The sequence below is a fragment of the Lysinibacillus sp. RC79 genome, assembly GCF_041262405.1.
In the GTDB taxonomy this organism is placed as follows: Bacteria; Bacillota; Bacilli; order Bacillales_A; family Planococcaceae; genus Lysinibacillus.
Genome location: NZ_JBGCCD010000030.1, coordinates 1 through 57671, shown reverse-complemented (window position 1 = coordinate 57671; position 57671 = coordinate 1). Strand labels below are relative to the sequence as shown.

Sequence of the window (57671 nt, the reverse complement as noted above, 5' to 3'; positions counted from 1 at the left end):
TGGATAACAGCTCCAACTTTACCGAACAAACCAAGAAGAATCGCAAGAACAGCAGCACCCTGAATAATCCTACTTGAAAACTGGCGTGTGATGGCTAGAACCCCGAGATTTTCCGCGTAAGTAGTTTGTGCAGGTCCACCGATGAAGCCGGAGATTAATGTTGCAAGGCCATTCCCCCATAGGATTCTTGAAAATCCAGGATCCTTAATCACGTCTTTTCCAGTAATCTCATTTAGTACAAACATATGTCCAAGGTCTTCGATGATGGTAACCAAGGCAATCGGCGCCATTCCGAGGATCACAACCCATGTGAATTCCGGCATGACGAAATGTGGAAGAGCAAAGGCAGGTGCGCTGGCGATGGTATCAAAATCAACAAATCCACGCATCGCAGCATAAGCATACCCTATTGCAAGACCAATTAAGAGCGGGAAGAGGCGGATCATCTTAGTTCCTGCAAGCGTAGCAATGATCGCCGCAAGAAGGCTGACGATAGCGACATCCCATTGGGTAGAAGCCATGTTGGTCACCGCAGTGGTTGCCAGCGAAAGACCGATTATACTTACAACCGGTCCTACGACAACTGCAGGAATTACTTTTCGGACTTTTTCAAAACCGACAGCTGAAATGATAATAGATACAATGGCATAAACAATGGAAACGCTGATAAGACCTCCAACTGCTTGACCTGGTGACTTTAACTCCCCCACATATAATGCTAACGGAGCAATAAAAGCGAAGGATGAACCTAGATACGTAGGAACCTTTCCACGTGTAATAAGATGAAAAATCAGGGTTCCTAAACCGCTGGCAATAAGTGCACTTCCTGGATCAAGACCGGTTAGTGCTGGAACCAAAACTGTTGCACCAAACATTGCTAACAAATGCTGTAAAGATAATGGTACCGCGCGAAAAAAATTTTTCAAACGTGTCCCCCCTTTACTATTGTCTTGCTATATGATATTTCGCCTATTAAATTTTTAGAATAAAGATTAAAGAATAATTTGACCCCCTAAATTGTTGTAGCTTCAACAGTTTAGGGGGGATAGTTATCATTCAAAATCGACGATTTCTATGGTAATAAAATCCAAGAGAAGATGGATTGTTTGCTCAATGCTCGAATAATTGAAGAACTCTTCCTTTACTCTAAGTTTGATGCGGAGGCAGTTCATTTTCATTTTGAACGAATACAGCTTGCAAAGTTCCTTACACATATAGTGGAGGAGTTTCAGTTATACAATCGAGAAGTTCAATTAGAGTTGAATGTAGTGAAGGATGTGTATGTTCATATTGATCGTATGCAGATGAATCGGGCAATCACTAATTTAATTGAAAATAGTATGAAGTTTAAAAAGCCAACTGAACCTTTATGTATGATATTAGAAGTAGTAGTAGTCGATGATCTAGTTGAAATCGTCATAAAGGATAACGGGCAAGGAATTTCGGAGCTCCAACTCCCATATGTATTCGATCGTTTTTATCGTGGGGAAGAAGCGCGTACCTCGACGACAGGCGGTAGTGGCTTGGGGTTTGCAATTGTGAAACAAATCGTTGAAAAGCATAATGGTCACGTAAAAATTCAAAGTAAGCTACATTATGGTACAACGGTGACAATAATCTTGGGTAAGGCTTAAAGGAAGTGTCAATGACTGGTGCCATCACGAATATTAATCATTGAAGATGATATTAGTATTGCAGAATTACAGAGAGATTATTTAGAAATCCATGAAATAAAGGCGGAAATTGTAACGGACGGTTTTGAGGGGTTGAATCGAGCATTAAATGAGCCTTTTGATTTAATTGTTGTTGATTTAATGCTCCCTTCAATGAACGGTTTTGAAATTTGCCGACGCATTCGTGAAAAGAAAAATATTCCTCTTATAATTGTATCTGCAAAAAAAGAAGATATTGATAAGATAAGAGGGCTTGGCCTAGGTGCGGATGATTATATAACGAAACCATTTAGTCCTAGTGAGTTCGTCGCACGTGTACAAGCTCATAGTAAGCGTTATAGGCAACTAACAGGTACTGGACAAGCACAGGATTATTTAGAGATGAAAAATATTATAGTTGATAAGGCTGCACGAAAAGTATTCGTTTTAGGTCAGGAAGTTATTTTTACAACGAAGGAATTTGATTTACTCGTGTTCTTTATGGAGCATCCGAATCGTGTTTGGACAAAGGAGCAGCTTTTCCGTCAATTATGGTATATGGATGATTTAGATGGAGATGTTTTTACAGTTGTTGTTCATGTAGGTCGCATTCGAGATAAATTAAAAAAGGGAAAACTATCAGAACTGCCAATTGAGACAATTTGGGGCAGTGGATATCGCTTTAATAGTTGAAAAATCTCCTTGTGAAAGGAGGGTATTATATGAAATATTTTATAAGCATTGTAGTAAGCACATTATTCATATTGACCGGGTGTAATGATAAAGGGGAGGAAAAGCATATGAAGCCACAATCAGATAAACTTATTCAAGCAGTTGAAAACAATGATTTAGAAAAAGTACAAGAAATTTTGCAGGATCCATCATATCCAATTAATGAAACGAATGATAAAGGGGAAACGCCTTTATTAATTGCTACTCATGAAAACTATATTGAGGTGGCAAAACTTTTAATTGAAGGGGGAGCCGATATTAATCAACAAGATAATATTCAGGATAGCGCCTATCTGTATGCAGGTGCTCAAGGAAAAACAGAGATTTTAAAGTATATGATTGAGCACGCGGAGCCAAATCAAAATATTGTTAATCGCTATGGAGGCAATGCCTTAATACCTGCAGCAGAAAAAGGACATTTAAACAATGTGAAGCTACTTTTACTCGATGGGAAAGCGGATATCGATCATCAAAATAATTTTGGCTATACAGCATTAATTGAAGCGGTAGCATTAACTGACGGTTCAGTGGTGTATCAGCAAATTGTACAAGAATTATTAGCACACAATGCGAATAAAGAACTTCGTGACAATTCAGGTAAGACAGCACTTGATTATGCCAAGGAGATGGGCTATACAAAAATGATTGAAATGTTAGAAGACTAGTAGATTTTACGAAGAACGTATCATAAGTAAGTTTAGTTTTTAAAAGGACCAAAATCCAATCATCAAATAACGATGATTGGATTTTTATCATAAAGACAGAATAGGACCGAATATTGCAGAAGGTATATCTTTTATAATTCTATTTTCTACTCGCCACGTTTCTCTAGATTTTTAGCCGTTTTACTTTGATCAACATCCTTTTGGTTTTTAAAGGTACCCATAAGAAAATCATAGGCTGGGTTCGTAACACCATACCAGTAATTCTCATTTTTGAAATGATGCCATAAATGAACCTTTTTCATCCAACGCCCCCATGGTGATATTGGCCGAAGGGGGCGATGGGCGATATAATGCTTCCACTCATAAAATAATAAAAAGAGCATGATACCTGCAATAAATGCGTTTGTCATTATAAAGCTAGATGAAAGAAAATAAAAAATGGCTGCTACAATTGCAATGTTTGGCACACTATACCATAAGGGTAAAAATAATAAATGTAATTCATTCGGATTTGAATGGTGGTCATAATGTAAGCGCTTAAGCATTTTTAACAAGAATGCATTCCTTGGTGGTTTCAGATGAAAAAGAAACCTGTGTGTAACATACTCAGCTAAGGAATACATAATCATTCCCAGAATAAAAGCACCCAAAATTCCGATAGAGGTTAAATGTAGAATCATAAATCCAAAGCTAATGAGGAATAGACAGGTCATGATTAATATATCAGGGTAGGAAAAATATTCTTTAAAATATTTCAATCTCATTTATCACGCCTCCTGTATTCTTTATTTTTCTCTATCTTTCCAGAGAGCCAAGCTTTTCGCCATTGTTGTCGTAGACAACCTTTCCGCTTCCATTGCATCACCCTTTAATGCAGCTTTTAATAAGTCGTGGTAATAGTTGAAGGACAACTCACGATGATCTTTTACAGAAAAATATTTTTTCGCCATATCTGTATAAATGGAATCGAAGCTATTTAAAATGAGTAGAAAGATTGGATTGACAGCAAGGCCGGCACACCTTTTTTGCAAATGCCAATCAAATGCTGCATAGCTTTCTGCACTATCTTCAAGCTGCTCTAGATTGGCAAGGAGAGCAACTACTTTAGGTTGATTAAACGTAACAGCATCACGAATATAAGTCGGAGTCAAGGAACTTCTTAATTCTAATAAATACATGATAAATTCATCTGTTATGATAGGATGATTCTCAACAATATTAACAAGTGTCGTTAGATTCCCATTGCGCCAATAATCATTAACAATAGCAGGCATTCCTTTTCTTCCTGTTATCCATCCACCCCTTCCTAAACGTTGAAGTGCCTCCCGAATAGTTGGACGACCAACACCAAATTCTTTTGCAAGCTCTCTTTCCGGCGGTAAAGTACTCCCTACAGAATAAACACCAGCCAATATGGATCTAATTAATTCATTCTCAATTTTATCTGAGGAGCGTTCCTTTTCTTTCAAATCATCTCGTCCCCTTTGTTTTATGGTAATACAAATTAAAGACAGTGGTAATACCAAAAATTATATATTAAATCTGAATTTTCTGTCAATAAGAAGGGCGGATTTTTATAAATAGAATTATCAAACAAGCCTTTAAAATACTTAGTAGGGTGCAATATAAAATTAATTTATTTGAATCAAACAAGTACAACATATGATACAGGAACTAATCAATGGAACTAATTAATATAAAGAGGGAAAAGCATTAAATAAGGGTACATAATGCTATTATCAATCAGGAATTATGTAATGAGGTGCAGTTCGCTCTGAATGTAAATAGTGACGGAATAAAGTGGCTTATTTCAGATCAAATGACTGATGTAGTGAAGATATATAGTCATTAATCGGTTGAAATAGTGGTTTATAGTCACTATATGATAAAAGGTTGATATACGGATTTAACGAAGCAAAACCATTTTATTAACAAAGCGGAGTGAATGGATAATTCGCCTCAAATGCTCTGAATTTGAATGGGAAAGTATGTTCTATAACAGAAAAAAGACCTTATTTAATAAGGTCTCTCCAGATATTTTTGGTTTTATATTCTTTTGAGTGTGTAACTTCTTCTCCGAACCACGATGGAGGTATGAATTCTTTTGCTTGTTGCTCGCTTTCGAATTCTATTTCGGCTACAACTAACTCTGGGTTTACGAAGATATCGATCATTAAATCGTGTCCTTTGTAATCGAAGAATCTTCGATACTTTTCTACACCAGGCTTTAATGCTAGGATATCTAAATCAACGAAAGCTTCTTTGCTGATATTGAATTTGATTTCATTTCGAATCATACCACTTCCGCTTTTGTAGGACATATCAAATTTCTCGATACCCCCTTCCACCTGTTTTCGAATTCTTACTTCTTCCATCCCGTGCACCGTCAGGTAATTTTGATAAACTTTCTTTGTTTCAAACGGACTCATTCCCTTTGGAAGTTCAACGATTAAAAACTTGCGTTCAATTTCTTGCAAAATGATGACCTCCCAATATAAATATAGTTACTACAACGGAACCTTTATGTACTTCTAATTAAGAAATTATATCTATGTATTGTAATCCATTATAAACCAAAAATATTTTTAATTAATAGGCTCTGATAGAAGTTCCCTTAAAAAAATGTGGGTTTACGACGATAAAAGTAGGCTTTGTTTGCTCGGAATCATAGAAAAAGCCAAGAAACGTTAATTTAACAGTGTTTCTTGGCTTTTTTGTATTCCTAAATGATCAATTGGATTAAATTATTTAATAAATCTGGTAACCCCTCAAATCGAACAAACTGCGTACGAAGTTGGGTGCAATGAGATGCAAGTCGAAATAAAACTGCTTGTAAAAGATCGATAGGTAAAGACTAATAATCTCTTTATCACTGTAGAATAGACATGCTTTTGCAGCCATCTGGCATCGATATTTAATCAAGGCTAGGTGGCTGTTTCATTTAATGAATGAATATAAAATAAAAACATAGTTGACTTATCGGTTTTATATGTTTAAAATCGTATTAATTGTTCGAATATATTGAATGATTAACTAATAGGAGGAGGGTTAAGGAATGACAATTGAAACACTGACAAAAGAGTTGAGCGGCTTATTTGAAGAGATTGTAGAAAATCGTCGCTATTTACATCAAAACCCAGAGCTTTCTTTTCAAGAAGAAAAAACATCTCGCTTTATAGCGGATACATTAAAAAGTTATGGAATCTCTGTTCAGGAAAACGTTGGTGATAAAGGTGTAGTCGGATTTATTCAAGGTGGAGAGCCGGGAAAAACGATTGCATTTCGAGCAGATTTTGATGCATTACCGATCGAGGATCAAAAAGAAGTTACATATAAATCCACAGTGCCTGGCGTTATGCATGCCTGTGGACATGATGGGCATACAGCTGCCTTACTCGCTGTGGCAAAAGTACTTCAGAAGCATAAGGACAGTATTCATGGAGCAGCTAAATTTATTTTCCAACCAGCAGAAGAAAAGCCACCAGGTGGGGCGAAATTTATGATTGAAGATGGGGTTTTAGATGATGTGGATTTTGTGTTCGGTGCCCATGTAGCGACAGATCTTCCTGTTGGCAAGCTATCAACCGCTTCAGGTGCAACAATGGCCTCAGTTGATGCTTTTACGATTCGGATTTTTGGGAAAGGCGGACATGGAGCTCGACCACATGAAACGAAAGACTCTATTATTGCGGCAACTCATTTAGTTCAACATCTACAACAAATTGTTAGTCGTCGTATTAATCCAATAGAAGCGGCAGTTGTAACGGTTGGAAGTATACATGCTGGAAATGCCTTTAATGTAATTGCAGACTCTGCTGTATTAGAAGGAACCGTTCGTGCATTGAATAAAGATGTTCGTGCTCAGATAGAAAAGGAAATCCGAGCAATTTTAGAAGGGCTAAAGATTACTAATTATATAGATTTTGAATTAGATTACCTACATGGATATCCGGTACTTGTTAATCCAGTAGAAGAGGCTACAATTGTGGAGCAATTCATTAAAGAGCAGTTTGGAGAGAGTGCTTTTATTCAGAAAGAACCGGTGTTAGGGGCGGAAGACTTTGCTTACTATCTACAAGAAAAACCCGGTAATTTCTTTTATGTAGGCGCTCATAATGAAGATCCAAATACACAATATCCTCACCATCATCCCAAATTTGATTTTGATGAACGAGCACTACTATATACAGGGGAAGTGTTCTTGAAAATTGCCAATCATTTCTTGATCGATTAATCTCTGAGAACTATGTCGATTAGAAAAATGTAAAATCGATACACTCACTTGATAGAATGAAGCCCATTTTTTCTGTTTAGTAGCAAATGAATCTGGAGGAATGATACCTTGATTGGTTTTAAACATATCGTAAAAGAATTTTATCAAAAGAAAAAGAAAATAACCGCTCTAAATGATGTTTCTCTAGAAGTTCAGAAAGGCGATATATTCGGGATTATTGGCTATAGTGGAGCGGGTAAAAGTACATTAATTCGGTTGGTAAATGGCTTAGAAAATCCGACTTCTGGACAAATTATCGTAGATGGCAAGGATATTCAAACATTAAGTCCAAATGAGAAAATTGTAAATAAGAAAAAGATTAGTATGATCTTTCAACATTTTAATTTACTTGAGTCAAAAAATGTTTTTGACAATGTCGCTTTGCCATTAAAATTACGGAATGAAAGTAAAGAAGAAATCGATAGAAAAGTGAAGGAAATGCTTTCATTTGTAGGCTTAGAAGATAAAGATAAAAACTATTCGAATCAACTTTCTGGAGGTCAGAAACAACGCGTTGGAATTGCGCGTGCACTGATCACAAATCCTGAAATTTTATTATGTGATGAGGCAACCTCTGCACTTGATCCTAAAACGACAAAATCAATTTTAGCATTGTTAAAACGAATCAATGAACAGTTTAATATAACCATTCTATTAATTACACATGAGATGGAAGTTATTCGGGATCTTTGTAATAAAGTAGCTGTGATGGAAAATGGTCAATTAATCGAATCAGGAAATGTTATTCAAGTGTTCGGTCAACCGAACGAACCGACTACTAAAGATTTTGTAGAAACGGTTATTCCGAATAAAATTCCAAATGATTTATTGGATTTTTATCAAAAAAATCAACATACGTATACGTTATTACGGCTAAAGTTTTTAGGAGAAAACACGGCTAGTTCGTTATTATATCAACTAAATAAACGTTTCAATCATGTAGAAAGCAATATTGTCTTTGCCAATGTTACAGAACTAGAGGGAACTACTTTAGGCATCTTTACTATCGCTTTTTCTGCAAATGAGTCAATCATCCAAGAAATTAAAGCATTTATTAAAGAATTTAATGTCATCGTAGAGGATGTGAAAATATGAATCGGATTTCCCCTGATATTATTTGGCAGGCCGTGATCGAAACCATTTATATGGTTTCTGTATCATTATTAATTGGAACGTTATTAGGGTTACCACTTGCACTATTTCTAGTACTTACAAGGCCGAATGGTATTAAAGAAAATAAAATTGTTTATTTCATCTTAAATTCAATTATTAATATTATTCGTTCATTACCGTTTATTATTTTGCTCGTAGCGATCGTTCCGTTCACACGTTTAATTGTTGGAAAAACATATGGTACAGAGGCAGCGATTGTTCCGCTAATTATTTATATTGCGCCATTTATTGCACGATTAGTGGAAACTTCGCTACTAGAAGTTAATCCTGGAATAATCGAACTAGCAAAATCATTAGGTGCAAAGCCTTTACAAATTGTACGACATTTTTTAATCCCTGAAGCACTTGCTTCTATTATATTAACGCTAACAACCGCAACAATTGGGTTGATTGGCGCAACCGCGATGGCTGGTACAGTTGGGGGCGGTGGTATAGGGAATTTAGCCATATCATACGGTTATCAACGTTTTAATACATTTGTCATTGTTTTAACTGTCGTTATTTTAATTTTTATTGTGCAACTTATTCAAACGCTCGGCAGTTATTTAGCAAAAAAAATTAGACATCAATAAAAAAGGGGTCTTATGTTTATGAAAAAGTATATTTCAGCATTTCTTCTATTATCGCTTGCCATTTTTTTAGTAGCTTGCGGAAATTCAGATTCTGATTCAAGCTCATCAGATAACAAAAAAACAATTAAAGTTGGCACGTCACCTGGGCCTTATAGTGAATTATTTTTAAAAGCCGTAAAGCCAATTTTAGAAGATAAAGGATATAAAGTAGAAGACACAGAATTTACAGATTTGCGACAAGCTGATGTTGCATTAGCAGATGGTGGCATAGATTTAAACGTGGACCAACATACAGCTTATATGAACAATTTCAATAAGGAAAGTGGCTCATCCCTTGTTTCTTTATCAGCTGTTCCAACAGTACCAGCAGCTTTATTCCCTGGTAAAAAGAAATCATTAGATGACGTTAAAAAAGGCGACGTAATTGGTATTCCACAAGATCCATCAAATGCAGCTCGTGCATATGCAATTCTACAAAAAGCAGGTTGGATAAAAATTAAAGAAGGTATAGATCCAATTCAAGTAACAGCACAAGATATCGTTGAAAATAAATATGAGTTAGAAATTAAAGAAATGGAATCGGCTCAAATCCCACGTACATTAGAAGACTTGGATTATGGTGTAATCCCAGGAAGTATCGTATATTCTTCAGGAATTGATGCGAAAAAAGCAATATTGCAAGAAGATGTTGTGAAAAATTACGAATTAGTAGCAGTAATAGCTGAAAAAAATAAAGATACCGATTGGGCAAAAGCAGTAAAAGACGCCTATAATTCTCAAGAGTTTAAAAAGTACATGGATGACAATAACAAAGATAACTATTGGTTTATCCCTAAAAATGATTAATCCTAGAGTAATCAGTATTTATTGCTAGAAATTCTCTAGTGCTAAAAGATTTTGTATAAAAAATTGATATGCCCATCGTTTCTTTTAAGATGCTTTACCTAGAGGAATCTATTTTGATTAATTATTGTCAAAATGGATTCTTCTTTTTGTTTTAAAATAAACAAAAGGCATCTACGTTTACAAATAAATGAACTTATTGTATATTGTTTATTAAATGATAAACACAGAGAGGTTTTGTTTATGAATATAAGTGAATTGACAATAGAGGAATTATCGAAGGGATATGTAAATACAGGTGATGGCTATGAATGTATCTTTTGTAAAGAAATATTTGATGTCGAAGAAGTGTTCAAAATAGATAATCGATTTTTTACGGCTAAAAAAGCTATACAACTCCATATCGAGAATGAACATATCTCTGTGTTTGAAGCGTTACTTCAATTAGATAAGAAGTATACAGGGCTATCAGATATCCAAACCGAATTGCTGATGCTATTCGCAACAGGGGCACCAGATAAGGAAATTGTTAATAGCACTTCTGCAAATAGCATTTCAACAATTCGACAGCATCGATTTAAATTAAAAGAAAAAGAAAAACAAGCAAAAGTTTTTCTGGCAATTCTGCAGGCTCTAGAAACAACCAAAGTATACGAACCAATTCATAAGGGGGCGACACAGGTGGATGAGCGTTATGCGATTACAGTAGATGAGAAAGAAAAAGTACTAGCGACGTATTTTAAAAATGGCTTAGATGGTCCTATTGAAAGTTTTCCAAGTAAGGAAAAACGAAAAATAATTTTACTGCAACACATTGTAACGAAGTTTGAGGTAGGGCATAAATATAACGAAAAAGAAGTGAATGCGATTTTAAAGCCTATTTTTAGTGATTATGTATCAATTAGAAGATACTTAATTGAATATGGATTCCTAGATCGAAGTGACGATTGTACAACGTATTGGGTGAAATAAGTTTAAAATGAACGAGCATAGGTAATTTCTAGTACTCGAATATTTCCATAAATCACATTAGTTGTTGCAATTTTTTATATTAACTATACTTACGTTGTAGCTATATAGAAAGGGTGATTGGATGAGTAAGAACTTTATTATATTTGGAGCAAGCCAAGGATTAGGTGATGCATTTGTAAAGGGTTTACCAACAAAAGGGGATACAGTATGGGTGGTGTCACGCACACGACCAAGTAGTTTAGATATAAATGATGGCGTAAATCGTAAATGGCTGGCTATTGATTTATCTAGTCAACAACATATTCCTGCTTTAAAAGAAGCTTTAAAAGGCGTTGCTATGGATGTATTAATTTACAATGTTGGAGTATGGGAAAAGCATGGTTTTGAAGATGACTATACGTTTGATAACGATGAAGTTGGGGATATAGCAAACTTAATTAATATTAATTTAACTTCCACAATTACATATATTCAGGCGCTATTACCTAATTTAAGACAGGCGGAAAATGGAAAAATAATTTTAATTGGATCGACAGCAGGTTTAGATCATACGAATAATGCGCAAGTTTCGTTTGTGACATCTAAATTCGGCTTACGAGGCATTACAAATGCTTTACGCGAGCATGTGAGAAAAGATAAGATCACTGTAACGTGTATTAATCCAGGAGAACTTGCTGCTGAAGTACCTTTTGAAGAAGGGGCTGAAAAAGCAATTAAGTTGTATGAAGGTACACGTATTCCTGTACAAGATATTGTAGCCATTGTCCAATGTATTATTAATTTATCACCAGTTTCCTGTGTGAAGGAAATAAATATTCCTGCTATTACAGATATGAATGTATAATCCAGTATAAAAAACGGCTCACATGTTGAACGATTCTGTTCAATATGTGAGCTTTTTAAAATGGTATTTATTTCACAATTATTTTCTTTGAGTTTTACATATCAATATAATTTATAACATTTCGATTCATTGAATAAAAGTTGCAGCACGGAGTTCTTCTGTTCTGATTGAGTCTTGAATGATAGGAGCTCGTAATGTTGTTTAGTACGAGGATTACTACTTACGACGTGCAAACGCAACTCATTTGATTGTAAATGAGCTCGAGCAAAATTCTTTGCCTACTGCAATAACAGCTTTCCAACTCTTTTGCTTCTATTTTCCGGATGAACAGAAATGTCTGTAATATAACATTCTCTAGCATGTGGTTTATATTCTAATAAATTTAACTTCTTTCAGCATAATTGATCCCGATTAGCTTTAATTTTTATCACTTTTTTCGGGAATTAGAATTTCTAACTCAAGAATATTACTATTAGTAAAAATGCCGCTTGAGAGCTCCATTATATAGATAGGGGTATTTTTCTTGTCGATAATGGATAATATTTGTTCCTCAAATTCATCATCAGATTCACCTAAAATAAATATAGAACTATATTTACCTTCATTCATGATGAAATCAGCTTTATGTTCTGTTTTTATACACATATGATACTCATCTTCTTCAAAAACATAAATAATATCATTATAAAAAAATTGCTTTGATAATTGTAATGTTAAAAAATCTTTGGCTGATAAAGTTTCATTAGTTTTTAAAGTGATTATTTTTTCTAAATGACTTTTTTTTAAGTATTTTGTTGAATTTACTTTTTTGTTTGTAATATTTACATAATGGTTATCAATTGCCTTTTTAATCTTTTGTAGCTTGTTTATTTCGTCTGAAAGTTCTTTTGATTTCGCTCTTAATAAACTCACATAATCATTTTTTTCATACGTAGTTAAAACCTCTTTAATTTGTGCGATTGAAAGATTTAAGTTTCTCAACATTAATATTTGAGCAAGTTGATAAATTTCCTTAAGAGAATATTTTCGATACCTATTATTATCCGTGTAGGATGGAAATAAGAGCTCTTTCTCTTCGTAATATCGTATTTGATGATGACTGATATCAAATATTTTAGCCAATTGATTTATTGTAATTGTTTCATCCATAATATCCCTCTTCTCTAAATAAATATAAACTCTAGGGCTAGCCTAATGTCAAACAATAAACCTAAGATAAAACTTTAAACAATTATCACTGATAATGAAAGGAATGGATATAAGAATTTGTAGGTATAAATTCCATGTAATAAAGCTAACGGATTTGCGCTGTGTGGGTTTTAGCATCTACCAATGAATAATTGGGCAAATGAATTGAGAGGTGGGCACAAACAAAAGTTGGTTTGACATTAGGTCAACCCTATAGTTTATAGTGATGATGTATTAAGAAGGGAGCAATAAAAAAAAAATGTATAGGTTCTGGTAAATAATGGATTAATCAATCCTTCATATAGATATAAAAAGTCTATTATATCTATAAAAAGGATGTCGTAATTTGACTATTGGTCAATAGATTAAGTTATTAATAGTGTACATAAGGAGGAACATTTATGACCGAACAGTTACAATCTAAACGGATTGAAGGGTTAGATTTCGCTCGAGCATTGGCTATGTTTGGGATGCTTATAGTTAACTTTAAAATTATTATGGGAGCGGCAGGAAATGGGCCGGATTGGCTTATATGGTTTACTGGACTTTTTGAAGGAAGAGCGTCTGCTACTTTTGTTACGTTGGCCGGTATCGGAGTTGCTTTGATGACAAGAAAAGCTAGAAATGGCGGTGAGCTTTCTTATATTAAAGAAAATAGGGTGAAATTATGGAAACGTTCCGCTTTTCTCTTTATTCTAGGTTTACTTTTATATGTTGCAGATTGGACTGGAGATATCCTCCATTATTATGGAGTTTATATGCTGATTGCATCATTTCTTATCGTGGCCTCTACAAAGTTCATGATCCTAATATCTAGTCTTTTTTTAATAACATCGCAAATCTTACAAGTGACAATGAATTTTTTGAAAGGATGGCATCCTGAACAACCATTTATGGAATATCTCGATTTTTGGACGATTGAAGGTTTTCTAAGAAATCTTTTGTTTAATGGGTATCATCCAGTATTCCCTTGGATATGTTTCTTTTTACTTGGAATGATCCTTGGCAGACTTGATTTATCGGAGAAAACTGTAAGAAACAAAATGTTGTTTATTTCTATAATTTTACTCATAACAATAGAGATACTTTCAAAAGTATTAATGCGCCTATCTCTATCGGTGTTAGATGTAAATAGTGCAGAATTCTTGTTTCAAACAGGGCCAATTCCACCAAACATTTTATATATGTTATCAAATTCCGCTTCTGCGATAATTGTCATCGTTGCTTCTATTTATATCGTAGAAAAGTTTGCTGGACATTGGTTGATAAAATCATTTATTCAAACAGGACAATTAACTTTAACGCATTATGTAAGCCATGTATTCATCGGCGTTGGCATATTGGCTTTATTAAATAGGTTAGAAAACCAAACGTTAGCATTTTCATTATTATTTACAATATTGTTTTTCGTAGCGAGTATTTTCTTTTCTGTTTTATGGAGAAATAGATTTAAAAGAGGGCCGATTGAATGGGTTATGAGAAAAATGACAAATTAATATTGTAATAGTGGAAGTGAATTTCCGTAACATAAGGGGAGATTATAAAAGCGTTCCTGTAAAAAGTGTGGTTTTGAAATAAAGTTTGATAAAATGGTTTGTAAAAAATGTTTCTTTTGTTCAGTAATGGGTCATTTAATTGAATACCAATGAAACCAATATAAACGTACATTATGCGAACAAAATCAGAGGAGAGGAGTTTGTAGTTGATGAGTGATTTGAGTAACGAAAAAATACCAAAACAAGCGATGCAAGCATTAAAAATCGTAGAGGAGTTGCTTGGAAGTTCGATAGTCGGGGTATATCTATTTGGTTCTGCAGTAAATGGTGGCTTACGCATTAACAGTGATGTAGATGTCCTAGTGGTCGTGAATCATAGTTTACCTGAAGTAACTCGAAAAAAACTAACAGACAGACTAATCCTTATATCTGGAAAGATAGGAAATAAAGATTCTGTGAGACCACTTGAAGTCACGGTTATAAACTATAGCGATGTTGTACCTTGGCTATATCCACCAAAAAATGAATTTACCTATGGAGAGTGGCTCAGGAGTGAGTTTGAGAAAGGACAAATTCAGGAACCAACCTATGACCCTGATTTGGCTATTGTTTTATCACAAGCGAGAAAGAATAACATTACTCTATTTGGTCCTGACGCTTCAGATATACTAGACCCCGTTCCAATGACAGATATTCGAAGAGCGATTAAGGAGTCTTTGCCAGGGTTGATTGAGGGCATCGAAGGTGATGAGCGTAATGTAATTTTAACTCTGGCTCGAATGTGGCAGACAGTGTCTATCGGTGAAATTTCTCCAAAAGATGTTGCTGCAAAATGGGCTTTACCTCGGTTGCCCAAAGAATATTCGACTTTACTCGACTTAGCCAGAAAAGCCTATCGAGGAGAATATGTTGATAAGTGGGAAGGACTGGATTCCGAGGTGACAGTACTCGTTAATCATATGAAAAACTCTATAGAATCTTGTCTTAGTCAGACCCAGTAAAAGTGATAACAATACAATGGAAATTTTGCACACATTTTCTGAACCATATATCATTAATGAGATATTATAGAGTCCTCAAACGGAAATAAAGGGAAAGTTGTTTTAATGAACTGTAATTTTATTCCGTTGAAGAGCGCGTTTGTTGAAGATCAACAGTAGAAAATAATTAAACTTTTTTATAAAAATTGAACTATACTTCACAAAGAAAGAATCCGTTTTGATCAAACTTTTTTTCAAAACGGATTCTTTTTGTTTATCGTAAAATGTGGGCTTGGGAGGTGCCTTTAATCAAACTTTATTCCAAACCTACAATGAGCAGGGATGCTCTTTTTGAGAATTAGTGGGAAATATTCAATCTAATAACCAATCATGAGATTCATCGGCAAAACTCTGAAGGTAATTCATGAATAAGCCTGCATGATAACCATCACAAACAGCGTGGTGCATTTGTAAAGAAATAGGAAGATAAATAGCATTTTCCTTCTGCACAAATTTACCTGCAGTGATAATCGGTAAGAGATAATTACCTCCATTATTGATGTTGAGATTAAAACCAGTAAATGAACTCCATGGAATCATGGAAATGTGGAAAATGTTTTCTGGAATAGGGGATTTAGGAAATAAACTTATCCTACCGTTATATTTCTTTAAATCACTTTCATAATTCTGATGGAACTGTTTAAAATTATCCGATGCTTCTGTCCAAATGCTCGAAAATGTCTCTGATTCCTCATTAAAAATCGTATAACTTGGATTTAATTTTTCCCAATAACCTAATTCACCTTGGCTATTAAAACACGTTCTAAATGCAATATTAGTGTTGACAGCTTTTGTCACCATATATATGAATGTTGGATAAAACTTAAAATTATTTTCTTTTATGTTTTTATACAGAATGCTAATATCTATTTCTGACGTCATACTAAATGTTGTTTGTTGGGTAATATAATGCTCAAAATACTCGTGTCGATGCCAGCTCTTTCGATCAATTTTATTGAAATTCATTATTATTTGCCTCCTAAATATTATTACTTTTTATTTAGGAGGCTATTTTCACTGCTTTTTTCATTCATTACACCCTTTATATGAAATTGTCTGATAAAAAATTATATCCAATTTTTTGTTACTCAACATTTAAATCCTTATTATATAGTAAAGAGGGCTTTCAAGGACAGCCACTAAATGAACATTAATATTAACGAACAGTCCAATACCACTTAATAGCATCTTTTTCAACGTTTTTAACAAAATCGTCTTTCCCGTCGCAATAGCCATCAATATCATTTGGATACTGCTTGGCAAGTTGGCTCTTTATTTCTCCATACTGCCTACAAACTTCGGGATGCTCTCGAAGGTAATCCCTAAATGCTAAATGTCTTTCTATTTCTTCAATGTTGTTATATTGAAAAGCGTGAATTTGATGTGTGCGATGATCGCCACCTTTACGGAAATATCTTCTTCCAGTTATCCCGAATTCGCCCTTAACTTCGTATCCAATCTCTTGAAATTGTTCGGAAAATGAATCCAATTTATGAATATCATTGACGACTAGTAAAATATCAATAATTGGTTTTGCTTTTAGACCTGGAACTGATGTACTTCCAATATGAAAACTATTCACCAATTCTTCTTGAAGGATAGCCCTAATAGAACGTTCCTCTTTCTGATAGTCGCTGCTCCAATTGTGGTTATAATCTACAACTTTTATAATTCTCATTCAATACACCTCATTCTTTATTTTCATGATACTTTACAAATTTTATGCATTATTACAGAATATAAAAAATCTAATGCATTGTCAATGATGCTGTTTGAAAACAAAAAATGTTTTAATTTTCTCTTCAAAGCAGGAGATTCGTTTTTTCGTGCTGTTAAAATGAGCGATGAAGAGTTTATGGCAACTCTTCACCACTTCTAAAGGGGAGGAAAGCAACGCTCAATTTTTATTTTTGTGTTGCTTTAATTAATTCTAAATATTGAGAATCCCCTAAACCATATTGAGGGAAGAGGTGCAGTAAGTTTCGAACGATTTCATGGTGAGATAGATGTTGATGTGTTTGAATATATTTTGTAATTTCGTTGTCGTTTTGCAAAAGTTCTAAATACAATTTGATTCCTTGATACATAACCGGCATCAATTCTACATCTGGCATACGGTGTTCTACTAACACTGCTTTATATATTTCATAATAGCTGCCTAATGTTATTTCAGTTTCTTTCACATCATATGTTTGCTCTCTCACCGCATGATAGTAAATAGTGCCTTTGAATGATGTTTGTTCTAAATAAGCTAACACGGTTATTAAATTCATCTGACAAAACATATCTTCACCAAACCAAAGAACGATACATTGATATTCTTTTGAAAATAAGGTCTTTTCAAGTGGTGTAACTGTAATAGCTTCGTAATCCGCAAGTGAGACTTGATGGCCTGTTGCTCGAATTTGTTTAAATGAGTCGCTAAAAATTTTTTTAACGCTGTCGTGTACACACATCGCTTCATTAAAAGGTGCGTAATCGCTTTTTCCCATTAATTGTTGAGAATTGAATTCTTCGTACATCATTTGTCCATTTAAAATATTCAATACTTCGTGATCAAAATGTTTATCCACATGCTTTTGTAAATCTTCAATTCTTAATTTTTTTGAAATGTCCATATAATAACCCCTCGCTTCATTCATAGTGAGTTTTACATATGTTTGCAATGGTTCAGGACACAAACGAAAGGCATTGGGACTAACTCCAAATATCTCCTTGAAAGCTCGGGAAAATGCTTCTTGGGACGAGTAGCCATGTTTGATCGCTATTTCAATGATCCTTTCATCTGTTTCACTAAGACTGATTGAAGAAAGATAGGTTTTTCTAAGGGTCATATATCGTTTGATGCTAATGCCTGTTATTTGATGAAATTTAAAGGAACAGTAATAAGAAGAATAGCCCATTGCTTCACTTAGTTTTATTAGGGAAAACCCCTCAAACAGATGCTCTTCAATCCAATCAATCATATCTTGAATCATATTGTTCATCATGCATCACTCCTGGTTTTAATTATAGTGAAGAATTAAAAGGGGTTTTGATATTCGTTGTGCTTTTGAATGAATCGAACTGGATTCAACGATAAGGTATGTATGGTTCATCACCATAACGTAGGGTTGATTTCTGTTCCCAATACATGCATTAATGTTTTCTTTTATTATCTCAAAATGCTAGTTAGGATTTTAAAAGTTATGGGGAAATATGGTGAAGAAATTTATTGTTTGCCAACCTTCAACTAATTTGAAAGGCTTCTTTTGTTTATCTTTTTAGTATACTCTCTAGGTGATTTCTTCCCAACCCTTGTTTCAATGGAGATGTTTATTAATTTCCTTTTTGTAAATTGAATTATTTTTTGTCCATAAGAGATTTAGAATGAAATTGGATGATTGGAAAATAAATTAAAAATAAAACATATGATATGTCTAGGTGCCATGAAATTCGGTATTAAGTAAAAAGAATAAGGAGAGTAATAGGTGAAAAAAAGAAAACTGCTTATTTTTGCGATATTACTAGGATTGTTAACGCTATTTATAAGTTTTAGTCAATTTTTAAGTCCTTCTACAGAAGAAATGGGGGGAACTGAAAAGGATTTTTCATCAGATCGAGCTCTTGATTATTTAAAAGAAGTTGCAAAGGAACCGCATCCAATGGGCTCTCCTGCGAATAAAAAGGTCAGAGATTATATTGTCAAATACTTTCAAAATTTAGATGTGCCTGTTGAAATTCAATCGACGCCAGTTAAGGATGTTAAAGATGAGAAGTATGCTGCGGAATTAGGTGCAGAGACTGTTGAAAATATTATTGCGAAAATCCCGGGGACATCAGGAGATGACAATGCAATTTTATTAACAGCTCATTATGATTCTGTAACTGAGGCTCCTGGAGCGTCAGATGATGGCTACGGCGTTGTCACAATTATGGAGACAGCAAGAGCGTTAAAACAAATGCCGGCACCTAAAAACACAATCTATTTTGTGCTAACAGACGGTGAGGAGCCAGGTTTATTTGGAGCGAGGGCTTTTAAAGATCGAACGGATGTTTTGAATAAAGTAAGCGTAATGTTTAATTTCGAAGCAAGAGGAAATGCAGGGGTACCAATTTTATTTGAAACGAGTTCAAATGATTTAAAGTTAGTGCAATTGTATAAAAAGGCCGTTCCATACCCCGTAGCATACTCATTTGCTTCTGAAATGTATAAAAGAATGCCAAACGATACGGATTTTACCGAATTAAAAGTGACAAAAAAATTAGGCTATAATTTTGCGAATATGAATGGATTAGAGGCATATCATGCTGAAACAGATCGTGTGGAAAATAGTGACGAGGGAACAATTCGTCACTTTGGGAGCTATGTTTTTCCTTTAGTGAAAAAGTATATGATGATGGATGCGAAAGAGTTTCAAATCATAGAGGAAAGTAAAAGTGATGCAATTTACTTCCCATTAATGAAAAAAACATTAATCGTATACTCACAAAAGGTAGTCATCCCGTTAATGGTTGTTTTACTTATCCTAACAGCTGCAATATTTTTCTACAGCTTTAAAAAGCAAGTGATACAGATTAAGGGTTTTGCTTTAAGTTTTTTTGCGATGCTAGGTAGTCTTGTTGCCATTTTTATCTTCTATTTCCTTCTAATACGTCTTTTAACTATCGTATTTTACGGTGAAATAAATGAATATAGTATGGTTATGTTTGGTACTTATGATCCGACAATTCTTACTTTGTTAGTCTTACTCGCAGTTGTGTTCAGTTTCTTTTTTACGAAGTGGATTTCGAAAAAATACGGTACTATGAATTTCGCGATGAGTACGCAAGTTTTATGGATTGTATTGGCTGTGATAACTAGTCTTACGTTCAAAGGTGTTAGTTACGCATTTACGATTCCAGCGATCATTAGTTTGCTGTTGGTTTTACCAATCGTATTAAAATTAAATTGGGCGAAGGCTGTGTATCATTATGTAGTGGTTGCCGGATGGGTAGTCCCAAGTATTTTATTACTTGCACCAATTATGTATCTGATGTATGTTGCACTAACAATTAGTATAGCACCTCTATTAGTCATTCTAACGGCAATCATTACATTCCCAATAGTAGCAATTGTGAATTGGTTAATGGTTGATGATAATGAAGCATAGCCGAGTTTTATAAAAAAAGAGGAGAAAAGCGACTTCGTTTTTCTCCTTTACTTTGTCTGAGCAAAATCATTGATTGCTAATGCATAGTAGTTACTCAGCTGGAAAACCCCACAAATTACATTGTTGACTTACATGTTAAATTATAATTTTTGATAGTGATTGAATAGGTTCTCTACTTTATCCTGAATAATTTGTTTTAATGATTCAGGTTTCACTGAGATAACACTATGACCGAACCTCATAAAATAGTTAGCGATAAATGCCTCTTCTCCAGGATTATAAAATCCATTAATGACTGTTTTATTACCAATTACTAATGTCATTGAGGGATATTGTTCTTTATAAAATAAATCCTTTGCTTGTGCTAAAATCTCAACTTCAAAGTTAATCCTCTTCTCGGATTGGTAAATTTCTAATGAACGACTAATAAGTTCATCTATAGAGAAGTGGGGAGTAAGTTCTTCCTCTTCCATAAAGATTATTCTGTCAGATCTAAAAACTCTATATTTATGTGTATTGAACTCTATTCCAGTGGCATACCATTGTCCAAACCTAGCAGAAATTTTGAAAAATTGAACATGGTAGCTTTTTTGCTCGTCATTTTTTAAATATTGAATCTTACAGGTGCTTTCATTAAGAATGCTCATTAAAATTTTATCTAAAAAACGACTAACATTATTATGTTGATTTACTTCAAACTGCAAGACTTTTTTCATTTTGTGAATCTGCAGTATTTGATTGTTAGACAGACAGTTTTCAAACTTCTCATTTAATTTATGAACACTTAAATGAAATGGTGTTGATTGATAAGATTCTAACGTTAGCATGGCAAAGTACAGAGCATACACTTCATCAATCGTAAAAATAATAGGGGATAACAATCTATTTTTTAAGATACCATAACGTCCATGTCTGCCATGCTCCGAAAAAATAGGCATACCTAATTGTTCTAATGAACTAATATCACGTAGAGCCGTACTTTTAGAAATATTGTATTTAGCCATTAAATCATTTAAATTAAAGTACTCTCGACTGTTTAAGTATCTTATCATGTCATTTAATCTTTCGGATTTCTTCATATAAATCTCCTTATCAATTTCGCCTTAGCGTAATTGCGTCCGGATTTAGAATTGTGCCTGTACAATTCATTCCTTTCAAAATCCGTGACATCCGCCGGAGGCTTTATCTTCATTCAGTACGTGGGTGAAAAGGAACCACATCCTCATTCATCTCACCACCTTCAGATGTGGGGGGTTCTTCTGAATGAAGATAAAGGTGTCATGTTTTGATACCTTTACATCTTAAAATAAGGTCAAGGTAATATCAATTGATAAGATATCTACCTACAATCATTTTATTAAAGGAGATTGATACCATGAGTACAACACTAGAAGTAGCTATTTTCTTATCCATGAAAGGAAAAGCAAAAGAAGCGGTCGATTTTTACAAAAAACATTTTAACGCTGAGGAATTGTTACTTGTTACCTATAAAGATATGGCAAGACGTGACAGCTCGCTGCAGCTTACTGAAGAGAATAAACATTATATTACTCACTCCGTTTTAGCAATCGGTAAAACAAAGGTAATGTTGGCAGAAGATACAATGGATGTCACTGAAAAATATGTAGTAGGGAATAACACCTCATTGTGTATTCAAAGTGCGGATTTAGAAGAAATCGAACATTTTTACAAAAGCTTAACGACAGATAAGAGAGTGAGAATCATTGTTCCGTTATCAAATAATGTTTTTAGCAAAGCATACGGTATAATCGAAGATCCGTTTGGTATTCAAATACAATTAATGTTTGATGATAGATTACATTAACAAATGATATATTGTTTGTCGCTGTTCTTTTAACTAAATATGTGCAGAAAAGCTGGGGATGTTTACCCAGCTTTTTTGATCTACGTAAAAATATTTCTTTAAAAAGTCCCACTCCATTACTTCAATAAAGTCGAAGATACAGTACCAAAAAAAAGCCACCAATAATGGCAGCTTTTAAATACCTTATTGACATTTAAATTTAAAAATCTCATCAACAGCTTTGTGATACCCACCTGATTTTTGGAAGGATTCTTTAATATTTGCAACAGCTTTATGGATGGAAGGGTTGTTTAACACATGATCGGCAGTTTCATTTAATTGACTTGCCGTCAAGGTTTGCATTTGTAATTGAATACCTGCTCCGATGTTGGTAACTTGCTCTGCAATTACTGGCTGATCCGCACTTAGTGGGATTGCGATTAGCGGAACCCCGTTATAGAGAGCTTCATTTGTACTGTTCATTCCACCATGTGTGATAAATAATTTTGTATATTTTAGCAACTCAGTTTGTGGAACATAAGTTTTTACAATGAAGTTTTCAGGAATCTCTCCCAATTCACTTAGTTGAGTTTGTCCCCCAATAGACATGACAACAGTATGCTCAGTATTCCCGAAAGCCTTAAAACACAGCTTATAGAAATCGATGGCTTGATTTAAGACAGTACCGAGTGAAATGTAAATGGGGCTTTTTTCTTTGAGTGCTGTAAGGTCGAAGTCTTCTTGCGTTAAGCGTGAAGAGATGGATGGACCTACAAATTTATAGGATTGGTCAAATGTTTCTCCAAAAGGTTGAAATTCCCTAGTTGTATAAACGATTGTAAGCGGTGCGGGATTACAAAAAACTTCATATGGAGAATTGATTTCAATATCATATTTTTCTTTAATTTTTGTTGTCAGGTGTTGAAAATCATCATTGATCTTTTTTAAAACTTCAGTAGGGACATTTTTTGAAAGATGTTCTATTGTTCTATCGAATGATAGTTTAGTCTGTGCAAAAGATGTACATGAATTGATTGACGGAAGTTTTAGGATTTTGGCAAGTAAATGGCCACAACCAAACATAGAATCGTGGATGATGTAATCAAAATGCTCTCCTTTAATCTGTTCAAGAACGCTAGGTATGACGATATCTGCAGTAAGTAAAAGTCCGTTGACTCTCTCAAGTAAATGATTTCTTCCACCTGAAATAAAGGCTTTTATAAATTTTTGACCGTCAAACGTGCGCACAGTCGCTCCCGTCTTCTCAATACGCTCTCGAAAAGCTTCTATCGTAAAGAACACGACCTCTTCTCCTCGCGAAATTAACTCCTGTACAACGCCGATAGTTGGATTGATATGTCCTTCTGATCCACCATTAATAAATAAAACACGTGTCAATTCTACCACTCCTTCGGTAAAGATATTATTCAAGATTGTGTAAGAGTAATGGATACTGTCACATATCATTGCTTAACTATGGTAAAGCACCGTGAGATCTTTTAGCAAGTTTAAGTATTTATCTTTTTAGGTAAACAGCCAAGCACAAAGCCGATTCCGGACGCCATTATGCCGAGGCATAATTGATAGGGAACAATAATAGAAAGAATAGCCCATTTCTTCACTTAGTCTTATCAAAGAAGACCTCTTAAACAAATGCTCTTCAATCCAATCAATCATATTTTGAATCATATTGTTCTTTATATTGAAGAAAGAAAAATGGGTTTTGATATTCGTTGTGCTTTTTATGAAGGTGGACATGATGTAATATTAAAAAAATTTTGAAAATATAAATAAAGTACGAATCTATCAATACATGTATGAATAGATTCGTTTTTATCTAAAAATGTCAGTTAGAATGGAAAGAACTTTTGTATTTTTCCTTTGAATTATTTCTTGTCTATGAGTGTTTGAATATAGATTTCGGTCATTTTAATTTGTTCTTTCCACAATGAAAGGAGCCATTTCTTGTCTGTCGTAGAGATTAAAAAAGTCGCAAATCCATTTATATAAGTTACTATTAAATCATCTACTAGTTCAATGTCAGAAGGGGTTAGTTTATCACCATAAAAATCATTTAATAAAAGCTCAAATAAATCAAACGGTGTTTTTTCTGAGTCTTTACTAAAGATAAGGTCTTCAAACTCTTGATCGTAGGATGCTTTCACTAAAAATTGCATTTGAACATTAATCAAAATTAAGTATTCTTTATTCTGTTCATCAATAAAAAAAAGAAAATATTTTATCATAATATCAGAAAAAGAATCTGTTTCTATCGACTCATTATAAATTTTTGCTAATGCATCATTCATGAGGACATCAGAATAAATAAAAGCTTCTTGTTGGATGGACTCCATAGAACCGAAGTGATGAAATACACTTGCTTTACTGACATTTGCCTTCTTTGCAATGCTGTTAGCACTTAGCGCCTCTAAACCATTTTCTGCTATTAAAGATATAGTAGCATTTAGTAATGCCTCTTTTGTTTTATTTCCCTTTTTTTCTCTTCCATCTATCATTAACGTACCTCCTAAGAGAATGGTTGTCACATTTTAATCATTATATCACAAATCAAAGTTCTTGACCGTTCGGTTAGTTTTAAGTACAATTTACTTGACCGTTCGGTTAGTTTTATTTGTTGAGCCAATTATTCTTTAGAGTATATTGGAAAATAAATGAAAATATATATTATGCCTAGCTAGCTATAAAATTCAGTTTTAAGTAAGTAGATGAATAAGGGGAGAAAAAGTTGAAAAAAAGAAGATTACTTGTGTTTGCGATATTACTTGCATTGTTAACGTTTTTTATAAGTTTTAGTCAATTTTTAAGTCCTTCTCAAGAGGAAATGGGAGAAACAGAAAAGGATTTTTCATCGGATCGAGCGCTTAATTATTTAAAAGAAGTAGCAAAGGAGCCACATCCAATAGGCTCTCCTGCGAATAAAAAGGTAAGAGATTATATTGTAAAACACTTTCAAAATATAGATGTGCCTGTCGAAATTCAATCGAAGCCAGTGAAGGATATAGATGAGAAGTATGCTGCAGAAATAGGTGCAGAGAATGTTGAAAATATTATTGCAAAAATCCAAGGGACATCCGGTGATGATAATGCGGTTTTATTAACAGCTCATTATGATTCTGCACCAGAAACTCCTGGAGCAGCAGATGATGGTTACGGCGTTGTCACAATGATGGAGGCGGCAAGAGCATTAAAACAAATGCCGGCACCTAAAAATACAATCTATTTTGTGCTAACAGACGGTGAAGAGGAAGGAACACTTGGAGCGACTGCTTTACTAGATCGAACAGATATATTAGACCAAGTACGCGTTATGATCAATTTCGAAGCAAGAGGCAATACAGGGGTACCGATTTTGTTTGAAACAAGTTCAAATGATTTAAAGTTAATGCAGTTGTATAAAGAGATTGTTCCATACCCTGTAGCATATTCCTTTGCTTCTGAAATGTATAAAAAGATGCCGAATTATACAGATTTTGACGAATTAAAAGAGACAAAAAAATTAGGGTATAATTTTGCTAATATGGGTGGATTAGAGGCCTATCATGCAGCGATAGATCGTGTGGAAAGTAGTGATGAGGAAACAATTCGTCACTTTGGTGACTATGCTCTTCCTTTAGTGAAAAAGTATATGATGATGAACGCAAAAGAGTTTCAAGCCATAGAAGAAAATAAAGGTAATGCGATTTACTTTCCATTAATGAAAAAAACATTAATTGTGTATTCGGAAAAGTTTGTAATCCCATTGATGATTGTTTTACTTGTCTTAACAGTCGCAATATTCTTCTTCAGCTTTAAAAAGCAAATGACACAAATTAAAGGGTTTGCACTTAGTTTATTAGCGATGATTGGAAGTCTTGTTTCCATTTTCATTTTCTATTTCCTTCTAATTCGTCTTTTATCAATAGTATTTAACATTGAAATTGATGAAGATGGATTGATTATGTTTGGTACTTATGATCCGTTGATTCTTACGTTGATGGTCTTACTCGCTATTGTGTTCTGTTTCTTTTTTGCAAAGTGGATTTCAAAAAAATGTGGTCCTGCGAATTTTGCCATGAGTACGCAAGTTTTATGGATTGTATTGGCTGTGATAACAAGTCTTACGTTCAAAGGTATTAGTTACGCATTTACGATTCCTGCGATCATTTGTGTACTGTTGATTTTACCGATTATTTCCAAAGTAAATTGGGCGAAGGGTAAGTATCATTATGTAGCAGTTACAGGATGGATAGTTCCAAGTATTCTATTACTTGCGCCAATTATGTATCTTATCTATGTAGCAAGAACACTTAGTATAGCACCTGTTATTGCAATTTTAACAGCATTAATTTCATTCCCGATCATAGCAATTGTGAATTGGTTAATGGTAGATGAATGAGGTGAATTTAAATGAATAAAGCATACAATCAAACAACAGATGTAGCAATTCAACAATTAGTTAACAACCTTTCACCAGATGAACCAGGCTGTGCTTATATTGCGAGCTTCGATGATGGTGTAACTTACAAGGGTACGGTTGGTTTAGAATCGATAGAAAAAAAGGTACCGATCACAACAAAAACCATTTTTAATCTCGCATCCGTCTCTAAACAATTCACAGCATTCGCCATTTTGTTATTAGAACAAGAGGGTAAACTGAGTTTAGACGATTCAATTTTAAACTATATACCTTCTCTAGGAGCATATGCTGAACCTGTCACTCTAAGACATCTAATTCATCATACTGGTGGATTAGTAGATTATATGGAATTAGCTGAGAAAGAGGGAATTTCAGATAAGGATAAATTAACTGCTGAACAATCTCTAGAACATCTTGAAAATTATCAAATTGCAGATTTTCCTGTCGGAACAAAATTTGAGTATAGTAACACAGGGTATTTCTTATTATCTTTAGTAGTTGAAAAAGCTAGTGGAAAATCTTTGCGCGAATTTTCGAAGAAGTGTATTTTTGAGCCTTTAAACATGAATGACACAACAATCGTGGATGGCTATCCTACCAATATTTCGATTGCTCGTGGTTATTCGAAGAATGAGCAAGGGGCATTTGAAATTTATGAAAGTCCTTGGGAACATACGGGCGATGGAGCGGTCCATACAAATGTTGAGGATTTAGTAAAATGGGGACAAAACTTCGCAACAGGTACTGTTGGTGGGAAAGAGCTTGTTAAAAGAATGGGAGAGGTAGGTTCGAAAACTTCTTCAGCTGGTGAGCTAATTATTGATAATGAAGATTATGCTTTTGGTTTGTCTATTGGCGAAACTTTTGATAGTCATTACTTGGAACATTCAGGACAATGGGCTGGCTATCCTTCACACTTTATGCGCTTCCTAGAAGAAGGTTTAACGATTGCGGTATTAAGTAATTATGAGGATTTTGATAGTGAAGAATATGCTGTGAAAATTGCAGAAATTATTATAGGAAAAAGCGCAAAAAAATAAAGATTGATTATTGAACTTTTTTTGAAGAATTCGGTGAATTTTATGAATGCGATTAGAAAGGAATCCAGCAAAGGCTTGAGTCTGCCCCAACAGAAGTATGTTGTATTTAATTAGCAATCGTAAGGAGAGCGGTTATAGAATTATGAGGTTTTTTGAAATATTACTAATTGTTTTCAATATTTTTCTATTCGTTTGGTTCATAGTCGCTAAGAACAAATCGCAGCGTCTGTTGCTTATTGGTTTTGGTAATTCCGCCATCATTACATTGCTTCATGGGGTTATTGAAGGTGTGCGTTGGCAAATGATTCCTGCCTATACGATGACAGTAGTCCCACTAGTAATTCTAGTCATCAGATTGAAATCTAAGCCTGAAGAGGGAGGAGCTAACAAGGCATCCACTGCAAAGCTGATTACACTATCTGCGCTATCTGTGATTTATTCATTCGTAGCAGTGGCTCTACCGATTATATTTCCAGTGTTCACCTTTGAGAAGCCCAAAGGACCGTACAAAATTGGTACAGTAACCTATGATTGGCGGGATAATCAGCGGGAAGAAACTCTAACACCCGAATCTGGCGACAAGCGAGAGTTAATGGTACAAATTTGGTATCCTGCTGATGCCACGGCTGAAGGTGAGACGGTTAAGTACCACTCTGATGGGGATGTATTTGCCGAGGCGTACAGTAAAGTGATGGATCTACCCAAACTATTATTTACAACTTTTGGCTATATCAAAACAAATGCTATTGAGAATGTGATGATATCCAATCAGGAATCCTCTTATCCTGTTCTTATTTTCTCACATGGTTTTAATGGACATAAAAATCAGAACACTTTTCAGATCGAACAATTAGTCAGTCATGGATATATTGTCGTAAGTATAGATCACACCTACAGTAGCGTAGTTTCTATTTTTTCAGATGGACGAGTAGCTAATTATGTACCGCAAGATTCGGATTCAGTTACTTATTGGAATGAAGCTAATGAAGTTTGGGTGGAAGATGCAAAATTTGTACTGGACCAAGTGGAAAAGTTGGCCAAAGCTGATCCAGACCATCGTTTTACAGGCCGTATGGATATGCAAAATATAGGTATGTTTGGTCATTCATTCGGTGGAGCAACAGCTACTCAGATGGTAATGAGGGATTCTAGAATTAAGGCAGCTATCAATATGGATGGATTTCCATATGGCAAACGTCCAGTTTCCGCGGGCGAGTTGAAGAAACCCTTTATGGTGATGACTGCCGATGAGGGCACAGGTACAGAGGACTTCGGTGGATTAATAGAAGCAACTTTATCGAAGGATAAGGATGTTGCACAACATAAAAATTATTGGCTTCAAATTAATAATATGACGCATATGGGTTTTTCTGATTTTTACTCGTTTTTACCGTTATATGAAAAGATGGATGGAGTCAATATACGAAGTGTTCACCACCTTATTAACGATTACTCACTAGATTTCTTCAATCACCATTTAAAACAACAGCCATTTAAGTTATTAGAGCAAACCATTGGTGATCACCCGGAATTTACTTTACAAACAAATTGATGAAAAATGGATAGCCTGGAGCGAAATTTTGTATGTTAAGTAAATTCAAAACTAAAAAGCCGATTTCCTTCTTTTCAAAGGAATCGACTTTTTTTGTCTTAGTTACTTGTTACATGTTCAGGTTTAGTACTGTAAGCAAACAACCGGACTGCTAGAAGGAGCGCCAGCAAGACCATTATGAGTCCCGACCAGCCAAGATTACCTATGGAGAAACTGCTGATCACCAGCCCCCCGATAGTTGAGCCAAGAGCGAAACCGAACTGGATAAACGAAGTGTTGACGCTAAGAGCAATATCAGGTGAGTGTGGGACTAAGGAAACCAAGTACAACTGCTGTGCTGGTGAGGTCGCCCATGTGGCCACCATCCATATCATGATCAACGGGATGATAGCATAAATCAAGCCGTCTGCCCAAGTCACAAGCAGTAGCATTCCGGCTTGGACGGACAGACCAGTGTAGATCATGAACTTCGGCCCTTTTGTATCCGCAATCACTCCTCCAAATTTGGAGCCGAAAAAACTACAAAGACCAAAGAGTAACAGAATACCGGAAAGCGCAGCTACCGACAACTTGGCATTTGCTTGTAAGTATGGAGTAATATAAGTAAACAGCGTTGAGTATCCTCCTATATAGAGCAGTGTAGTAGCAAGCGCAAGCACAATCTTTTTGTCTTTCAAAATTGACAGCTGCATTCCGAGTGTAATAGTTTTATGCTCGGTAATAGACGGGACTCTGGCGAAGACTACCAGCAACGGAATCAATGTTAGCATCCCTATGAGGATGAATAAAGTTCTCCAACCAATAACTTCGCTTAAAAACGTGCCTGCAGGTACACCGAGAACAAGAGAACTGCTTAAACCCATCAAAATAGTACCGATGGCTCGGCCTCGATTTTGTACTTCGACCAAACGAGTCGCCACGGCCATTGCAATAACAGTAGCAGCACCCCCGCTGAGGCCTTGAATCACTCGCGCCACCAATATCATTTCAAAAGAAGGGCTGAAATAGACTAGGAAGCTACTCAGAATAAAAATACCGAGCATGATTAACAGTATTTTTTTACGATCCACCTGGATGGTTGCCGCAATCACGACGGGGGCCCCAATCGCAGCGGACAGGGCGAACGCCGTAACGAGCGCTCCCGCAGAAGATGTTGTAATTCCAAGATCTGCTGCTACCATATGGAGGATTCCACTTATAATGTACTCAATTGTTCCAATAAGAAACACTGCCAGAGCAAGTAAATTTACAACCCATTTATTACTCATAGACGATTCTCTCTTTCTTCAATAGGAATTTGGATTTCGATAAGGCAAGTACCCGGTTCCCCTGAAAGTGGCACATAGATTTCTCTTCCAGGTCGGTCGCTTCGAATGCGGTAGCCGTTGCGTTCGATCCATGTAGCAAGATCTATGCATGCGGTCTCCGAAAACGCTGAATCCGAACGGAATAATAGCGTGGCTACTGTCTCCGAGGGGAGGAAACGTAGATTAAGATGCTCGGGAAGCTTAGAGGTGACTGGTTTCACGGTATAGCCGACCTCTAGCTCAAAGGCATGCACCGTACTGCTGGGTACGTCCCATAGCACCATTTGAGGACCAGATAAAGAAGATCTAGAGTTCCTATCGAGAAGTCCTTCGAAGACTTCGAAGAGAAATGGGATATCGTCAACTGTACCAGTAGAAACATAAGTAACCATGTGCATGTCTTCAACGCGCTTCATAACAACTTCCTGTTCTTTATCCATCCTACCTTCGCGCTCCACAAGCTGTATTCGTTCTTTAACCTGGGTAAGCTTGGACCTTTCGACATCAAGCAATCGCTCGATTTCACTTTCTTTAAGTCTTAGCATGCCACGAATCTGTTCAGCGGATATATCTTCTTGGAGCAGATGCCCGATTTGCTGTAGTGTAAACCCCAATTCTTTAAAAATAACAATCTGATTAATCACTAGCAGCTGTTCGGCGGAGTAGTACCGATACCCGGTCGATTCATCGATTTTGGCAGGCTTTAAGATTCCGAGCTGATCGTAATAGCGCAGGGTTTGTAGCGGAATTCTGCTTAGCCTGGAAAATTCGCTGATTTTAAACAATTCTTCACCTTCTTTTCTTCTATTTCGGAATGAGTATACACCCTCTAGTCGGCTATAAAGTCAAGCGCTCAGTCAAATTTTCGCGAACTTTCCGATGTGCAATCGGCTCTATAGAGTAAAACGGAGTCTCAAAACGTGCTACTTTGGAGAAGATCCAATATTTAGTTCTTCGCTCTAGCTGTGCGTAAAGTCACTCACCCCAACTGTAAAAAGTGTTTCAGTTGGTTGTCTATCACGAGAGAATCCTGTTCGTTTTGTCCGATTCCAAAGCAATGTCCCCACTTAGATTTGATTGGCTGATAAATAGCATTAGGCATATATTTCACTTCATATGCATTATCCTCAGGAGGAAAGAACAGATCAGTCGATCCTGGCATAACAAGAGCATGAGCAGTGATCTTGTTTAATGCCTGTTCAAAATTTTTGTTGTCTTGAGGATTGGCACTAATATCCCCGTTGATCCCTGTACGGAGCATAGCAATTAAGTCGTTGGCATCAAAGATAAGGAACACTTGATCCCAATAGTCTTCCAGATATGCCTTTAACGTCGAGTATCCCTCCACCTGATAGAGCTGCTCCAAATAATAAGCCTGAGAAAATCCCCAAGGAGCATAGACGCGTCCCATCGCGGCAAGTCCTGCTGCTGGCTGACTGTCATAATAGCCTTCCTTCCAATTTGAGTCCGCTTGCAATGCTGCGATGAGCCCCTCAAAAACAACTTGTGCATGTGGCCTAGTCTTTGCTGTTCCGCCAAACGGTGCAATCCGCTCGACCATCTCAGGATAACTTGTTCCCCATTGAAAGGTTTGCAGCGCCCCGAGCGACCAGCCAACGACTAGAGCAATCTTCGTAATTCCAAATTTCTCGGTTACGAGCTGATGTTGTAGCCGGACATTATCATGAATCGTAATGAGCGGGAAATTTGCTCTGTCAAAAGGGGCTGGTGTGTTGCTTGGGGAGGAAGAAAGACCATTCCCCAACATATTAGGCACAATAATAAAATATTTGTCTGGATCGAGAGCTTTACCAGGTCCAATCAACCACTCATTATCAGTGTGTTGACCAGCAAACCAAGTAGGGTAGACAATTACATTTGACTTGGTGGAATTTAAAGTTCCATAGGTTTTATAGGCAAGAAAGGCTTGAGGCAACTTTTCGCCCGATTGCAGCACGACATCTCCCAGTGAATAAATTTCGTAATCTTTCATTATGTGATTCTCCTTCGTTATACAAGATTTGGTGTTGAAGCTTGATTTTTACTCTACGATACTGCTACCATCAAATCAACGAAACGTTTTTGACCATAACGTTCAATTTTTTTGAATGAAGAGGTGCTGTCTCATTGGAAATCCGCCAACTTAAAACATTTTGGACGCTTGCTTCCACACGCAGTTTTAGCCGTACTGCCGAAGTATTGAACTATGTTCCGTCTACTGTAACCATGCAAATTAAGGCTTTAGAGGAAGAATTGGGGGTCAAGCTGCTGGATCGCTTAGGCAAGAGTGTCGTATTAACAGATGCAGGCCAGCAATTGTTACCCTATGCCAACAAAATTTTAAATGATATAGAGGAGGCTCGGTATGTCTCAAGTCAAAGCGGAGAATTAACTGGTACGGTTATAATCGGTGCAGACGAAGTGCTCTGTACATACCGGCTACCTGCATTGCTCCGGCTTTTTCGCGAACGATATCCGCACGTTCGTCTTTTGTTTAGGCCCTTGTCTAGTCACCATTTGAAACAAAGTCTGAGAGAAGGAAATGTTGATGTGGTCTTTATGCTGGATGAACCTGTCGTATCTACGGATCTTCATACAGAGATTTTATTGGACGAACCTTTTCTAATGGTAGTTTCACCCGACCATTCACTTGCGACACGCTCTACATTAAGCATAGAAGATTTTAATAGAGAGCAAATTCTATTAAGTGAAAAAGGTTGCTCTTATCGGACTTTCTTCTATCGCACGTTATTGAGAAAAGGGGCCGATAGCTTGACCGAACTGGAGTTTAATAGTGTAGAGGCCATTAAACAATGCACAATGGTTGGTCTCGGCATTGCCTTACTACCTGAAATGGCGATAAAGGGAGAGCTGGAGCGGGGAGAACTGATTGCTTTACCTTGGGATTTATCGGAAATACGATTTGCTACTCAAATGCTGTGGCATCAAGAGAAATGGATTTCACCATCAATGAAGGTCTTTATCGAATTGGCAAGAAGTGTACTAAAATAGAGTCTAGTTAATAGCATATTTAATATCCCCGAATTTACGGGCGCAAACGATTCATACCACCGCACCATAGTTAAATCGGATAGAAGTGGGAAAGGTCGAATCGGAGTTCATTTAAAACCTTGAATCGACCTTTTTTCGGAAGTGAGTAGGCTCGATGTTGAAATTAGTTCATGATAGAATTTGAGATGATTGCTACCTCAAAAACGTCAATGGGTTATAGGGAAATTCAGAAAACTTACCTGAAATTCTCTTGGCATTAAATTTGGCATATATGCTGTGGGCGTTATTAATATCAATTTAATATATTATTAAAGATTTACTTGGTAGCAATAAGAGCTTTAATAATTTCGTTCCAGTAGTCTTTATAAGTTTTTTTCTTTTTATTTTCTATCTGTTTTGACTGAATAATCTTTTCCTTTTTAGCGTTTTTTGTTAGGCTCTTCACTGAAAATTCTCCTTTTAAATGTGCTTTGTATGTATTGTCTAACGGTAAACAAGCTGAATTCGATATGTATCCTACCAATCTTATGTTTTTTCAGTATTTAAATGTTTAATACATTTATTAAAAATTCCACGTAAGATAGAAAAAAGGCAGGTTTTTAGCAGAAATCCTATCACGGAAGTTCCTTAGTATAAAATCTTTGGTTAATGATCTCTGTGTTCGCAATCTGAGTCATTTTTATCCCGCATTAACGGGCTGTAAGACTCCCACTTCAAGATTTAAGTGAAACAAAAAATATAAGTGGGAGATCAATTACCCGTAAAAGCCCGATCGGTTCAACTAACAATCAATGGGGGGAGGAACCCCCCACTGATTGATGTTTCACTTTATTTCCTATACATATTTTCAATATTTATATTAAAATATAAACATTTAAATTTTCATCGAAATATGGATTCCATTTCTTGCTTCTCAAAACTAGAAACAGATGAGGAGAAGGTCACTAAAGTCTTCTGCCTTACATCAGTACTCATGTCTCGAGCTGAAAGGGGCTGACCTCTGCAGCGACAGCAACACACGACCGAGTGACCAACATCATGTTGCTGCCGCTACGTTAGCACTGCGCTTTCGCACAAAAAACATCTGCCGCTGTCGCTTCGCTTTCGCGCAAAAACATCTGTTGGCCCAAAGCCTCCGGACGCAATTATGCCTCGGCATAATTGATATGTGCTTTGTGTATGCAACGTTTAACGGTCAAAAAATTGAATTCCGCTCAATTTAAACGCATCTGAATACGGAGTATATCCTACTAATCTTTTTGTTTCTTCAATATTTAAACGTTTAAAACGATTATCAGATAGACCATGTAAGATTGAAAAGGGAGGCAGGTTTTTAGCTGAAATCGTTTTTAGAAGAAGGTCACTAAAATCTTCTGGACTTATATACGCACTCATGTCTCGAGCTGAAAGTGGCTGACCCTCAGGTTTGTAATCGTCATAAGCACCAATACGGATAGCGACACTTTGTAATTGTTTCTCATAAGCGAAATACGATGCAAGTGCTTCCACAAAACATTTGCTAACCCCATACATATTCTTTGGTCTAATAGGTGAAGAATCGGTCACTTGAAAGTCTAGTGGATATCCTTCAACAGTTTGAGCACTTGAAGCAGCTATGACTCTAGTTACACCGTTATCCGATGCGGCTTTAAATATATTGTATGAACCTTTGATATGACTCTCTAATAAAGATGTATAAAAATCTGCATCTGGAGAAGGATTTCCTGCTAAATGAATAACAATATCTATGTTTTTACAAGCTTCCTGACAATCTTCTAAGCTAGAAACATCTAGATATGTAACTTCATGATCTGGCGACTTTTTAAATTTTTCTAATGGAAATAAATTAATGTCTGCCAATCTTAATTGATAGCTTGTTTGCTTCATTAAAGTATTGGTTATCTGTTGACCAATCTTTCCAGCAGCTCCTGTAATTAAAATTTTCTGTACCATGATAAACGCTCCTTTACGTTTTTATTAAATAAAAACAGTGTTTTAGCTAAGCTTGTTCTGATTATAAGTATATGTTTGTCATTAATACAGCGAATAATTATAATGAAGTACATGAAAAAAATTCTTGGGGGTGTCGACGATGAGTTTAGTAAAGTATGAAATTTTTAGTAAAGCAGCAGAGGTAAATAGCTTTACGAAAACCGCGGAGGAATTAGGATTAACGCAATCTGCTGTAAGCCATGCCATTACAAGTTTAGAAAAAGAGTTTAACTTTCCTTTATTTATTCGTAACAACTCTGCAATTAAGCTAACTCAAAATGGGAAGGATCTATTAATCACGATTCGAGAGATTCTATATTATAACGATATGTTAAAGCAGGAAGTAAACGCTATTAACGGATTGAATAAAGGGACGGTAAAGGTAGGGGTATTTAGTAGTATATCTACAAACTGGATTCCTTATATTATCAAAGAAATGGAGAAGCAATATCCTGATATAGAAATACAACTAATAGAAGGAAATTATGCAGAGATAGAAAAATGGTTACTAGATAGTGAAGTGGATTGTGGTTTTGTTAATAACAAAACTACCTCTTTACATTCATTCGATATTGTAAAGTTAAAGACTGAGCCACTTTTATGTGTAGTATCAGAGCAATCACCTTTACATAGCAACAAACATCTATCGGTGGAAGATATAGAAAATGCTCCTTTCATCATGCCAACTTATCAGTGCTTTGACGATATACAACTATTTTTTAAAGAGAACAATATCCAGCCAAATATTCGATTCGAGAATATGAACGAAAATTCTATTTTTTCTATGGTTGAAAATAATTTAGGTATTAGCATTTTACCGGAAATGATCATCCCTAAAGGATTGGATACCATAAAGGTCATACCACTTGAATTAGAGCAAACTCGAACGATTGGATTAGCCATCAGAACGCCTATTTCACCAGCAGTTAAAAAATTCGCAGAGATAACGGAGAAATGGATAAAAAATGCGGGGCTTTAATTAAATATCTTTATTAAAAATGAATCAACTTTAACAAGTCTTGTTACATAAAAAGTGTTGCAAGGCTTTTATTTTACCATTTTTCAAAAACTATTCTTTGAAGATTCTTTCAAAATCTTCTTTGGGCATTTTTTTACACTTTTAAAAACTTGAGCTTCGCACGATGTGAAGCTTTATAATACTACTAATTCGTCCTAAGTGTCTTTTTAAGGTAAAATTCGCGAAAAAAAGCTTAGCCGAAAAATAAAGAATGCGAGAGAATGATTAAATAATTACAATTTTGAAGTAAATGTTTACTAGAATTGGGTAAATCGAATATGGAAAAAGTTAGAAAAACAAAAAGGTTAGAAAAAAGGGTAAATGTGGTATTTTTAAATAGAATTTCAATTATAGGGGGAATGAGTATGTTTTCACAAACGATAACTGACTATTGGAAGTCGCAATTTTTAAACGGAGACGTTATCTACAACGATGAAAACTGTACGGTTACCATCAACCCTGACCTAAGCGAAGACAGGCGGTTCATGGTGCTGGAAACTACTGACGGCCAGGTTTTGGTAGTCTTAATGCCTGAGATGGCCGAAAAGTTAGACCTTACTAAAGGACAAGAACTGTCTGAGCTGATCTTCCGCCAGAAATTAAATGAAGCAGCAGTCACAATGCATGGCGCAGATTATCTTTTTTATTTTTCAGAAGCAGAAAAGAACATCTTGCTGCAAGAAGACCTGGAAGGTACATTGCGCCAATTAACAGAACGAGATGATGCAGCATGATCGCTTGGTCTGTGCTTCCAGCATGTATCCTTGGGAAGAAGATGTGCAAATTGCGGATCTCGGTGTACTGACTCTATCACCTTTTAGAGGAAAAGGTCATGCTCGCAAAGTGGTACGTTCAATCTGCAAGTACGCTTATGAGCAGGGATACGAACCGCAGTATAGATGCCAGCTCGATAACGAAGCTTCAACAGTCTTAGCTAAAGCAGCTGGCTTGACGGTGCTTGGTAAGTGGGATGTAATTTCCCCTAACTGCACTGTCGGAAAGTCCGAGTAGATAGGAGTGGTTTCTATTTATTACGCTCGTTCTTACAATTAAATTAAAAACCGATTTTTTCTATGCTAAGAAAAAATCGGTTTTTAATTTAAGAAATCCTTTCGCCTATACGAAATTCTGATCCATATAAACAGTCATCATCTACTAATTTACGAACATATGGCATTCACCTATTCAAAAAAAACGGTGGTATTATAAGGTATTATAGATAAAATAAAGAATTTGCAATAATAAGGAGACTAAAATGTACACAATTGGGCAAGTAGCTAATTTTTTAGGTGTATCTAGAGATACCTTGAAATTTTATGAGGAAAAGGAATTAGTAAAGCCGAAACAAAATATAGAGAATGGATATAGAAAATATAATCATTTTGATATTTATGATATTACAACAGTAAATTTCTATAGAGAAATTGATATTGAAATTAAAAAAATCCAGGAATTAAGAAAAAGTAAGAGTATTGATGGAATTCAATCATTATTAGAAGAAAAAGAACAAGAGGTTTTACTGGAAATAGAATATAAAAAGCTTTTATTGAAAAAGATTCAAATAGTAAAAGAAGATTGTAAGAAAATCAAACAATTCTTAGGAAAGTACATAGTTAAGGAAATGAAACCTTTAGAAATAAAGGGAGAAATAGAACATTTTACTGCTTATGAAGAATATGACACTTTAAAAAAGAATGCGGACAGCTTAAAAAAAGCAGTTACGCTCACATCTTTAAGAAGAGTCATCAGCTTCAATGAAGAAGCTATTATAGAAGATAAGTTTATCATTGTAAGAAAAGTGGAAGACTCTGATGGAGAAATAGACGGTGAAACCTTATCCCATCCAAAATGTATTTATACAATTATTGAAGATGGAAGATGGTCAACTGGCGGAAAAAATATTGATCAACACGTGGAAGCGAGTTTAAGAAACATAGCATTAGAAAAAGGGTATGAACTTTTGGGACGAGTTTATATAAACCTATTACTGACCACTTATGAAGACGGACTTGAACGTGTATTTCTAGAGATTTATGCACCTATCAAGTGAAACTTATTATTTCCTCGCTTTGCTGAAGAGGCATACTTTATTCAACTTAATTTCATCAAGGGAGAGCCCTTTATTTAGGGGGTCTTCCTTTTATTTGAATATAATGATTGCGAAATTAAAAGTCATAGTGTACTATTTAACTAGTACACTGTGACGCGAAGTGTATATAATGTGGAGACTATTTTAGATCAAATCATTTTATTGTAAAATGGTTCGTTCACTGCACATGAGGAAGTAGAGACGCTTCGAGAAGAAAGCGTATTATAAGAAAGGGTGAAATTAATGACTAGATGGATTGAAAAGGAGATTAATATGAAAAGATTTACTTTATATCTATTAATGGCGTTCACAATTGTATTGATGTATGCTTGTTCACACGATACAGCGCCTAACGAAGAAAGCAATAAAGAAAGCAATGAAAAATCTGTTAGCAATGTACCTGTTAAAATTCCTGACGATATATTTGTTTCTAATAAAAAGAATGAAAATATTAGTGAAGATGAAATGAAAGCAAGTATAAAAAAGTATATGGATTATAGTCATGTAATAGATAAAGAAATGGAAAATATTATTTATCTTTATGAGGATGCTACTAAATCCGATCAGGAAAAATTACATACATTAATAGCTGTAGGGAAAAAGAATGATGCGAATTTCAATGATTTTATTAGTAATAATAATATCCCTGATGATTATAAAGAACCTTCAAAGACAATCTATGAATTTGTTTCATCTATCAGAGAAACTTTAACACAAATTGAAGATGAAGTTGCTGGAATGGTCGAAAATGCTAGCTTGACAGATATATCAAATTTTGCCTCAGAGCATTTTACTAAAGCGAACGGAAGACAACAATTAAAAATCGAAAATTTTTTGGACAAGAAAAAAATTAAAACTACATATTTCGATGAATAGAATAAATATTTTAATTACCCTTTAAGTCTTTAAAGGGTATTTTTTATTTTTTCTTTCGCCGAATTTTGAGGTGTAAATGTATTGACCTGTGAGTTACCCCTAGGTTTAAGCTAAAGGTATTCTTAAATATTATTATTTTTACGAAAACTTAGTGTGAAGCGGGGAATATGCATGTATAGAGAAAAGAAACTAAAAAAACCAGTGGCAAGTTTTATTCTCCTAACCAATATCATTTTTTTGCCACTTTTTTGTCTTGTAGGAGCCATAACCATATTAGGATTACCTAAATGGATTTTTGATATCATGCTCTGTATATCAGCTTGGTCCTCAACCTTTGCTTTTGCAATATTATTTAAAAAAATCTATCCTGGGCAAAGTTTGATCCAATTTGTAAAAGATAAATTCAAGAATAAACTTAAGTTTTCTGTGATTTTTATTGCAATTATGATTCAAGCTTTCATATTTTTGATGATTTTGTTTATTGTATCTAATACTAGTGAAGTAGAATCAATTTTAACTGTTTCTTCATGGGGAATGCTAATCTATTACTTTTTTAATCACCTTCTATCTGGGCCATTAGGAGAAGAATTAGGGTGGAGAGGTTTCGCTCAAATGGAGCTCCAAAAGAAGCATTCGCCATTAAAAGCTTCGATCATTATAGGGTTTTGGTGGGGGATGTGGCATCTACCCATATGGTTTACTACAGGGCTTGTGGGCATTGATTTAATCAAATATATTCTACTCTTTATGATTGCAATCATGTCTACTAAGATCGTCATGACAGCATTTCATAATTTAAATCAAAATTTAATCGTCCCAATCATTATCCACCAATTCTTTAATTTTTTTATGGGCTTAATAAACGGGAAATTAATTGATTTACTCATGTATAACGCAATTCTTTATTTAGTGGTGGCAGTTTTACTCATCGTCATCAATCCAAAGAACGTATTGTATGGAAAAGAAGGTGAAAACGTTATTCATGGAGAGCATTCGACCATTGATACTACAAAATAAATTCCTTTCATCCGTAAACCTGCTTCATTAAAATCTCGAAACAAGTTATTAAAAAAATAATAACAAGGTGCAAGGAATAATATGATAATGAACGTTTTCAATGAAAACGTCAGATGAGCTTTTACCCCAGATTCAATGCATAACAAAGTTACAATACTTAATATCATCCCAAAACTATAATATTTCGCACCTTCTTTTTTCTTAACAAGACAACTTGAATTTATCTTTGATTATAGATTATTTATATACCTTTCTACACTATGATTTTTATCAATGGAATCGTAAAATTAAAAGAAATGAATCGATTATATTATTTTTTTAGTAGCAGTCATCAGAATGTCGCTAAGGTCATTAGTTCCGGTAACTGCTGTTTCTTACAGAAGAAAGAGCTCCGCCATAAACATGTAAGCGCAAGTAGTAAAAAGCAGAACTTCAACAGAGTTACTGCTAAAAAACGGGCAAATTTTGAGGAATACGGAGGAGAAATAGATGAAGAGAAAAAATTTGGTTGTCGTCACCTTATCAGATTTTGAAACAGAGATTGGTCGATGGATATGGTGTTTGGAAGATGTTCGGCGAACGCGCTTTTAGAAAAAATATCAGAAATAAGTCAGGAACAGCTTGATGCCAAACTAAACGGTCACTCAATAGGATCATTATTATATCATATCGCTTTAACTTCTTTCATCGGATGTTTGTACACCCGCTGAAAGAAGTTAAAGCCTCCGGCGGATGTCACGGAATCGGAAAGGAGTTCTTTGTGCAAGCACAAAGCCGAATCCGGACACAATTATGCCGAGGCATAATTGATTTGAGGCAGACTGGCTCTATGAAGAGGTTCTTGGCGGTAAATGGAATCCAAAGATCCGTGCCTTATTTTCTCAAGAAGACCGTAATGAGGATGACACATTGAGCCATATAGAGGGACAAACCTTAGATGAACATTTACATCGTCTACAATGTGTGCGTGATGAACTGCTTTTCCATTTTCGTTCAATGGACTTAGAGGATTGGCGTACATCCAGAAATCTCCCACATTACGATGTCACACCTGAGTGGGTTATTTACCATCTCCTTGAACATGAGTCACATCATAGAGGACAGATTTTTCAGATGCTTACCATTTTAAAGAGACAAAGTTAGTCGCTATTTTTAGAAGATGGTTGATTCTCACCTCAAAATCATAATGAAGACACAAATATTGAAATAAATAATATTCGATGCTATTATAGATATGTAAAGTCTCTAATTGAGGTGAATAACGATTATGAAATATTCTAAAGCTACAAATTATGCACTACACACAATACTTTTTCTTGCAAAGGAAGCACCAAATAAACCAGTTGGTGTCCAACAATTAGCGGAAATGCAAAATGTATCTCCTACGTATTTGTCTAAAATCCTCACTAAGTTAGTAAAAGAGGGAATGATTAACTCTGTATCGGGTGCCAATGGTGGCTATACACTTAGCCATAATTGGGGCGATATTTCATTTTTAGATATAATACATGCAATTGAAGGCAAATCGTCTTTGTTTGATTGTTGTTTATATGACGATCCTAAGTGTGTAATAAAAGAAGTAATGCTATCTGCAGAGGAAACACTGGAGAATGAGTTAAGAAATAAAAAAATATCGGATCTTGTGAAAAAATAGTAGTGGATTTATAGTCCACCATTATTTTTTGAACAATTAGAGATATAAAAAGTCTTTTAAGACTATGATATCGAAACGACTCTGAACTTAATTTCTTACTTCTAATAGCTAAGAATCATTTTATTTTTAAACTTTAATTTGAGCTAGGCGGCATGTTGTAATGCGAAATAACATGTACTCTAAACAGTTTATGAAGGAGTGTTAAATGATGGAATTATTTGATTGTGCAATTATAGGTGCTGGTGGCGCTGGGTTAAATGCAAGTTTGATTTTAGGAAGATCACGAAAAAAAGTCGGGTTATTTGATAATGGAACAAATCGGAATCGTGTGACGCAGGAATCACATGGATTTCTTACACGTGATGGAATTAAACCAGCCGAGTTTAAAGAAATAGCTTTGAATGATGTAAAAAAATACCCGTCAGTTCAATATTATCAAAATACTGTTTTGAATATTACGAAACAACCAAATGGCTTGTTTAAAATTGAAACTTTAGAAGAAGTTGAGTATGTTGCTGAGAGAATTATATTGGCAACGGGTGTTCAAGAAGAATTTCCGTCAATTCCGGATATTCGAAAGTATTATGGGAAAAGTTTATTCAGCTGCCCAACTTGTGATGGATGGGAATTAAGAGATCAACCTCTAATTATTATTTCAGAAAATGAAGAACAGACCCTTTTTAAAGGAAAGCTTGTTTATAACTGGTCAGAGGATTTAGTGATAGCCACAAATGGGCATGAACTTTCTGCTCCAACATTGAATGAACTACAAAGAAAAGATATAACTGTCATTACTGAACCTATTCAGAATCTTCAGGGCGAGGATGGTTATTTAAACAAAATAGTGTTTAGTTCAGGACTTGAAATAGAAAGGGTTGGAGGTTTTATAGTGCCTAACTTTGTTCGTTCAAATCGATTTGCAGAGCAGCTTGGTTGTCATTTAAATGAAAATGGTAGCATTGTTGTGGATTCGGCAGGGCGTACGTCACAGGAAAATGTTTATGCAGCGGGGGAGATTGCTAAATTAGGCCAGTCTTCATTAATAGTAGCTGCTGCAGAGGGATATAAAGCAGCGATGGCAGTTGTTTTCGATAGTACAATTTAAAAAATTTTTAACTTAATTACGGACATTAAAGGTCTTTAATGTGTGATAAAAAGGAGAGAGAGTAGGGTCTAATAATAATTATAAGCATATTATAACTTCAAGATTTTTATTTCCACAAAGGAGGAAAAGAATTATGTCGATTGTTCATGTAACAACAAAGAAAGAATTAAAAGAACACTTAAATACTAAAAAAATTGTGTTATTAAATTTTTGGGCTGAGTGGTGTGGCCCGTGTAAAATGCTTGCAGGGGTTCTTAATCAACTCAGTGAAGAATTTAGTGGCAAGATAAAAATTATAAAGGTGAATGTTGAAAAAAGCCCAGATATTGCAGCTGAATATAAGGTAATGGGAATTCCTAATTCTCGTTTGATTATTCACAATAAATCATATGAACCCATTATTGGATATGTGCCTTTTGAAAAACTGAAGCAAATGATTAGAGTATGATTCGTCAAACAGGAGGAAACCTAGTGATTGTGCAATTATTGGTGAGGACCTAGAGTTTACTTAAGTCTTTCTGAATTCTTGGCACTTGTAACATTAGAAATGCCGCCATAAATAACTTTGGGAATCTTTGTTCTTCCTCATGAAGTGATAAGAAACCGTTGATATAACAATATTTGTAGTGAGATGTTGGATAACGCTATCTTGAATCTGTTTAATTATGTACCAGTTCATGTTATAATAAGTAGCTTAAGGTAATTAAGATGTTCCTTATAACTGAACGGATGCCAAAAAAGCCTCCGCATAGAGATAAAATATTGAGGTGTAAGAGATTGAATAAAAAATGGACAATTGATAAAATTAAAGAATTTGTTGAGAATAATTCGGAAAGTAAGTTGCTAACGACTGAATATCACGGTTTCTCTCAAAAGTTACTATTTAAATGTGCGTGTGGTAGCAACTTTGAAAAAACATTTACAAAATTTAAAAATAAACATCAACGTAAATGTGACGTCTGCCAACCACCAAAAGAGTCACGCTAAACGTTTAAATGATAAACGACGTATTAGCTATACGCATTACAACAGAAAAAAAAGAGCTAAATGTTACAGTTAGAAAGAATATTTTAAAAGTGAGTAGGAGAATACAAACATGATTGAGATAAAAAAATCCCCATTAAGTGATGGAGAATTCAATAGAGGGGTATTTGCAACATGTGATATCAAAAAAGGAGAGCTTTTACACGAAGCACCTGTCATTTCTTATCCAAACGAACAGCATCAATACGTTGAGCAAACCTTACTCGCTGATTATGCTTTTGAGTATGGGATAGGTCAATCTGCTATCCTTCTTGGTTATGGAATGTTGTTTAACCATTCTTATGAACCTAATGCAACTTATGAAATTAATTTTAAAAATCGCACATTTGACTTTTTTGCTTACACGGATATTAAAGCCGGAGATGAAATTCTAATCAATTATAATGGCGACGTTGATGACAAAGATCCACTATGGTTTGATCAGGAATAAAAAGGATTTAAAAAAAATCAGGGCGTTGATCCAAGAAGGGTAAAGTCACTTAATCAAACTAGTTTAACTTAGTAAATGCAGTTCGATTAAGTCTGATTTATCAAGGTTTTAAGCAATCCTCAAATAAATTGTGTTAAATAAAATTAACTCAAAAAATAAATATGTGAACAAATGTGTGAGCATTTTGGTTAGCAAGTGATCTGTTTTAAATTGCTAAAGTAAATTTAACTTGCTGTTTTCAGAAAGATCGTTGTTCAATAAGGTGAAAAATAAAAACAGGGTTGAGTTCTACAATTTGTAGAACTCAATCCTGTTTTTTAAAAAGGCTGTTTTCTAAAAGATTGTTGCTATTAAAACATAAAGACAGATTAAATCTACAATGTGTAGAGAATGAACTCTGTCTTTTTGTTTTGATATTTCGCAAACCAAATTTTTAACTAAAGCACTCAGTTAGTTTAAATATGATTTCTCATAAATTCTTGGATATTCGTAATAAGTAGTGGATAACCTTACTTATTATTTTACTCACATTGTGCAGTAAAATTAGTTGTCATCAACTTTGATTACACCAACTAATTCCCGTGGGCTTTCGCCTTTACGCAGTGAAGAATTAAAGCGATTAATTACATTTTGAGCATGTTCTACTGCCGATTTTCGTGCTGCATTTTTCCTTAATGGCGTTACTTCTGTTCGACCTCGGTAATCGACTTCTATAACTGATATACCTTCTTCCCACGTTGACTCTGTATTAACTTTCTTAACTAACATTTTCCACATAAACTTGCCTCCTTTTCACTGCACATTTTCTTTCGATTAATCCTCAAAATGTTCAGCTGGAACTCTTATATTAATTTTTAGGTTATCAATATCTTCCAAACATCATAGATTAGTTATAATACCAATTGGTTGGAAGGAGATTTATTACAGTGAATAACAATGTTTTTGTCCCAATTTTAGTGGCATTCCTTGGTGCCATGGTCTGCTGGATTTCAGTTTTAAGAAAGAAAAAAGGATCATAGTGAGTTGCTCATGATAGCAGCTCATTTTGTTTTACTGAACATTTTCTTTCAGATATTCATTCAACATAGCGATGAAATCACTGAATCTGCTTAAAAAGCATCTGAATAAAGGTGCTTTTTGTTTTTTCTTAATGCTTCAACTATGAAATATTTAGATTTTTGACAAGCTGAAATAAGCATTTGCTCTACTCGATTTTCAAATGCCAAGTTTTTATGTATCTCAAGCCAACGATACCAGTAGAGGTACTATCCAAATAATACGTACTAGATTACCACAAAAAGACCGTATTACTGTATTAGAATATTTAGAACATAGAGAGTGGGGAGTGGCATTAGAACACCTATGTGCAACCAATTGTGAAGAAAATATTCTTATTTCAGAGAATGTTGTTGTTCACCTGATTAAAGACATTTCACAACAAATGGATATTTGGGATGAGATTAAGGAACAAATTAAAGATTTTATTTAATCATTATTCAAGTAACGAGTGCTTTACTTCAATATGGTCCACTATTTTTCACCAATCCCTAAATCTATTATAGAAACGAAGCAAGATGTAAAATCAAAAAGAGGCTGGGACATAACTAAATGGTTCCTTCATAAAGCCGAATAATCTCTAAATTAACAAAACACGATAAATAGAAAAACCGAACTATTTCGAAACACTTCATGAGCGTTTCATTGGATAGTTCGGTATATTTGTTGGCTGAAACACTTTTGTCCAGCCTCCTTATTTTTTTCTAAACAGTGTATCCCCAAGAGGGATTCCAACCACAACAACCAAAACCGTTAGAATTACCAGGGCTTTAAAAATAAAATACGCAACTTGATCGAACATCGTATCTCTCCTTCTTTTCTTAATAATTCCTACCTTATATTCTGTAATTATCCAACTCCTATTGAAGAGTCAAACTAAACTAATAAAGCACAAAATCATTTGTGCTTTTAATAATATAGTTTACTTCATTACAACGTATGTATGCAGTCGTCACTTTTTATATTTTGTGATCTTCAACAATATGGCGCGATTGTTTAATAAGCTTCGCTGTTCATTCATCTGGAAAGTTTACAGTGACGATGAATCGGATAGCCAAACGAGGTTCCAGCAGACTAAGACACAGTTTGTATCTAGCTGTTTTATGTGGAATAAGAAGTTCCAGAAATAAAAAGCTCAAAGAGTTCTACGACAAGAAACGCTTAGAAGGAAAGCCTTCAAAAGTGGCGATTGTCGCCTGTATTAATAAGCTTCTTCACATAAAGAAGAAAGAATATTTCCTAGATATAGATTAGAGAAGCCTTTTAACCATATAAAGTGAAATCTTCCATAGTATAACTAGAGGATTTTTTATGTTTGAGAGAAAGATATTGACAACCTATTAGCTGGTTTAGTTGAAGAAGATAGCAAAACCATAAGCAACAATCTTTTGTTTAAATTGTATGTATTTCGCAAATGAAAATTGAGCCACTTCGCAATTGAACAGGCAATCCATTTCAGTGGACAAGTTAAATGTCATAGCATATTTTTCGGTGGGCTTTACATGGAGCCTCTGCGGGCATAATTCGCACTTTAAAGGCGTAGTAACAGTAATTTAACGCCCGTACAAGGGTATCATACCCGCCACTCCAAATAAAGCCGAGGTGTTCTTCTGGAAAAGACAGGTAGTGTAAAGTGGCTCACTGGCTCAGTTAACAATTGGCTCAAAATTGGGTTGCGATATACAATTGTATATATTAGATGTAAAGAAATCTTTATTTTTGGAAGTGCAGGAAGGATGATTTTAATTTTAGAGGCTTGGAATCATTTTGCTTTAGGAGTTAATAAATATGGTTAAAAATAATATCAAATTATTTAGAAATGAAGCTGGATTAACACAAGAACAATTTGCTAAAATGAAAATATTCTCCGCGTTATTGTTGAAAAATTCAGAAATTTTAAGAGCCAACTCTAAACTAGGATCGTAATGGTGATTTTCTATAGCAATAACTGTTTGTCTCGTTATTCTTAGTTTCTTGGAGGAGGAGTCTAGTGCAGTCTAACAGAAAAAAAACGGTAAGTATTTGGTTGTGCGTTGCGACTTTAGTTGTAATTAATTTGTTTGTTTCTCTATTTGAACACCCATACTCATACGGGACTATACCTATGAGTATAATTTTGCTTTTGGGAGTTATCCGATATAACAATGGAAAAAGAGAACGAGATAATTGAAGACGAACGCACAATTCAAAATAGGAATAGGTACAATCAAATTTTACTTTTCTGGTCTATCATCATTGTATTAGCTGCTCTAGCTATACTACTTCTAAATGGTATTCTACACATTTGTAGTTGAAGTTAACTAATAAACATTGTATTGCCCCTTGTTCAACTAACGAGCAGCCAATAATTAAAAAAGCATTCAGGGTACAGTTCACCCTTGAATGCTTTTTCACTTCTTTTATTTAGAGTGGATTTCCTGTACACGTCCAATCTGTCCATCTGTAAGCCTGACTTTAATTCCGTGGGGAAGGGTGCTCGATTTGGTAAAAACATCTTAAATGATATCTCTGGTAATCTTCCCCTTTTTCGATCCTTTTTTAACAATATCAACAGCTTTGCCTGGTAATATGTCTTCCCGATATTGTCCGTAAATTAGACACCCATTTTTCTACGGGTATTGCTTGTTTTTTTCGTTTGCTGGCTTTTCATTTTTTTTGTTGAAAGGTCGGCATTCTTTTTTCCTTTATTAGAAGAGGAATGGTTCTTTTTGTTTTCAAGCTGCTGTTTCACTGCCTCTTGCAGGCTGATTTTTTTTTTGGGTACTTCAGAATGATTATTCTCGGTCATTGGAAATTCTCCTTTTTGAATATGATAGTTAGTCTAGTATAATCTATTTTCTATCATTTGTGAAACTTTCCACTTTAACTTACAACAAGTAAGACGCTTTTTTACTAACGGAGCAGGTTACTTTAAGAAGGAAAAAGTAATAAAGTATATACAATTAAGTTTTTTAGTTGTGTAAGGAGAGAAAACATTGCTTAAACAAATAATTCAAAATTGGAATCAGTATTGTAGAGATGAAAATTTTGTTGGCATAGGTTCTACAAGAAAAGTATATAGAGTTTTGGATTATGTAATAAAAGTACATTTGCATCCAATCGGTTATAAACAATCAAAAAATGAATTAGAAATTTACACTTCAATGGCTGATAAAGGTCTCGCCACGTTACTCGCTCAGACATACTACGTTGATGAATTCATATCTGTACAAAAATATTACAAACCTTTAGAACTAAAGGATAATCAATCGTATGAGGTAAAGGTTGAAGAATACCGACGCTTGATCCCTAATTTGTTTGATGAGGTTTTGCAAATATTGGATAAAAACTTCGACTGCTTTGATTTAAAAGACAGTAGTAATTACGGTTTAAACAATGATAGTAAACTTGTTTTTACCGATTATGGTATGACAAAGAGTTTATATGAAAAAGAGAGGTTTCCATTAGCCGAAGAGGGCATACTTCTGCAAATACATTTTGACTTTTGCAGCGTTTGTGGAAAGTTTCTGCAAAATGGGGAACTTTCACTGACCCTTGGGGGAATCGACTTGGACTATTTGAATATTTGGATAAGAAAGTAGAAAATGACCGTATAAAAACAATTTTGGGAGTTTAAATATTTTGCTTGTTGTACTAACGGGGCAAGAGTTTAAGGTCAAGCTACCGTAGTCAAAGGTAGCTTTTCTTATTGAGTTAACGAGGCACGTTAGTTTAAGAAGGGAATTTTAGTATCCCATTAGCGCTGTATAAAAAAATTAAACATTTTTTATGGAACACTAGTGTATAAATATATATATCTAACATGTATTTTAGATGGTGATATTAGCACACTCCTTTCTAGGTATGGGCATTAAATAATATGGGTTTCAATTTGCGAAACCCACCTTAGGAGATGAATAGCGATGAAAACTCGAGTAAATCAAATTGAATTGAATGGACTCACTTTTCAGTATCGCGAGAGTGGGGACTCTTCTGCGCCACCGATTGTTGCACTTCACGCGCTGGGAAAAAGTGCAGAATCATGGGATCAAGTGGCTGCTGTATTAGGAGAAAAATACCGCTTTTTAGCTTTAAATCAACGAGGTCACGGTGGGAGTGCGAGAAATATTACCTACAGTATTGAACTGATGTGCGAAGATTTGCTTCATTTTGCAGATGCGATGAATTTAGGACGGTTTACGCTAGTTGGTCATTCCATGGGGGGAACAGTATCCTATCTTTTCTCGGAATCATTTCCTTCAAGGATAGAACGGTTGATTGTTGAAGACACACCACCACCTTTTCAGGATAAGCCGATTGAAATTCCTTCTAAACCTTCTGATCTCCTACCGTTTGATTGGCAGGTTGTACCTTCGATTCTACAGCAACTCAATGAACCTAATCCCTAATGGTGGGCGCGTCTTACTAACATTATCATGCCGACTCTGATTATAGGGGGTGGGTCCAGTCATATTCCACAAAACAAACTGCAGGAAGTTGCTGAGCTTATTCCGAATTGCGAATTGGTGACGATAGAGGATGCGGGACACTTTGTGCATGATACTAATTTGCCGGATTACTTAGCTGCCGTAAAAAAATTTCTTGATTCATTAACTCTCGAGCAATTCATTTTTTTATAAAAATCAAACTTAAATCTACTGAAGAAGCATCCATTTTGAACAATCTTTTTTCAAAGTGGATTCTTTTTTTATTGAAAAATGCTGCTTGCGAGGGTGTTTTTGATCAAACTTTATTTTCAAAGCAACAAGGGGTTTTTAGATGGAGAATTTCTATTAGTGTCGCGATGTGTTAACAGTAAGACGATGGTTTTTGATTTCTTCTGATATAAACTACAATTGTATGGAATGTACAATGTATTAACTCCAGAAATAATGAATATTATTATTATCTTTACTATGGTGAAATTTTCCGTAATGGTGAGACAGTATCTTTTAGCCTTTTAGAATGAAATTGAAAGAGGAGGGTTCATGATATGTCGCAAAACATCATTCCTAGAGTTGCTGTGCGCGGGACAGCTTTTGGAGTTATCTTCATGGCATTTTTCGGTACTCTGTGGGCGGGAATTGGAATTAGAGGGCTGCAGGGCTGGGGATTTCTCTGGCTTTTGATCTTATCCCTATTGATTGGTGTAATATTGCTTATTGGAGGAATCGTATTGATAATGAATTCAAAAAGGTTATCAAACGAGATGGTGGAAGGGGATTCCCAGCGTTGGAAACGAAAGAATATGTGGTTCGGTATTATTTTCGGTTTAGAAGGCGTGTTGATAGCCATCGCTGCCGCAATTTGTGGATCTACCAATCATTTGGATTTGTTTGTCCCTGTTATGGCTCTTATTGTCGGTGCTCATTTCTTTCCCCTAGCACAGCTTTTCCAGGTCAAGATCTATTATATTTCGGGTTCACTTCTTTGTCTGCTTTCGGGAATCACGCTGTTTACTTTCCCTATAAAAGTTACCTGGGGTAATTATCAAATTATGGTATGGTGGACATCTGTTGGTTTTAGCTCAGCCCTGATATTGTGGGGGACCGGGGTGGCAGTTTGGATTACAGGACATAGACTACTGAACAAGGTTGTGAATGGATCCAAAGAGGCTTAGGTATTTTTAATAAACTAACAAAAAGAGACCTAGATAGTTGTCCAGGTCTCTGTTTTATGTAGCAGATTTTTTTAGTAATGATATTCAGCAAATTACCGCTTACGTCGTACCCAAAAAACTAAGTTATTCACATAATAGAATTTGACGTAAAAACATTTGCTTTTTAGCAACGCATCGATCTGATATAACAAAACCTGCATCTTCTATCATGTCATCAATTGTTTCAATTGTAACGACAACAACCTTATCGGCAATCCGGCGAGCATGTTTTATAATATCAAATTGATCTTCTGGTGATGAATGCGTAAATAAGTTATAAGGTAAATCAATTATGGCGACATCATAGTGTTCTTTTACTTCTGAGATTGGACCTAATGTAATTTTGCCTGTTAATCCAAAATAAGCGATGTTTTCTCGAGAACCTTTGCAAACATTGTAATTTATATCTCGTCCTTCAATATTAATTCCCATGGAAAGGGCTTCAATTATTACTGTGCCTATACCACAACAAGGATCAATAGCCCGAATAGTTTGAGGTTGGGGAACTGCGATATTCGCAACAGCACGAGCTACTCTAGTACTTAGTGCCGTTGAATAACTGTTTGGTTTGTGTAAATGTTTACACCAAATGGATTCACTCTTCATATACTTTCCAAAATACCATATTCCATCTATTAACATAAGACCAAATACAATGTCAGGAAAATTTAGGTCAGGTTCTCCCTCAATGCACAATCCTATCTCACGTTCTAGCAATCGACGCTCTGACTGAGGGATTTTCTTCGTTTCACCTATATCCATATTATTTAAACAAACCACTTTATAAGTTGCTTCATTTACTTTTAAATTCTTGACCAATGTCTTGATGTTCTCTATGTTGTTTTCTTCATATAGCACTTCAAGTCTCTCTTGTATAAAAGGGCTACGGCTTGGATCAATTTTAATATTGCTTATTATATAGTTTGATTGGGAATCAAGACTAAAAAATGAACGCATCTCCATTCTACATAGATCGTATTCGTCAACATGATGTACATATGTGTATATAAATTTACTTTTATTTTGTTCGTTACTCAATTGATTACCATCCTTTAATATTGTTGTTCGCTTTTTCCACTAAAGAGTTAATAATAGGGATCATCACCATAACGTGGGGTTGATTTCCGTTCCAATTAGGCGCTTTCCTGGGGGCGTCCGATGAGCTGCTTCGCTTCGCTGCAGGGTCTCGGGCCAACAGATGTTTTTTGCGCGAAAGCGAAGCGGCAGCAGCACGATGTTGGTCACGAAGGCGTTATCACAGGATGTGATGGTTTTAGCCTTCGTTCCTCTATTGCTAATCCCCAAGGAGTCGCCTAGTCTCCACTCCAATCAACGTTTTAACAAATATCCACAACTTTTGGTGATGAGCCAATAAAAAGATATATGAGAGAAAAACTAACGTTTATTTTCAACGTAAAGTATGAACTACCCGCCACCTACAGACTCCACGACTTATTGTTGCTTTTATTAACCAGCGAAAACTGACCGAGCTATCCATCTCTTTTAATAATAGAATAACACATAAAGAATGCAGTCGGAGTGATCTCTATAATGGAAATTCCCCATATGCTGAAAAACTCCAAAAATAAAACCCAATTGTTGACAAAGTAGGTTTATTCCAATAAACTCTTTATCAAGAGGTTTACTGTAATAAACTCATTAAGGAGGACGATTAGAATGGAACCGTACAAATTGTTCGATGCCGAGTACAAATTTGCATGCCTGATTTGGGATAATGAACCAATTAATTCTACTGATCTTGTCAAGCTGTGCGAAACAGAGCTTGGCTGGAAAAAGTCCACGACCTATACCGTTTTAAGAAAATTGTGTAAGCGGGGAATCCTTAGAAACGAGAAAGCAACGGTCACATCTATTGTTAAAAAAGAGGACGCACAGAAATACGAGAGTCAGATGGTTGTTGAAAAATCCTTCAATGGTTCCTTGCCGCAGTTCTTAACTGCTTTTCTAGGTGAAAAGGGACTTTCTAATGAGGAAGCTGAAGAGTTGAAGCGGATTATTGAGGAGGCCACTAAAGGATGAACCTGTTTCTTATAATCCTAAATATGAGCATTACTGCAAGTTTTGTCGCACTTGCTGTTATCATTGCGAGATTTCTTTTGAAGCGCGCCCCTAAAATATTCTCCTATATTCTATGGGTGGCCGTAGCAATCAGACTGATTACTCCCGTTAGTTTCGCTTCAAGCTTTAGTATATTAAGCTTCGTAAAACCCCAGGATAAAACCGGCACGGGTTTCCTGGAATTTGTGCCAGAGGTAATTGGTATACAGAAAACGCCTGTTGTGGATACCGGCATTAAAGAAGTAAGCCATTTTATAAATTCATCCCTTCCAGTGGCTACTCCGATGGCAAGTGCAAATCCTATGCAATTCATCGTATGGATTGCAAGTATAATTTGGATAACAGGTGTAGTCATTCTGCTGCTTTACAGCATTATTTCGTACTTGAAAATATTAGTTAGAGTTCGAATGGCAACACTTGTCAAAGATAATATCTATGAGACTGACCAGATTGCCACACCCTTTGTTCTCGGCTTTTTGAATCCGAAAATATACATCCCAATCGGCCTGAGTGATCATGAGCTGTCTTACATTTTACTGCATGAGCAGATTCATATTTTGAGACGAGATTATTTAATAAAACCTTTGGCATTTATGCTGCTTATCATTCATTGGTTTAATCCGCTAATGTGGTTATCTTACGCGCTTATGAGTAAAGATATGGAGATGTCCTGCGATGAAAGTGTTGTTAACAAGATGGGGAACCAGATTAAACGAAGCTACTCAACCTCATTGCTTACTCTTGCCGTCAGCAAAAAAGGGGTACCAACCGGAAGTCCGCTTGCTTTTGGAGAGAGCAATGTGAAGGCGAGAATTAAAAACATTCTTACTTACCGTCAAGCTTCAAAGAGGATGATTGCAGCGTATATGCTTGTTATTGTGGCTTTAGTTGTAGGATGTACAGCCAATCCCAAGCCATTGCAGCAATCGCCACAGGGATATAATATTGATCAGCTAATGGAGAACAAAACACTTTATGTAGGTAACGCTACTAAGGTAGGCGGACTCATCAATGGAATGCCCAACCCAACAGATTCTAAATGGAACATGGCACTTCAAACGAAAGTTCAGCCTTATGGAGTGACGATCAATTATTTAATGAATGATTCTAATCGCGGGAAAGAAGAAGAGATAAATGGCGAAGTTTTTCATCGGAATGCCATTATACTCTTAAGCCTGATTGATAACATCGATAGTATAACCTATTCGATTGTTGATAGTTCGGGTCAATTCGATGATATAGTTAATAGCTTTACGTTTACAAGAGAACAGGTAGACAAATTAGTTGGAGAGGATGTCAGACATTTCGCCACAGACGAAAAAAGCCTGCAACAACTTATTGATCGTTTAGATAGTCTGCCCTTTAGTGAAAACAGCAAGAACTCTTAATGTTTTTAAATAATATAATATGTATCACCCCTTATGATGACTTTCTACGATTTGGGTCTTAATGAATTTCAAAAGACTGAAAATTCGTAATAAAGCTAAGGAAAAATCACCTCGTTATTTTTTCTTAGAGGTGATTTTTTTATAGGATATATATACGCTAAGATTAATTTGAAAATTGCGAAAAATGTACATAAACTAAAAACTATGGAGTCGTTGAGTAAGAATGTATTTGGGTAACTTTCTAATGCAGGAGCTTTTCCTATAGAGTTTAAGGAAGGATTGTTGAAAAAGATAGCGAACTTATTAAGATGGGTAGTTAACTAATCGACTAAAAAGGATTAAAAAATGGAAAAAATAAATGAAATCATTGATTTACTCATTAATAAAGGTTTAGTAGTAAATGATCATCTGGAATTGAAGGGGTTAAAAAGTGGTACAACGGATGGTATTTTATATACTATCCTGTTTAAAAATATGCCAACCTATGTGATAAAGATTGACCATCCTAATATAATAACTTCCACTGAGGAATTCCTACTTGCCTATAAAGATGTGGAATTGTTGCCGGATGTTCTTTACACGGATCATAAAAAAGAATTTATTATTTACGCTTATATCCCTGGAGAAACTCACTATAATCGAGGATCGAAATTAGAATGGATGAAAATTTTAATTAAAGAGTTGTTCAATAATTATGTAAAGGTGGACAGAGACATTGCTTGGGGAAGAATAAATGGGATTCAAAGAAATTCCTGGTCAGACTTTAACCAAAGTAGTTTTGAGTCTGCCAAAATGAACATAGGGAAGCTCTTACCGAACGAGGACCATAAAAGAGTAGAGTTGTTGGTCAATAAATTAAAAATTTTTCACAATCAAGAGGAGAAGTATTATCTTCACGGAGATACTGGTGTTCATAATTTTGTATACTCTTGTAATCAGTTAAAAGGAGTTATTGACCCATCACCTTTAATCGGTCCGAAAGTTTACGATTTTACCTATGCGTTTTGTTCTTCACCAGATAGTCTAGATTTACATACACTTTTTTCATCGTTTTCCTTGTGGAACGGGAATGCATCCTTTACGAAGGAACGACTTTTGGATGAAGTTGTCTTTCAATTATATACACGTATTGGAGTATGTATTAAAGTTCATCCGCACGACCTAGATGGTTATATGGAAGCTTGGAAGGAGTGGAGGAAGTATCTCCCCTCTAACTTATAGTGACCCTATATCACGATAGGGGGGAATAGAAGAAGAGACCTCTAATTATTTGATTTTATGTCCCACAATTACAGGAGGGTGTTAAATGGTTGTAAAAGAAGATATTTTACATAGAAAGGGAGCTAGAAAGGCTAGCGATATCCCAAGCGAAGTTTTAACGTTGTTGAATCAAGGGAGAATAGAGAGTGTTAATTTAACAGAATGGCAAACTGTTCACCATATTACTTTATTAAAAAATGTTCTACCATCCATTGGTCTAGAAGAAAAGTTAGAATTTATACTAACTGAGATTGAGAAGCAAAAAGTTGAAACGGGAATGAAGGCCATACGTTTAATAGGAAGTTTATTAGATACAGTCCTGATGGATGAAAGTGATACTAAAAAAGAAGATTTAATCAAAAAATGCTCGCAACATGTATCTGATAGTGTCCGATGTTGGGCAGCATATATGAATAAAAACAACGATTTTTCTTTAGAAGAGAAGCTGTTGTATATCCGACCTTTCGCAGCAGATCATCATTTTGGTGTTCGAGAAATTGCTTGGATGTCAATTAGGGAGGACCTTGCAGCAAATATTGAGAATAGTGTAGTCTTGTTAACGGAGTGGACGACAAGTGAAGATGAAAACATTCGGAGATTCAGTTTAGAATCAATTCGTCCTCGCGGGGTATGGACAAAGCATATTGAGATTTTAAAGGAAGAACCGCAAATTGCACTTCCTATTCTAAATTTACTTAAATCAGATCCGTCAAAGTATGTTCAAGATTCTGTCGGAATTGGTTAAATGATGCTAGCAAAACTCAACCAGAGTGGGTAAGAACCTTATGTGATGAATGGCAAAAAGAATCTCCGACTAAAATAACTGAGAGAATCATTAAAAAAGCTCAAAGAACAATAGTAAAAAGTTAATTAGCTATATTTGATAAAACCATCCTTTTTATTCTAAAAAAAGGATGGTTCTTTTAATTTTGGCTGTGTTAAATTTTAATGTTGATTTTTATAATAAAAATTTAAGAACGCCACGTCCTGTGGCAACGACTGAGTGACCAACATCATGTTGGCCCAAAGCCTCCGGCGGATGTCACGGAATCGGAAAGGAGTTCTTTGTGCAAGCACAAAGCCGATTCCGGACGTAATTATGCCGAGGCATAATTGATTAAAGAGCAATTAAGCTTGAGATAAAAACTAGGTTTCACTCAGAATGTGAGCCTAGTTTTTTGTGATTTATAAGACTATCCTCGTGAGGCAGAGGACAAAGAATCGCTCAGGTCCGAGAGAAATCTGATCGGGTCACCCGAAGAATCGCTCAGGTCCGAGAGAAATCTGATCGGGTCACCCGAAGAATCGCTC

The 57671-nt window shown here is 35.3% G+C and carries 55 protein-coding genes and 4 pseudogenes (1 of these 59 running past the window's edge); 38 read left to right on the top strand and 21 right to left on the bottom strand.

Going from position 1 to position 57671, the window contains the following annotated elements; all coding sequences use genetic code 11:
- Positions 1-926 carry the 5' portion of a uracil-xanthine permease family protein gene (locus tag ABH968_RS21745; RefSeq protein ID WP_370047367.1) on the bottom strand. Its footprint begins 241 nt before the window's first position, so the window shows 926 of its 1167 coding nt (coding positions 1-926); its start codon is at positions 924-926; the stop codon falls past the left edge of the window.
- Positions 927-1106: 180 nt separating this feature from the next.
- Between ABH968_RS21745 and ABH968_RS21740 the strand changes: the two genes are divergently transcribed.
- The 3 genes from ABH968_RS21740 (at position 1107) to ABH968_RS21730 (ending at position 3049) form a co-directional block, all read left to right on the top strand.
- A complete protein-coding gene (locus ABH968_RS21740; RefSeq protein ID WP_370047365.1) occupies positions 1107-1634 on the top strand; it encodes a sensor histidine kinase in 528 nt (175 codons plus the stop codon).
- A gap of 18 nt (positions 1635-1652) precedes the next feature.
- The gene (locus ABH968_RS21735) at positions 1653-2345 is read left to right on the top strand and encodes a response regulator transcription factor (RefSeq protein ID WP_370047363.1); all 693 of its coding nucleotides are present in this window, start codon (positions 1653-1655) and stop codon (positions 2343-2345) included.
- 107 nt (positions 2346-2452) lie between these two features.
- Positions 2453-3049, top strand: coding sequence for an ankyrin repeat domain-containing protein (locus tag ABH968_RS21730; RefSeq protein WP_370047362.1), 597 nt, complete (start codon positions 2453-2455; stop codon positions 3047-3049).
- A 146-nt stretch (positions 3050-3195) separates the two neighbouring features.
- Here the strand turns inward: ABH968_RS21730 and ABH968_RS21725 are convergent, their stop codons facing one another.
- The 3 genes from ABH968_RS21725 to ABH968_RS21715 form a co-directional block, all read right to left on the bottom strand.
- A complete protein-coding gene (locus tag ABH968_RS21725; protein ID WP_370047360.1) occupies positions 3196-3813 on the bottom strand; it encodes a sterol desaturase family protein in 618 nt (205 codons plus the stop codon).
- A 21-nt stretch (positions 3814-3834) separates the two neighbouring features.
- On the bottom strand, positions 3835-4518 hold the full coding sequence (locus ABH968_RS21720; RefSeq protein ID WP_370047358.1) for a GntR family transcriptional regulator: 684 nt from the start codon (positions 4516-4518) through the stop codon (positions 3835-3837).
- Between the two features lie 543 nt (positions 4519-5061).
- Positions 5062-5526, bottom strand: a complete 465-nt coding sequence (locus ABH968_RS21715; RefSeq protein ID WP_370047356.1) for a CYTH domain-containing protein — start codon at positions 5524-5526, stop codon at positions 5062-5064.
- A 578-nt stretch (positions 5527-6104) separates the two neighbouring features.
- Between ABH968_RS21715 and ABH968_RS21710 the strand changes: the two genes are divergently transcribed.
- The 6 genes from ABH968_RS21710 to ABH968_RS21685 all read left to right on the top strand — a co-directional run bounded on the left by ABH968_RS21710 (position 6105) and on the right by ABH968_RS21685 (position 11726).
- Entirely contained in the window at positions 6105-7283 is a 1179-nt protein-coding gene (locus ABH968_RS21710; RefSeq protein ID WP_370047355.1) for a M20 metallopeptidase family protein, read from the top strand.
- A 108-nt stretch (positions 7284-7391) separates the two neighbouring features.
- On the top strand, positions 7392-8417 hold the full coding sequence (locus ABH968_RS21705; protein ID WP_370047353.1) for a methionine ABC transporter ATP-binding protein: 1026 nt from the start codon (positions 7392-7394) through the stop codon (positions 8415-8417).
- Positions 8414-9067 carry a methionine ABC transporter permease gene (locus ABH968_RS21700; protein WP_370047351.1) on the top strand — a complete coding sequence of 218 codons (654 nt, stop codon included), beginning with the start codon at positions 8414-8416 and terminating at the stop codon, positions 9065-9067. Before ABH968_RS21705 ends, ABH968_RS21700 begins: the two co-directional genes overlap by 4 nt.
- Before the next feature lie 18 nt (positions 9068-9085).
- Positions 9086-9913 (top strand): MetQ/NlpA family ABC transporter substrate-binding protein, encoded by an 828-nt coding sequence (locus ABH968_RS21695; protein ID WP_370047349.1) that lies wholly within the window; start codon positions 9086-9088, stop codon positions 9911-9913.
- A gap of 240 nt (positions 9914-10153) precedes the next feature.
- On the top strand, positions 10154-10882 hold the full coding sequence (locus ABH968_RS21690; RefSeq protein ID WP_370047348.1) for a DUF2087 domain-containing protein: 729 nt from the start codon (positions 10154-10156) through the stop codon (positions 10880-10882).
- 121 nt (positions 10883-11003) lie between these two features.
- Positions 11004-11726 (top strand): SDR family NAD(P)-dependent oxidoreductase, encoded by a 723-nt coding sequence (locus ABH968_RS21685; RefSeq protein ID WP_370047346.1) that lies wholly within the window; start codon positions 11004-11006, stop codon positions 11724-11726.
- 417 nt (positions 11727-12143) lie between these two features.
- Here ABH968_RS21685 and ABH968_RS21680 read toward each other — a convergent pair whose 3' ends face one another.
- Positions 12144-12875, bottom strand: coding sequence for a helix-turn-helix domain-containing protein (locus tag ABH968_RS21680; protein ID WP_370047344.1), 732 nt, complete (start codon positions 12873-12875; stop codon positions 12144-12146).
- Positions 12876-13315: 440 nt separating this feature from the next.
- Between ABH968_RS21680 and ABH968_RS21675 the strand changes: the two genes are divergently transcribed.
- Both ABH968_RS21675 and ant(9) read left to right on the top strand, forming a co-directional pair.
- Positions 13316-14410 carry a DUF418 domain-containing protein gene (locus ABH968_RS21675; protein WP_370047342.1) on the top strand — a complete coding sequence of 365 codons (1095 nt, stop codon included), beginning with the start codon at positions 13316-13318 and terminating at the stop codon, positions 14408-14410.
- A gap of 209 nt (positions 14411-14619) precedes the next feature.
- Positions 14620-15411: an aminoglycoside nucleotidyltransferase ANT(9) gene (gene ant(9), locus ABH968_RS21670; RefSeq protein WP_370047341.1), complete on the top strand. Its 792-nt coding sequence runs from the start codon at positions 14620-14622 to the stop codon at positions 15409-15411.
- Between the two features lie 351 nt (positions 15412-15762).
- Here the strand turns inward: ant(9) and catA are convergent, their stop codons facing one another.
- The 3 genes from catA to ABH968_RS21655 form a co-directional block, all read right to left on the bottom strand.
- Entirely contained in the window at positions 15763-16416 is a 654-nt protein-coding gene (catA, locus tag ABH968_RS21665) for a type A chloramphenicol O-acetyltransferase (RefSeq protein ID WP_370047340.1), read from the bottom strand.
- A 190-nt stretch (positions 16417-16606) separates the two neighbouring features.
- Entirely contained in the window at positions 16607-17128 is a 522-nt protein-coding gene (locus tag ABH968_RS21660) for a GrpB family protein (protein ID WP_370047338.1), read from the bottom strand.
- A 226-nt stretch (positions 17129-17354) separates the two neighbouring features.
- Positions 17355-18437: a helix-turn-helix transcriptional regulator gene (locus tag ABH968_RS21655; RefSeq protein ID WP_370047386.1), complete on the bottom strand. Its 1083-nt coding sequence runs from the start codon at positions 18435-18437 to the stop codon at positions 17355-17357.
- A 483-nt stretch (positions 18438-18920) separates the two neighbouring features.
- On the opposite strand from ABH968_RS21655, the gene ABH968_RS21650 reads away from it, so the two are divergent.
- Positions 18921-20582, top strand: coding sequence for a M28 family peptidase (locus tag ABH968_RS21650; RefSeq protein WP_370047336.1), 1662 nt, complete (start codon positions 18921-18923; stop codon positions 20580-20582).
- 140 nt (positions 20583-20722) lie between these two features.
- On the opposite strand, the gene ABH968_RS21645 is transcribed toward ABH968_RS21650, so the two are convergent.
- Entirely contained in the window at positions 20723-21661 is a 939-nt protein-coding gene (locus ABH968_RS21645; protein WP_370047334.1) for a helix-turn-helix transcriptional regulator, read from the bottom strand.
- Between the two features lie 296 nt (positions 21662-21957).
- Here ABH968_RS21645 and ABH968_RS21640 point away from each other — a divergent pair, with 296 nt between their 5' ends.
- Positions 21958-22407 carry a VOC family protein gene (locus ABH968_RS21640; RefSeq protein ID WP_370047333.1) on the top strand — a complete coding sequence of 150 codons (450 nt, stop codon included), beginning with the start codon at positions 21958-21960 and terminating at the stop codon, positions 22405-22407.
- 183 nt (positions 22408-22590) lie between these two features.
- On the opposite strand, the gene ABH968_RS21635 is transcribed toward ABH968_RS21640, so the two are convergent.
- Positions 22591-23784, bottom strand: coding sequence for a macrolide family glycosyltransferase (locus ABH968_RS21635; RefSeq protein WP_370047331.1), 1194 nt, complete (start codon positions 23782-23784; stop codon positions 22591-22593).
- 488 nt (positions 23785-24272) lie between these two features.
- Positions 24273-24902, bottom strand: coding sequence for a TetR/AcrR family transcriptional regulator (locus tag ABH968_RS21630; protein WP_370047329.1), 630 nt, complete (start codon positions 24900-24902; stop codon positions 24273-24275).
- Positions 24903-25132: 230 nt separating this feature from the next.
- Between ABH968_RS21630 and ABH968_RS21625 the strand changes: the two genes are divergently transcribed.
- The 3 genes from ABH968_RS21625 to ABH968_RS21615 all read left to right on the top strand — a co-directional run bounded on the left by ABH968_RS21625 (position 25133) and on the right by ABH968_RS21615 (position 29395).
- Positions 25133-26782 carry a M20/M25/M40 family metallo-hydrolase gene (locus ABH968_RS21625; RefSeq protein WP_370047328.1) on the top strand — a complete coding sequence of 550 codons (1650 nt, stop codon included), beginning with the start codon at positions 25133-25135 and terminating at the stop codon, positions 26780-26782.
- Positions 26783-26793: 11 nt separating this feature from the next.
- Entirely contained in the window at positions 26794-27843 is a 1050-nt protein-coding gene (locus ABH968_RS21620) for a serine hydrolase domain-containing protein (RefSeq protein ID WP_370047326.1), read from the top strand.
- Positions 27844-27985: 142 nt separating this feature from the next.
- On the top strand, positions 27986-29395 hold the full coding sequence (locus ABH968_RS21615) for an alpha/beta hydrolase family protein (protein ID WP_370047324.1): 1410 nt from the start codon (positions 27986-27988) through the stop codon (positions 29393-29395).
- Positions 29396-29493: 98 nt separating this feature from the next.
- Here the strand turns inward: ABH968_RS21615 and ABH968_RS21610 are convergent, their stop codons facing one another.
- The 3 genes from ABH968_RS21610 to ABH968_RS21600 form a co-directional block, all read right to left on the bottom strand.
- The gene (locus ABH968_RS21610) at positions 29494-30663 is read right to left on the bottom strand and encodes an MFS transporter (protein WP_370047322.1); all 1170 of its coding nucleotides are present in this window, start codon (positions 30661-30663) and stop codon (positions 29494-29496) included.
- Positions 30660-31487, bottom strand: coding sequence for a MerR family transcriptional regulator (locus ABH968_RS21605; RefSeq protein ID WP_370047320.1), 828 nt, complete (start codon positions 31485-31487; stop codon positions 30660-30662). Before ABH968_RS21605 ends, ABH968_RS21610 begins: the two co-directional genes overlap by 4 nt.
- Positions 31488-31681: 194 nt before the next feature.
- Positions 31682-32695, bottom strand: a complete 1014-nt coding sequence (locus tag ABH968_RS21600; protein WP_370047319.1) for an alpha/beta fold hydrolase — start codon at positions 32693-32695, stop codon at positions 31682-31684.
- A 134-nt stretch (positions 32696-32829) separates the two neighbouring features.
- On the opposite strand from ABH968_RS21600, the gene ABH968_RS21595 reads away from it, so the two are divergent.
- Positions 32830-33714, top strand: coding sequence for a LysR family transcriptional regulator (locus tag ABH968_RS21595; protein WP_370047317.1), 885 nt, complete (start codon positions 32830-32832; stop codon positions 33712-33714).
- A gap of 316 nt (positions 33715-34030) precedes the next feature.
- Here the strand turns inward: ABH968_RS21595 and ABH968_RS21590 are convergent, their stop codons facing one another.
- On the bottom strand, positions 34031-34159 hold the full coding sequence (locus ABH968_RS21590) for a hypothetical protein (RefSeq protein ID WP_370047315.1): 129 nt from the start codon (positions 34157-34159) through the stop codon (positions 34031-34033).
- 743 nt (positions 34160-34902) lie between these two features.
- Positions 34903-35667 carry an NAD-dependent epimerase/dehydratase family protein gene (locus ABH968_RS21585; RefSeq protein ID WP_370047313.1) on the bottom strand — a complete coding sequence of 255 codons (765 nt, stop codon included), beginning with the start codon at positions 35665-35667 and terminating at the stop codon, positions 34903-34905.
- Positions 35668-35806: 139 nt separating this feature from the next.
- Between ABH968_RS21585 and ABH968_RS21580 the strand changes: the two genes are divergently transcribed.
- The 12 genes from ABH968_RS21580 (at position 35807) to ABH968_RS21525 (ending at position 44939) form a co-directional block, all read left to right on the top strand.
- Positions 35807-36685 carry a LysR family transcriptional regulator gene (locus tag ABH968_RS21580; protein WP_370047311.1) on the top strand — a complete coding sequence of 293 codons (879 nt, stop codon included), beginning with the start codon at positions 35807-35809 and terminating at the stop codon, positions 36683-36685.
- Positions 36686-37089: 404 nt separating this feature from the next.
- Positions 37090-37458, top strand: a complete 369-nt coding sequence (locus ABH968_RS21575) for a hypothetical protein (protein WP_370047310.1) — start codon at positions 37090-37092, stop codon at positions 37456-37458.
- Complete coding sequence (locus ABH968_RS21570) at positions 37445-37735, top strand: GNAT family N-acetyltransferase (protein WP_370047309.1); 291 nt, start codon at positions 37445-37447, stop codon at positions 37733-37735. Before ABH968_RS21575 ends, ABH968_RS21570 begins: the two co-directional genes overlap by 14 nt.
- 244 nt (positions 37736-37979) lie before the next feature.
- Entirely contained in the window at positions 37980-38774 is a 795-nt protein-coding gene (locus ABH968_RS21565; RefSeq protein ID WP_370047307.1) for a MerR family transcriptional regulator, read from the top strand.
- 282 nt (positions 38775-39056) lie between these two features.
- Positions 39057-39689 carry an NDxxF motif lipoprotein gene (locus ABH968_RS21560; protein WP_370047305.1) on the top strand — a complete coding sequence of 211 codons (633 nt, stop codon included), beginning with the start codon at positions 39057-39059 and terminating at the stop codon, positions 39687-39689.
- 171 nt (positions 39690-39860) lie between these two features.
- On the top strand, positions 39861-40706 hold the full coding sequence (locus tag ABH968_RS21555; protein ID WP_370047304.1) for a CPBP family intramembrane glutamic endopeptidase: 846 nt from the start codon (positions 39861-39863) through the stop codon (positions 40704-40706).
- An 864-nt stretch (positions 40707-41570) separates the two neighbouring features.
- Entirely contained in the window at positions 41571-41849 is a 279-nt protein-coding gene (locus ABH968_RS21550; RefSeq protein ID WP_370047385.1) for a DinB family protein, read from the top strand.
- A gap of 124 nt (positions 41850-41973) precedes the next feature.
- Positions 41974-42360 (top strand): Rrf2 family transcriptional regulator, encoded by a 387-nt coding sequence (locus ABH968_RS21545; protein ID WP_370047302.1) that lies wholly within the window; start codon positions 41974-41976, stop codon positions 42358-42360.
- A gap of 208 nt (positions 42361-42568) precedes the next feature.
- A complete protein-coding gene (locus ABH968_RS21540; protein WP_370047383.1) occupies positions 42569-43465 on the top strand; it encodes an NAD(P)/FAD-dependent oxidoreductase in 897 nt (298 codons plus the stop codon).
- 133 nt (positions 43466-43598) lie between these two features.
- Positions 43599-43913, top strand: a complete 315-nt coding sequence (locus ABH968_RS21535; protein ID WP_370047300.1) for a thioredoxin family protein — start codon at positions 43599-43601, stop codon at positions 43911-43913.
- Positions 43914-44242: 329 nt separating this feature from the next.
- Positions 44243-44452 (top strand): hypothetical protein, encoded by a 210-nt coding sequence (locus ABH968_RS21530; RefSeq protein WP_370047299.1) that lies wholly within the window; start codon positions 44243-44245, stop codon positions 44450-44452.
- 109 nt (positions 44453-44561) lie between these two features.
- The gene (locus ABH968_RS21525) at positions 44562-44939 is read left to right on the top strand and encodes an SET domain-containing protein (RefSeq protein WP_370047297.1); all 378 of its coding nucleotides are present in this window, start codon (positions 44562-44564) and stop codon (positions 44937-44939) included.
- 543 nt (positions 44940-45482) lie between these two features.
- Here ABH968_RS21525 and ABH968_RS21520 read toward each other — a convergent pair.
- The gene (locus ABH968_RS21520) at positions 45483-45716 is read right to left on the bottom strand and encodes a hypothetical protein (RefSeq protein WP_370047295.1); all 234 of its coding nucleotides are present in this window, start codon (positions 45714-45716) and stop codon (positions 45483-45485) included.
- A gap of 442 nt (positions 45717-46158) precedes the next feature.
- Here ABH968_RS21520 and ABH968_RS21515 point away from each other — a divergent pair, with 442 nt between their 5' ends.
- Together ABH968_RS21515 and ABH968_RS21510 are read left to right on the top strand one after the other, a co-directional pair.
- Entirely contained in the window at positions 46159-46428 is a 270-nt protein-coding gene (locus ABH968_RS21515) for a MafI family immunity protein (protein ID WP_370047293.1), read from the top strand.
- Positions 46429-46991: 563 nt separating this feature from the next.
- Positions 46992-47249 (top strand): annotated as a pseudogene (locus ABH968_RS21510) (transposase); the annotation flags it as partial.
- A gap of 518 nt (positions 47250-47767) precedes the next feature.
- Here ABH968_RS21510 and ABH968_RS21505 read toward each other — a convergent pair.
- The 3 genes and pseudogenes from ABH968_RS21505 to ABH968_RS21495 form a co-directional block, all read right to left on the bottom strand.
- Positions 47768-47935, bottom strand: coding sequence for a hypothetical protein (locus ABH968_RS21505; protein ID WP_370047381.1), 168 nt, complete (start codon positions 47933-47935; stop codon positions 47768-47770).
- Between the two features lie 459 nt (positions 47936-48394).
- Positions 48395-48478, bottom strand: a pseudogene (locus ABH968_RS21500) (DUF2196 domain-containing protein); the annotation flags it as partial.
- A 110-nt stretch (positions 48479-48588) separates the two neighbouring features.
- On the bottom strand, positions 48589-48783 hold the full coding sequence (locus tag ABH968_RS21495; RefSeq protein WP_370047292.1) for a hypothetical protein: 195 nt from the start codon (positions 48781-48783) through the stop codon (positions 48589-48591).
- A 187-nt stretch (positions 48784-48970) separates the two neighbouring features.
- Between ABH968_RS21495 and ABH968_RS21490 the strand changes: the two genes are divergently transcribed.
- The 3 genes and pseudogenes from ABH968_RS21490 to ABH968_RS21480 all read left to right on the top strand — a co-directional run bounded on the left by ABH968_RS21490 (position 48971) and on the right by ABH968_RS21480 (position 51594).
- A complete protein-coding gene (locus ABH968_RS21490) occupies positions 48971-49576 on the top strand; it encodes a protein kinase (protein ID WP_370047290.1) in 606 nt (201 codons plus the stop codon).
- Positions 49577-49897: 321 nt separating this feature from the next.
- Positions 49898-50614 (top strand): annotated as a pseudogene (locus ABH968_RS21485) (alpha/beta fold hydrolase).
- A gap of 353 nt (positions 50615-50967) precedes the next feature.
- Complete coding sequence (locus tag ABH968_RS21480) at positions 50968-51594, top strand: DUF7010 family protein (RefSeq protein WP_370047289.1); 627 nt, start codon at positions 50968-50970, stop codon at positions 51592-51594.
- A gap of 123 nt (positions 51595-51717) precedes the next feature.
- On the opposite strand, the gene ABH968_RS21475 is transcribed toward ABH968_RS21480, so the two are convergent.
- On the bottom strand, positions 51718-52671 hold the full coding sequence (locus tag ABH968_RS21475; protein WP_370047287.1) for a TRM11 family SAM-dependent methyltransferase: 954 nt from the start codon (positions 52669-52671) through the stop codon (positions 51718-51720).
- A gap of 639 nt (positions 52672-53310) precedes the next feature.
- Between ABH968_RS21475 and ABH968_RS21470 the strand changes: the two genes are divergently transcribed.
- The 4 genes and pseudogenes from ABH968_RS21470 to ABH968_RS21455 all read left to right on the top strand — a co-directional run bounded on the left by ABH968_RS21470 (position 53311) and on the right by ABH968_RS21455 (position 57230).
- Positions 53311-53673: a BlaI/MecI/CopY family transcriptional regulator gene (locus tag ABH968_RS21470; protein WP_370047285.1), complete on the top strand. Its 363-nt coding sequence runs from the start codon at positions 53311-53313 to the stop codon at positions 53671-53673.
- Complete coding sequence (locus ABH968_RS21465; RefSeq protein WP_370047283.1) at positions 53670-55100, top strand: M56 family metallopeptidase; 1431 nt, start codon at positions 53670-53672, stop codon at positions 55098-55100. The genes ABH968_RS21470 and ABH968_RS21465 overlap by 4 nt, the downstream gene beginning before the upstream one ends.
- 345 nt (positions 55101-55445) lie before the next feature.
- Positions 55446-56321, top strand: coding sequence for a hypothetical protein (locus ABH968_RS21460; RefSeq protein ID WP_370047281.1), 876 nt, complete (start codon positions 55446-55448; stop codon positions 56319-56321).
- Positions 56322-56406: 85 nt separating this feature from the next.
- Positions 56407-57230: pseudogene (locus ABH968_RS21455) on the top strand (DNA alkylation repair protein).
- Positions 57231-57671 lie beyond the last annotated feature (441 nt).

What these genes read in the sequence shown, in the direction of transcription:
- ABH968_RS21700 (WP_370047351.1), top strand. Translation starts at nt 8,414, where the DNA reads ATGAATCGGATTTCCCCTGATATTATTTGGCAGGCCGTGATCGAAACC.
- ABH968_RS21525 (WP_370047297.1), top strand. Translation starts at nt 44,562, where the DNA reads ATGATTGAGATAAAAAAATCCCCATTAAGTGATGGAGAATTCAATAGA.
- ABH968_RS21480 (WP_370047289.1), top strand. Translation starts at nt 50,968, where the DNA reads ATGTCGCAAAACATCATTCCTAGAGTTGCTGTGCGCGGGACAGCTTTT.
- ABH968_RS21570 (WP_370047309.1), top strand. Translation starts at nt 37,445, where the DNA reads ATGATGCAGCATGATCGCTTGGTCTGTGCTTCCAGCATGTATCCTTGG.
- ABH968_RS21660 (WP_370047338.1), bottom strand. Translation starts at nt 17,128, where the DNA reads ATGAGAATTATAAAAGTTGTAGATTATAACCACAATTGGAGCAGCGAC.
- ABH968_RS21600 (WP_370047319.1), bottom strand. Translation starts at nt 32,695, where the DNA reads ATGAAAGATTACGAAATTTATTCACTGGGAGATGTCGTGCTGCAATCG.
- ABH968_RS21710 (WP_370047355.1), top strand. Translation starts at nt 6,105, where the DNA reads ATGACAATTGAAACACTGACAAAAGAGTTGAGCGGCTTATTTGAAGAG.
- ABH968_RS21640 (WP_370047333.1), top strand. Translation starts at nt 21,958, where the DNA reads ATGAGTACAACACTAGAAGTAGCTATTTTCTTATCCATGAAAGGAAAA.
- ABH968_RS21555 (WP_370047304.1), top strand. Translation starts at nt 39,861, where the DNA reads ATGTATAGAGAAAAGAAACTAAAAAAACCAGTGGCAAGTTTTATTCTC.
- ABH968_RS21575 (WP_370047310.1), top strand. Translation starts at nt 37,090, where the DNA reads ATGTTTTCACAAACGATAACTGACTATTGGAAGTCGCAATTTTTAAAC.
- ABH968_RS21610 (WP_370047322.1), bottom strand. Translation starts at nt 30,663, where the DNA reads ATGAGTAATAAATGGGTTGTAAATTTACTTGCTCTGGCAGTGTTTCTT.
- ABH968_RS21725 (WP_370047360.1), bottom strand. Translation starts at nt 3,813, where the DNA reads ATGAGATTGAAATATTTTAAAGAATATTTTTCCTACCCTGATATATTA.
- ABH968_RS21535 (WP_370047300.1), top strand. Translation starts at nt 43,599, where the DNA reads ATGTCGATTGTTCATGTAACAACAAAGAAAGAATTAAAAGAACACTTA.
- ABH968_RS21515 (WP_370047293.1), top strand. Translation starts at nt 46,159, where the DNA reads ATGCCAAGTTTTTATGTATCTCAAGCCAACGATACCAGTAGAGGTACT.
- ABH968_RS21620 (WP_370047326.1), top strand. Translation starts at nt 26,794, where the DNA reads ATGAATAAAGCATACAATCAAACAACAGATGTAGCAATTCAACAATTA.
- ABH968_RS21540 (WP_370047383.1), top strand. Translation starts at nt 42,569, where the DNA reads ATGGAATTATTTGATTGTGCAATTATAGGTGCTGGTGGCGCTGGGTTA.
- ABH968_RS21585 (WP_370047313.1), bottom strand. Translation starts at nt 35,667, where the DNA reads ATGGTACAGAAAATTTTAATTACAGGAGCTGCTGGAAAGATTGGTCAA.
- ABH968_RS21615 (WP_370047324.1), top strand. Translation starts at nt 27,986, where the DNA reads ATGAGGTTTTTTGAAATATTACTAATTGTTTTCAATATTTTTCTATTC.
- ABH968_RS21675 (WP_370047342.1), top strand. Translation starts at nt 13,316, where the DNA reads ATGACCGAACAGTTACAATCTAAACGGATTGAAGGGTTAGATTTCGCT.
- ABH968_RS21580 (WP_370047311.1), top strand. Translation starts at nt 35,807, where the DNA reads ATGAGTTTAGTAAAGTATGAAATTTTTAGTAAAGCAGCAGAGGTAAAT.
- ABH968_RS21565 (WP_370047307.1), top strand. Translation starts at nt 37,980, where the DNA reads ATGTACACAATTGGGCAAGTAGCTAATTTTTTAGGTGTATCTAGAGAT.
- ABH968_RS21680 (WP_370047344.1), bottom strand. Translation starts at nt 12,875, where the DNA reads ATGGATGAAACAATTACAATAAATCAATTGGCTAAAATATTTGATATC.
- ABH968_RS21730 (WP_370047362.1), top strand. Translation starts at nt 2,453, where the DNA reads ATGAAGCCACAATCAGATAAACTTATTCAAGCAGTTGAAAACAATGAT.
- ABH968_RS21645 (WP_370047334.1), bottom strand. Translation starts at nt 21,661, where the DNA reads ATGAAGAAATCCGAAAGATTAAATGACATGATAAGATACTTAAACAGT.
- ABH968_RS21545 (WP_370047302.1), top strand. Translation starts at nt 41,974, where the DNA reads ATGAAATATTCTAAAGCTACAAATTATGCACTACACACAATACTTTTT.
- ABH968_RS21560 (WP_370047305.1), top strand. Translation starts at nt 39,057, where the DNA reads ATGACTAGATGGATTGAAAAGGAGATTAATATGAAAAGATTTACTTTA.
- ABH968_RS21690 (WP_370047348.1), top strand. Translation starts at nt 10,154, where the DNA reads ATGAATATAAGTGAATTGACAATAGAGGAATTATCGAAGGGATATGTA.
- ABH968_RS21465 (WP_370047283.1), top strand. Translation starts at nt 53,670, where the DNA reads ATGAACCTGTTTCTTATAATCCTAAATATGAGCATTACTGCAAGTTTT.
- ABH968_RS21630 (WP_370047329.1), bottom strand. Translation starts at nt 24,902, where the DNA reads ATGATAGATGGAAGAGAAAAAAAGGGAAATAAAACAAAAGAGGCATTA.
- ABH968_RS21685 (WP_370047346.1), top strand. Translation starts at nt 11,004, where the DNA reads ATGAGTAAGAACTTTATTATATTTGGAGCAAGCCAAGGATTAGGTGAT.
- ABH968_RS21655 (WP_370047386.1), bottom strand. Translation starts at nt 18,437, where the DNA reads ATGAACAATATGATTCAAGATATGATTGATTGGATTGAAGAGCATCTG.
- ABH968_RS21460 (WP_370047281.1), top strand. Translation starts at nt 55,446, where the DNA reads ATGGAAAAAATAAATGAAATCATTGATTTACTCATTAATAAAGGTTTA.
- ABH968_RS21520 (WP_370047295.1), bottom strand. Translation starts at nt 45,716, where the DNA reads ATGTGGAAAATGTTAGTTAAGAAAGTTAATACAGAGTCAACGTGGGAA.
- catA (WP_370047340.1), bottom strand. Translation starts at nt 16,416, where the DNA reads ATGAATTTCAATAAAATTGATCGAAAGAGCTGGCATCGACACGAGTAT.
- ABH968_RS21495 (WP_370047292.1), bottom strand. Translation starts at nt 48,783, where the DNA reads ATGACCGAGAATAATCATTCTGAAGTACCCAAAAAAAAAATCAGCCTG.
- ABH968_RS21695 (WP_370047349.1), top strand. Translation starts at nt 9,086, where the DNA reads ATGAAAAAGTATATTTCAGCATTTCTTCTATTATCGCTTGCCATTTTT.
- ABH968_RS21470 (WP_370047285.1), top strand. Translation starts at nt 53,311, where the DNA reads ATGGAACCGTACAAATTGTTCGATGCCGAGTACAAATTTGCATGCCTG.